The 57,671-nt window shown below is 33.3% G+C and carries 53 protein-coding genes and 7 pseudogenes (1 of these 60 running past the window's edge); 49 read left to right on the forward strand and 11 right to left on the reverse strand.

The annotated features are described in order from the left end of the window. Positions 1 to 19: 19 nt before the first annotated feature. The gene (locus tag DN410_RS28050) at positions 20 to 178 is read right to left on the reverse strand and encodes a hypothetical protein (RefSeq protein WP_001100984.1); all 159 of its coding nucleotides are present in this window, start codon (positions 176 to 178) and stop codon (positions 20 to 22) included. A gap of 306 nt (positions 179 to 484) precedes the next feature. Here DN410_RS28050 and DN410_RS21085 point away from each other — a divergent pair, with 306 nt between their 5' ends. From DN410_RS21085 to DN410_RS21095, 3 genes are all read left to right on the forward strand, one after another. After that, positions 485 to 1,078 (forward strand): O-methyltransferase, encoded by a 594-nt coding sequence (locus DN410_RS21085; protein ID WP_149177921.1) that lies wholly within the window; start codon positions 485 to 487, stop codon positions 1,076 to 1,078. 313 nt (positions 1,079 to 1,391) lie between these two features. Then, positions 1,392 to 2,504 (forward strand): toxic anion resistance protein, encoded by a 1,113-nt coding sequence (locus DN410_RS21090; protein WP_149177922.1) that lies wholly within the window; start codon positions 1,392 to 1,394, stop codon positions 2,502 to 2,504. Between the two features lie 24 nt (positions 2,505 to 2,528). Continuing rightward, the gene (locus DN410_RS21095; protein ID WP_149177923.1) at positions 2,529 to 3,362 is read left to right on the forward strand and encodes a DUF3974 domain-containing protein; all 834 of its coding nucleotides are present in this window, start codon (positions 2,529 to 2,531) and stop codon (positions 3,360 to 3,362) included. 54 nt (positions 3,363 to 3,416) lie between these two features. On the opposite strand, the gene DN410_RS21100 is transcribed toward DN410_RS21095, so the two are convergent. Continuing rightward, positions 3,417 to 4,976: a glycoside hydrolase family 10-like protein gene (locus DN410_RS21100; protein ID WP_149177924.1), complete on the reverse strand. Its 1,560-nt coding sequence runs from the start codon at positions 4,974 to 4,976 to the stop codon at positions 3,417 to 3,419. A 227-nt stretch (positions 4,977 to 5,203) separates the two neighbouring features. On the opposite strand from DN410_RS21100, the gene DN410_RS21105 reads away from it, so the two are divergent. The 8 genes from DN410_RS21105 (at position 5,204) to tdcB (ending at position 12,661) form a co-directional block, all read left to right on the forward strand. After that, positions 5,204 to 5,509 (forward strand): PTS sugar transporter subunit IIB, encoded by a 306-nt coding sequence (locus DN410_RS21105; protein ID WP_149177925.1) that lies wholly within the window; start codon positions 5,204 to 5,206, stop codon positions 5,507 to 5,509. 11 nt (positions 5,510 to 5,520) lie between these two features. Beyond that, complete coding sequence (locus DN410_RS21110) at positions 5,521 to 6,804, forward strand: PTS sugar transporter subunit IIC (RefSeq protein WP_149177926.1); 1,284 nt, start codon at positions 5,521 to 5,523, stop codon at positions 6,802 to 6,804. Between the two features lie 78 nt (positions 6,805 to 6,882). Continuing rightward, complete coding sequence (locus DN410_RS21115; protein WP_149177927.1) at positions 6,883 to 7,149, forward strand: hypothetical protein; 267 nt, start codon at positions 6,883 to 6,885, stop codon at positions 7,147 to 7,149. Positions 7,150 to 7,171: 22 nt separating this feature from the next. Then, a complete protein-coding gene (gene anmK, locus DN410_RS21120) occupies positions 7,172 to 8,323 on the forward strand; it encodes an anhydro-N-acetylmuramic acid kinase AnmK (RefSeq protein WP_149177928.1) in 1,152 nt (383 codons plus the stop codon). 18 nt (positions 8,324 to 8,341) lie between these two features. Continuing rightward, positions 8,342 to 9,241 carry a BadF/BadG/BcrA/BcrD ATPase family protein gene (locus DN410_RS21125; protein ID WP_149177929.1) on the forward strand — a complete coding sequence of 300 codons (900 nt, stop codon included), beginning with the start codon at positions 8,342 to 8,344 and terminating at the stop codon, positions 9,239 to 9,241. Positions 9,242 to 9,372: 131 nt separating this feature from the next. Beyond that, a complete protein-coding gene (plsY, locus tag DN410_RS21130; RefSeq protein WP_149177930.1) occupies positions 9,373 to 9,921 on the forward strand; it encodes a glycerol-3-phosphate 1-O-acyltransferase PlsY in 549 nt (182 codons plus the stop codon). A gap of 68 nt (positions 9,922 to 9,989) precedes the next feature. Further along, positions 9,990 to 11,573 carry an aminotransferase class V-fold PLP-dependent enzyme gene (locus tag DN410_RS21135; RefSeq protein ID WP_149177931.1) on the forward strand — a complete coding sequence of 528 codons (1,584 nt, stop codon included), beginning with the start codon at positions 9,990 to 9,992 and terminating at the stop codon, positions 11,571 to 11,573. Between the two features lie 86 nt (positions 11,574 to 11,659). Next, the gene (gene tdcB, locus DN410_RS21140; protein WP_149177932.1) at positions 11,660 to 12,661 is read left to right on the forward strand and encodes a bifunctional threonine ammonia-lyase/L-serine ammonia-lyase TdcB; all 1,002 of its coding nucleotides are present in this window, start codon (positions 11,660 to 11,662) and stop codon (positions 12,659 to 12,661) included. A 63-nt stretch (positions 12,662 to 12,724) separates the two neighbouring features. On the opposite strand, the gene DN410_RS21145 is transcribed toward tdcB, so the two are convergent. Together DN410_RS21145 and DN410_RS28055 are read right to left on the reverse strand one after the other, a co-directional pair. Beyond that, on the reverse strand, positions 12,725 to 13,054 hold the full coding sequence (locus tag DN410_RS21145) for a YkvA family protein (protein WP_149177933.1): 330 nt from the start codon (positions 13,052 to 13,054) through the stop codon (positions 12,725 to 12,727). A gap of 257 nt (positions 13,055 to 13,311) precedes the next feature. After that, a complete protein-coding gene (locus DN410_RS28055; protein WP_179958632.1) occupies positions 13,312 to 13,482 on the reverse strand; it encodes a hypothetical protein in 171 nt (56 codons plus the stop codon). Positions 13,483 to 13,650: 168 nt separating this feature from the next. Here DN410_RS28055 and DN410_RS21150 point away from each other — a divergent pair, with 168 nt between their 5' ends. Continuing rightward, positions 13,651 to 13,911, forward strand: a complete 261-nt coding sequence (locus DN410_RS21150; protein WP_000513513.1) for a hypothetical protein — start codon at positions 13,651 to 13,653, stop codon at positions 13,909 to 13,911. Positions 13,912 to 14,006: 95 nt separating this feature from the next. Then, on the forward strand, positions 14,007 to 14,693 hold the full coding sequence (locus tag DN410_RS21155; protein WP_149177934.1) for an MBL fold metallo-hydrolase: 687 nt from the start codon (positions 14,007 to 14,009) through the stop codon (positions 14,691 to 14,693). Positions 14,694 to 14,737: 44 nt separating this feature from the next. On the opposite strand, the pseudogene DN410_RS21160 reads toward DN410_RS21155, so the two are convergent. Continuing rightward, a pseudogene (locus DN410_RS21160) lies at positions 14,738 to 15,507 on the reverse strand (hypothetical protein). 50 nt (positions 15,508 to 15,557) lie between these two features. Here DN410_RS21160 and DN410_RS21165 point away from each other — a divergent pair. From DN410_RS21165 to DN410_RS21175, 4 genes are all read left to right on the forward strand, one after another. Then, entirely contained in the window at positions 15,558 to 15,827 is a 270-nt protein-coding gene (locus DN410_RS21165) for a hypothetical protein (protein WP_149177935.1), read from the forward strand. Between the two features lie 73 nt (positions 15,828 to 15,900). After that, entirely contained in the window at positions 15,901 to 17,265 is a 1,365-nt protein-coding gene (locus tag DN410_RS21170; RefSeq protein ID WP_149177936.1) for a DEAD/DEAH box helicase, read from the forward strand. A gap of 1,529 nt (positions 17,266 to 18,794) precedes the next feature. Beyond that, positions 18,795 to 19,001 (forward strand): hypothetical protein, encoded by a 207-nt coding sequence (locus tag DN410_RS28200; protein WP_218947476.1) that lies wholly within the window; start codon positions 18,795 to 18,797, stop codon positions 18,999 to 19,001. Between the two features lie 14 nt (positions 19,002 to 19,015). Further along, positions 19,016 to 19,318: a DUF4183 domain-containing protein gene (locus DN410_RS21175; RefSeq protein WP_255446784.1), complete on the forward strand. Its 303-nt coding sequence runs from the start codon at positions 19,016 to 19,018 to the stop codon at positions 19,316 to 19,318. A 53-nt stretch (positions 19,319 to 19,371) separates the two neighbouring features. Here the strand turns inward: DN410_RS21175 and DN410_RS21180 are convergent, their stop codons facing one another. After that, positions 19,372 to 19,656 carry a DUF4183 domain-containing protein gene (locus tag DN410_RS21180; RefSeq protein WP_149177937.1) on the reverse strand — a complete coding sequence of 95 codons (285 nt, stop codon included), beginning with the start codon at positions 19,654 to 19,656 and terminating at the stop codon, positions 19,372 to 19,374. A 1,649-nt stretch (positions 19,657 to 21,305) separates the two neighbouring features. Between DN410_RS21180 and DN410_RS21185 the strand changes: the two genes are divergently transcribed. From DN410_RS21185 to DN410_RS21210, 6 genes are all read left to right on the forward strand, one after another. Next, on the forward strand, positions 21,306 to 21,941 hold the full coding sequence (locus DN410_RS21185; RefSeq protein WP_149177938.1) for a TetR/AcrR family transcriptional regulator: 636 nt from the start codon (positions 21,306 to 21,308) through the stop codon (positions 21,939 to 21,941). A 61-nt stretch (positions 21,942 to 22,002) separates the two neighbouring features. Beyond that, positions 22,003 to 23,250, forward strand: coding sequence for an MFS transporter (locus tag DN410_RS21190; protein ID WP_149177982.1), 1,248 nt, complete (start codon positions 22,003 to 22,005; stop codon positions 23,248 to 23,250). 6 nt (positions 23,251 to 23,256) lie between these two features. Then, positions 23,257 to 25,596: an ABC transporter permease gene (locus DN410_RS21195; RefSeq protein ID WP_149177939.1), complete on the forward strand. Its 2,340-nt coding sequence runs from the start codon at positions 23,257 to 23,259 to the stop codon at positions 25,594 to 25,596. A gap of 11 nt (positions 25,597 to 25,607) precedes the next feature. Then, positions 25,608 to 26,369, forward strand: coding sequence for an ABC transporter ATP-binding protein (locus tag DN410_RS21200; RefSeq protein ID WP_149177940.1), 762 nt, complete (start codon positions 25,608 to 25,610; stop codon positions 26,367 to 26,369). Positions 26,370 to 26,469: 100 nt separating this feature from the next. Further along, positions 26,470 to 27,180 carry a class I SAM-dependent methyltransferase gene (locus DN410_RS21205; protein ID WP_149177941.1) on the forward strand — a complete coding sequence of 237 codons (711 nt, stop codon included), beginning with the start codon at positions 26,470 to 26,472 and terminating at the stop codon, positions 27,178 to 27,180. A gap of 119 nt (positions 27,181 to 27,299) precedes the next feature. Beyond that, entirely contained in the window at positions 27,300 to 27,707 is a 408-nt protein-coding gene (locus DN410_RS21210; protein WP_000072477.1) for a VOC family protein, read from the forward strand. A 47-nt stretch (positions 27,708 to 27,754) separates the two neighbouring features. On the opposite strand, the gene DN410_RS21215 is transcribed toward DN410_RS21210, so the two are convergent. Continuing rightward, positions 27,755 to 29,440 (reverse strand): alpha-keto acid decarboxylase family protein, encoded by a 1,686-nt coding sequence (locus DN410_RS21215; RefSeq protein WP_149177942.1) that lies wholly within the window; start codon positions 29,438 to 29,440, stop codon positions 27,755 to 27,757. 107 nt (positions 29,441 to 29,547) lie between these two features. Here DN410_RS21215 and DN410_RS21220 point away from each other — a divergent pair, with 107 nt between their 5' ends. The 11 genes from DN410_RS21220 to DN410_RS21265 all read left to right on the forward strand — a co-directional run bounded on the left by DN410_RS21220 (position 29,548) and on the right by DN410_RS21265 (position 40,481). Further along, positions 29,548 to 30,030: a MarR family winged helix-turn-helix transcriptional regulator gene (locus tag DN410_RS21220; RefSeq protein ID WP_149177943.1), complete on the forward strand. Its 483-nt coding sequence runs from the start codon at positions 29,548 to 29,550 to the stop codon at positions 30,028 to 30,030. 166 nt (positions 30,031 to 30,196) lie between these two features. After that, positions 30,197 to 30,934, forward strand: coding sequence for a 2,3-diphosphoglycerate-dependent phosphoglycerate mutase (gene gpmA / locus DN410_RS21225; RefSeq protein WP_149177944.1), 738 nt, complete (start codon positions 30,197 to 30,199; stop codon positions 30,932 to 30,934). Positions 30,935 to 31,122: 188 nt separating this feature from the next. Further along, positions 31,123 to 31,860, forward strand: a complete 738-nt coding sequence (locus tag DN410_RS21230; protein ID WP_149177983.1) for a type II toxin-antitoxin system SpoIISA family toxin — start codon at positions 31,123 to 31,125, stop codon at positions 31,858 to 31,860. 97 nt (positions 31,861 to 31,957) lie between these two features. Beyond that, positions 31,958 to 32,083 (forward strand): D-alanyl-D-alanine carboxypeptidase, encoded by a 126-nt coding sequence (locus DN410_RS21235; RefSeq protein ID WP_137058407.1) that lies wholly within the window; start codon positions 31,958 to 31,960, stop codon positions 32,081 to 32,083. A gap of 75 nt (positions 32,084 to 32,158) precedes the next feature. Further along, entirely contained in the window at positions 32,159 to 32,335 is a 177-nt protein-coding gene (gene spoIISB, locus DN410_RS28060) for a stage II sporulation protein SB (RefSeq protein WP_179958633.1), read from the forward strand. Between the two features lie 143 nt (positions 32,336 to 32,478). Next, positions 32,479 to 33,948, forward strand: coding sequence for a beta-Ala-His dipeptidase (gene pepD, locus DN410_RS21240; RefSeq protein ID WP_149177945.1), 1,470 nt, complete (start codon positions 32,479 to 32,481; stop codon positions 33,946 to 33,948). A gap of 570 nt (positions 33,949 to 34,518) precedes the next feature. Further along, positions 34,519 to 35,178 (forward strand): CatB-related O-acetyltransferase, encoded by a 660-nt coding sequence (locus DN410_RS21245; protein ID WP_149177946.1) that lies wholly within the window; start codon positions 34,519 to 34,521, stop codon positions 35,176 to 35,178. A gap of 324 nt (positions 35,179 to 35,502) precedes the next feature. Then, positions 35,503 to 36,123 carry an SGNH/GDSL hydrolase family protein gene (locus DN410_RS21250; protein ID WP_149177984.1) on the forward strand — a complete coding sequence of 207 codons (621 nt, stop codon included), beginning with the start codon at positions 35,503 to 35,505 and terminating at the stop codon, positions 36,121 to 36,123. Between the two features lie 461 nt (positions 36,124 to 36,584). Further along, positions 36,585 to 38,552, forward strand: a complete 1,968-nt coding sequence (locus tag DN410_RS21255) for a penicillin-binding transpeptidase domain-containing protein (RefSeq protein WP_149177947.1) — start codon at positions 36,585 to 36,587, stop codon at positions 38,550 to 38,552. A 578-nt stretch (positions 38,553 to 39,130) separates the two neighbouring features. Continuing rightward, positions 39,131 to 39,664 carry an RNA polymerase sigma factor gene (locus DN410_RS21260; protein WP_149177948.1) on the forward strand — a complete coding sequence of 178 codons (534 nt, stop codon included), beginning with the start codon at positions 39,131 to 39,133 and terminating at the stop codon, positions 39,662 to 39,664. Continuing rightward, complete coding sequence (locus DN410_RS21265; protein WP_149177949.1) at positions 39,654 to 40,481, forward strand: SH3 domain-containing protein; 828 nt, start codon at positions 39,654 to 39,656, stop codon at positions 40,479 to 40,481. Before DN410_RS21260 ends, DN410_RS21265 begins: the two co-directional genes overlap by 11 nt. Before the next feature lie 11 nt (positions 40,482 to 40,492). Here the strand turns inward: DN410_RS21265 and DN410_RS21270 are convergent, their stop codons facing one another. After that, the gene (locus DN410_RS21270) at positions 40,493 to 42,259 is read right to left on the reverse strand and encodes a peptidoglycan D,D-transpeptidase FtsI family protein (RefSeq protein WP_149177950.1); all 1,767 of its coding nucleotides are present in this window, start codon (positions 42,257 to 42,259) and stop codon (positions 40,493 to 40,495) included. 381 nt (positions 42,260 to 42,640) lie between these two features. Here DN410_RS21270 and DN410_RS21275 point away from each other — a divergent pair, with 381 nt between their 5' ends. Together DN410_RS21275 and bla are read left to right on the forward strand one after the other, a co-directional pair. Beyond that, positions 42,641 to 44,773 carry a peptidoglycan D,D-transpeptidase FtsI family protein gene (locus DN410_RS21275; protein ID WP_149177951.1) on the forward strand — a complete coding sequence of 711 codons (2,133 nt, stop codon included), beginning with the start codon at positions 42,641 to 42,643 and terminating at the stop codon, positions 44,771 to 44,773. 207 nt (positions 44,774 to 44,980) lie between these two features. Beyond that, positions 44,981 to 45,928: a class A beta-lactamase Bla1 gene (gene bla, locus DN410_RS21280; RefSeq protein ID WP_370456827.1), complete on the forward strand. Its 948-nt coding sequence runs from the start codon at positions 44,981 to 44,983 to the stop codon at positions 45,926 to 45,928. 7 nt (positions 45,929 to 45,935) lie between these two features. Here bla and DN410_RS28565 read toward each other — a convergent pair. Further along, positions 45,936 to 46,035, reverse strand: a pseudogene (locus DN410_RS28565) (undecaprenyl-diphosphatase); the annotation flags it as partial. Positions 46,036 to 46,110: 75 nt separating this feature from the next. Here DN410_RS28565 and DN410_RS28570 point away from each other — a divergent pair. The 5 genes and pseudogenes from DN410_RS28570 to DN410_RS21310 all read left to right on the forward strand — a co-directional run. Next, positions 46,111 to 46,648: pseudogene (locus tag DN410_RS28570) on the forward strand (metallophosphoesterase); the annotation flags it as partial. A 761-nt stretch (positions 46,649 to 47,409) separates the two neighbouring features. Further along, positions 47,410 to 47,685, forward strand: a pseudogene (locus DN410_RS21295) (TIGR04197 family type VII secretion effector). 93 nt (positions 47,686 to 47,778) lie between these two features. After that, a pseudogene (locus DN410_RS21300) lies at positions 47,779 to 48,064 on the forward strand (DUF3958 family protein). Positions 48,065 to 48,087: 23 nt separating this feature from the next. Continuing rightward, positions 48,088 to 49,923: an LXG domain-containing protein gene (locus tag DN410_RS21305; protein WP_149177953.1), complete on the forward strand. Its 1,836-nt coding sequence runs from the start codon at positions 48,088 to 48,090 to the stop codon at positions 49,921 to 49,923. Between the two features lie 63 nt (positions 49,924 to 49,986). Next, positions 49,987 to 50,256: a hypothetical protein gene (locus DN410_RS21310; protein ID WP_149177954.1), complete on the forward strand. Its 270-nt coding sequence runs from the start codon at positions 49,987 to 49,989 to the stop codon at positions 50,254 to 50,256. A 385-nt stretch (positions 50,257 to 50,641) separates the two neighbouring features. Here DN410_RS21310 and DN410_RS21315 read toward each other — a convergent pair. Continuing rightward, positions 50,642 to 51,798 (reverse strand): IS3 family transposase gene (locus tag DN410_RS21315; RefSeq protein WP_149177955.1). Its coding sequence is split into 2 segments (ribosomal slippage): positions 50,642 to 51,549 and positions 51,549 to 51,798, totalling 1,158 coding nucleotides; the frame shifts between segments, so codons are not numbered across the junction. 86 nt (positions 51,799 to 51,884) lie between these two features. Here DN410_RS21315 and DN410_RS28575 point away from each other — a divergent pair. The 6 genes and pseudogenes from DN410_RS28575 to DN410_RS21340 form a co-directional block, all read left to right on the forward strand. Further along, positions 51,885 to 51,968 (forward strand): annotated as a pseudogene (locus tag DN410_RS28575) (gfo/Idh/MocA family oxidoreductase); the annotation flags it as partial. 138 nt (positions 51,969 to 52,106) lie between these two features. Continuing rightward, positions 52,107 to 52,232, forward strand: a pseudogene (locus DN410_RS21320) (M4 family metallopeptidase); the annotation flags it as partial. Positions 52,233 to 52,568: 336 nt separating this feature from the next. Beyond that, positions 52,569 to 52,820 (forward strand): hypothetical protein, encoded by a 252-nt coding sequence (locus DN410_RS21325; RefSeq protein WP_000548621.1) that lies wholly within the window; start codon positions 52,569 to 52,571, stop codon positions 52,818 to 52,820. A gap of 186 nt (positions 52,821 to 53,006) precedes the next feature. After that, positions 53,007 to 53,732 (forward strand): ABC transporter ATP-binding protein, encoded by a 726-nt coding sequence (locus DN410_RS21330; protein WP_149177956.1) that lies wholly within the window; start codon positions 53,007 to 53,009, stop codon positions 53,730 to 53,732. Then, a complete protein-coding gene (locus DN410_RS21335) occupies positions 53,729 to 54,748 on the forward strand; it encodes an ABC transporter permease (protein ID WP_149177957.1) in 1,020 nt (339 codons plus the stop codon). The genes DN410_RS21330 and DN410_RS21335 overlap by 4 nt, the downstream gene beginning before the upstream one ends. Before the next feature lie 24 nt (positions 54,749 to 54,772). Then, positions 54,773 to 55,426 carry a TetR/AcrR family transcriptional regulator gene (locus DN410_RS21340; protein ID WP_149177958.1) on the forward strand — a complete coding sequence of 218 codons (654 nt, stop codon included), beginning with the start codon at positions 54,773 to 54,775 and terminating at the stop codon, positions 55,424 to 55,426. A 136-nt stretch (positions 55,427 to 55,562) separates the two neighbouring features. Here the strand turns inward: DN410_RS21340 and DN410_RS21345 are convergent, their stop codons facing one another. Next, a complete protein-coding gene (locus DN410_RS21345; protein WP_149177959.1) occupies positions 55,563 to 55,862 on the reverse strand; it encodes a WGxxGxxG family protein in 300 nt (99 codons plus the stop codon). Positions 55,863 to 56,046: 184 nt separating this feature from the next. Here DN410_RS21345 and DN410_RS21350 point away from each other — a divergent pair, with 184 nt between their 5' ends. Both DN410_RS21350 and DN410_RS21355 read left to right on the forward strand, forming a co-directional pair. Next, the gene (locus tag DN410_RS21350; RefSeq protein WP_149177960.1) at positions 56,047 to 57,015 is read left to right on the forward strand and encodes a YbgA family protein; all 969 of its coding nucleotides are present in this window, start codon (positions 56,047 to 56,049) and stop codon (positions 57,013 to 57,015) included. Between the two features lie 216 nt (positions 57,016 to 57,231). After that, positions 57,232 to 57,671: the 5' portion of an acyl-CoA dehydrogenase gene (locus tag DN410_RS21355; protein ID WP_061687076.1), read on the forward strand. The gene runs 706 nt beyond the window's last position; the window shows 440 of its 1,146 coding nt (coding positions 1-440); the start codon lies at positions 57,232 to 57,234; its stop codon lies beyond the right edge, outside the window.

The following is a 57,671-nucleotide window of genomic DNA, read 5'->3' on the forward strand; positions in this document are numbered from 1 at the left end:
GAAATGCGTCTTTATTTTATTACTTTTCTAACATTTCAAGAGGTACATCTTTTTCGCCGGCTACCTCAAATTTAATTTCCCCGTCTTCTTCATAAATACGTGTAATAATCGGTATAGTAATCATTAATTTTTTATGCTGCTTTCGTTTTCTAGCAGCATCTAAGCTAATTACGTTCATAAGTAAGCATCCTTTCCTCTAAGAAATATATAAACAAAAGAAAATGCGTCCGAAAAGGGCGCTTAATTGAATTTGAAATACCGATTCATTTAAATGGGGTTTATATTATTTTATAACTGCAATTTCAATGTGAAATAATATGAATGGAATAATTGCACGTAGAAATTAACTTTACCAAAAAACGAAACAATATGCTATAAAAAATTATAAATCTTTGTCATATAACGGGAAAAAGGTTTTTGTTTCGCATATAATAAAAAGTAGACGGGCAGCAAGAGCTTATTCATCATATTGCTTGGAAAGGCGATGAAAAGAATGGATACTTTAGATTCATTATTATTGCAACTTGAACAATATGGAGAAGAGCATGATCGGAATAAAAGAATACGGGAAGAAAAATTAAGGAATGTTTCTCGTGAGATGGGGCAATTTTTATCGATTTTAGTTAAAGGGAGTAATGCAAAAAACATTTTAGAAATTGGAACTTCTAATGGCTATTCTACACTTTGGATAGCAAGTGCGGTAGAAGAAACTAATGGAAATGTAACAACCGTCGAGCTTTCTTCGGAACGAGTAGGAGAGGCGCTTGTAAATTTTGAAAAGGCAAATCTTTTACAAAGAATCGATGTTCATAATCAAGAAGCGGGGGCATTTTTAGATGCACAATTAGATCATTCATTTGATTTTATTTTCCTAGATTCAGAGCGAACACAATACATGTGGTGGCTTGAGCATATTAAACGTATATTACAACCAAAAGGCCTTCTTGTTATAGATAATGCAACTTCTCATGCGAGTGAATTAGCTGAGTTTATAAAAATGATAGAAGAAGATGATACGTTTGAAACAGTGTTATTAGCGTTTCAAAAGGGAGCATTTGTAGCGCGCAAGAATAAATAGAAGGGGACGTAATATAAGTATCACATTGAAAGCGGATAGATGTCAAAAGATGAGCACTGCATAAGGGTAAGAACGCAAATTATATAGGTAACATACGAAGAATCCGTCTTCAGCATGTTGTTCTCTAGGTCTTAAGTCTGAGGAAAATTATGTTGATTACAGGTATACTTATAGTAAGAAACAGGGAATGACTGCATAAACAGGCATTTCTAAAAAAATCGATTTCAAGCAGTCAGAATGTATATGAAATACGATATAATAGATGAAATATAGTGCATATAAATTCGCACATATAAATAAAGGAGCGATTTTGTTGACTGAACTCGAGAAAAAAGAACCTGTATCGATTGTGAAAGACACTAATGTAGAGGTAGTAGTAGATACAGTTATAAAAGATGAAGAACTAGAGGAACTAAATAAAGAAGCTGATCTTTATGTACAAAAGTTAAATAGCGAGCAAAATACAGATTTATCAAAAGTATTGTCTCAGCTAGGTGATTTAGGGGATAAAGAGCAACAAGCAGCAGGACAAACGTTATCAGCGTTAAAACGTCCTGTAACAGCGATGATGAATGGGAAAAATGAAGAAATTCCAAATACATTGTTAGAGTTACGAAAAGTAGTATCTGAATTAGATCCGAACTCGTTAAAAGCAAGTGGTATGAAAAAAATAATGTTTAAAGTATTTAAGAAAAATCCTCTTGAAACATATGTGCATAAATATCAATCTATAGATAAGCAAATCGAGGAGATTATAAGATCACTTTTAATTGGTCGTGATAACTTACAAGAAGATACAGTTGGTCTTGAGATGCTTAAGGAGCAATCGCACGATAAAATTCACGCTCTTGATAAACAAGTATACTTAGGGAAAAAGCTTGCCGGCATGCTCGAAGCTGAGAAGCAAAATCCAGAGCGTCAAAGAGATATTCCATTAATTAATGATGCATTGGAAAAGATACTCGTACGTACACGTAATATGCAGCAAGCGAAAAGTGTATTATTACAATCTATCGCATCTGTAGACATCATTAAGAAAAATAATGAAAAATTAACAGAAGCAATTCGTAATGCAATTACGATGACGCAAAACGTTGTAACAGTTTCAGCTGCTATCCAACTAGCATTAACAAATCAACGTAAAACAATTGATGCCGTAAATGCGACAAATGAAGCAATTGAATCAATGGTATTAAGTAACTCACAAGCATTAAAACAAAATACAGAAGAAACAACAAAACTTCTTGAAAATCCTGCAATTAGTATGGATAAATTACGTGAATCATTCCAAAACGTATTCGCTGCGATTGAAGCTTCTGAGAAATCATCAGAACGTATTATCGAGTCAAGTAAGAAGTTTGTTATTGAACTAGACACATTTAACGATGAGATGAAGCAGAAACTCATTCAGCGTCCAAGGAAATAGCAGATTATTAGAGGAGGTGAAAAAATGAGTTTCATTCAAACAGTACTAGTACTGTTAGGTACATTACTTTTAATCGCATTTACTGTCGTTGTATTAGTTGTATATTTCGGACGAAAACTGTATTTTTCATGGACGAAACCATATAAAAGAGCGCACGATTCTTTAGATAAGTTGTCGAATAAATCATTACCGTTTCTACAAGAATTTACACAACATCCACTCTTTTATCGCTGGATTCGTACGGAAGGGAAGAAAGAACAGCATACATTAAATACTCTTTTCTGTGCATCAGGACAACGTACGAGAGAGCAAGTTTTCTCAATGTTACCGAAAGAAAAGCAGAAAAAAGTACATGTAATGGCAAAAACAACAAAAAAGCTTACAAATGAAGATATCGACTTAGCAACTATGAAAGTGAAAGATTTCTTAAGACAAGAATCACAGCAAACAGTAAAACCGACAGACCTATCGTTTTATAAATTGTATTTTTATGATCGATATCCAGATGCACTAAATACAATTCAAGCGTATAAACGCTCAATAAATCCTTCATTACAAAAAACGGTTGATGACATTACAATCTCAGTATTGAATGCACTGCCGTACTATCAAGAGCAACGTATGTTTGAACAACAACATAAACTTGAAACGTTCTTAATGAAAGATTTAACAGCGATGTTATCTTTAGTGGTACAATTACCGCCATCACAACGACCAGAAAAAGAAGATGAATTAAAAATCTACTTGCAAAATTTCCAAAAAGAAATGGAAGAAGTAGAGCGAGATATTCGCGACTCTATTGATCACGACTTGAATGTGAAGATGAGAGCGGCGACAGAGAAGTTTAAGAATAAATAAAAAGGCGCCTTAAAAGCTATAATATTTAGTTTTTAAGGCGTTTTTTATTAGCTGTTATTTTGCTTTAACGGTAGTATGACTAGATGCAACACTTTCATTATGCAATCGATCAACTGCAGTTACTACATACGTATACGTCTCTCCAGAAATAACTGTTTTATCTACATAAATTTCTCCAAGTTTTGTTTTTCTTACAGTAGTAAGTAAATTTTTCGGATTTTCTATATCCACTTCATTTTTTCCATTCACGCGGTAAATGGCATAATAAGCAGTATCATTCTCTCTATCATCGATGATACCTACAGCAATACCTTCCTCTCTTGGGATAGCGCCTTTTAAAGTCGGTTGTTTTGGTGGAGCATGATCAAGCCAAGGCATAGGCGGGATTAATGCAGGATGTTTATATATGTCTTTTGAGAGTCTATCTTTCACTCCAAGTGGATTATTATTAATATCTTTTAAGCTAAAATGCATACTACCTTTTATTTGTGGATATAGCCGGTTTAATACAATTTGTCTTTGGTATTCTTCAGGATCAGACCAAGCGGGGACAGAGTTATTATTAATTTTATAGGCAGCCTGACCGATGTATAGGTGAATCGGTTTATTATTTGTTTCTTTTACCCACCAGTCTACTAATATGTCATATGCAGCGGGTGTGAAACCGATATTCCAATATATTTGCGGTGTAATGTAGTCAATATAACCTTTTTGTATCCACTCACGTGTGTCAGCATAAAGATCATCATAGTTTCTTTGTCCCGCGGTTGTGTTAGAGCCAGTAGGATCGTCGGCTATATTTCGCCACACGCCGAATGGACTAATGCCAAATTTCACGTATGACTTTTCTTGTTTAATAGCAGTATTTAAACCTTTGACAAGTTCATTTACATTGTCACGTCGCCAATCCTCTATATTTGTAAATCTACCGTTATTATACGTTTCGTAAGTTTTTCGATCAGGGAATTCTTCACCAACTACTTTATACGGATAAAAATAATCATCCATATGAAGGGCATCAATGTCATAATTTTGCACAATCTCTAAAGCACCTTCTGTAATAAATTTTTTCACTTCTGGAATACCGGGATTGTAATATAACTTTCCGCCATATGGTACAACCCAATCAGGATGTTGTCTTGCAGGGTGATTGTCTGATAATCGATTTATATCAGTATGATTCATCGTTATTCGGTATGGGTTAATCCATGCGTGGAATTCTATATTTCTTTTATGTGCTTCTTCAATCATAAATGCGAGTGGATCGTATCCAGGATCTTTTCCTTGTGTACCCGTAATGTATTCAGACCAAGGACCGTATTTGGAAGGGTAAAAAGCATCAGCAGTTGGTTTAATTTGTACAACCACTGCATTCATACCAGTGCTTTTTACATCGTCTAGCAATCTTATAAATTCTTGTTTCTGCTTTTCAATAGATAAGCCAGTTTTTGAGGGCCAATCAATATTTAGAACAGATGCGATCCATACAGCACGTAATTCATGTTTTGTGTACGTAGTATTTACTTCAGCATAAGTAGAGTGAGGGGAAATGAAAGAGAAAGGAATAAAAAAGATGACGATACAACATATCATTAATAAACGTTTAACGATCATTTATACGCCTCCCTATCATATTGATTATCTAAAATAATATCCGAGGTGAGGTTGGCCTTGCAATAGAGAAAATTGCACATTGAAACATTAATTTAATAGGGGAAATATTTTTAATGAAATTTACTTTCAATATAACTAATTCATTTCATTACTTCATATGCTTGTTAGTAAAGTGAAACTTTCTTTCATTTGAAGGAAACAATTTATAAGTATAGGAGGATTCAATAATGAAGGTTTTATTTGTTTGTTCTGGAGGAATGTCCAGCGCAATTGTTGTAAACGCTTTAAAAAAAGAAGCGGAGAAAAATGGTGTGAACATGGAAGTGCATGCAATTGGAACAAGTGAGGTAGAGGAAGAGGTAAAGAATGGTTGGGATGTTGTAATGGTTGCACCTCAAATTAGACATCGATTTGATTCGGTAAAAAAATTGGCAGAAGAGGAGTCTGTTCCTTGCGGTATCATACCGCCGCAAGCATATACACCGCTTGGTGGACCAACATTATTGAAAACTGTAAATGAATTAATAAGTTAGGGGGAAGCGTTATGAATAAGTTTGTCACGTTTCTTGATAAAAATTTATCTGGACCGATGGCAAGGCTTTCTGAACAGAGGCATTTACAAGCAATCCGAGATGGAGTTATTTCGGCGTTACCATTTATTATCGTAGGAAGTTTCTTTTTAATAGTAGCATTTCCACCATTACCGAAAGATAGTTTCATATCAGTTTGGGCATTAAAGAATCAAACAAGTATATTAATACCATATCGGTTAACGATGTTCATTATGTCTTTATATATAGCATTTGGAATAGGATATAATTTAGCGAAAAGTTATAAGTTAGATGCTTTATCAGGTGCACAGCTTGCGGTATGTTCACTGCTATTAACATTAACGCCTGAATTAATTGATAAAAAAGGATTTATGCTTCCAATGACAAATCTCGGAGGTCATGGATTATTCGTGACGATGATTGTTTCTATTTTATCAGTGGAGATTTTAAGGTTTTGTAAGAAGAAAAACATCACAATCAAAATGCCAGAACAAGTGCCACCGTCAGTTTCACGTTCGTTTGAAGCACTTATACCTGCAGCTTTCGTTATTATTATTATGAGTCTTATTACTGTCGTTTTTAAAGTGGATGTACATTACGTAGTAGATAAATTAGCCGCACCGTTAGTAAAAGCTGGTGATAGTTACTTTGGCGTTATTATACCCGTATTTTTAATTACGTTTTTCTGGTCTTTCGGAATACATGGTGTATCTGTTGTAGGAACAGTGGCGAGACCGCTTTGGGATGTATATTTAGGAAAGAATGGTGAAGCTGTGGCAAGTGGTGCGAGTCACTTTCCATTCATTGCACCGGAGCCGTTTTATCAATGGTTTATATGGATTGGTGGTTCGGGAGCAACGTTAGGGCTTGTGTTAGCTATGATCGTATTTGGTCGATCAAAATATTCGAAAGCATTATCGAGAACCTGTATTGTGCCTGGAATTTTTAACATTAACGAACCGGTTATTTTCGGTTTACCGATTGTATTGAATCCAATTTTAATTATTCCTTTCGTTATTACACCGCTAGTAACAGCTACTGTTGCATATACTGCAACTGCAATGGGATTTGTAACGCCAACGCATATTATGCCGCCGTGGACATTACCAGCCCCAATAGGCGCTTATTTAGCTACAGGAGGAGATTGGCGTGCAGTTGTATTAGTTTTAATAAATATAGCAATATCATTCCTTATTTATTTACCATTCTTTAAAATGTACGACAAAAATATGCTTGAAATTGAAAAGAATGGCGACGGAGAATCTGTTAATTCGTAAGTTTTATGTTTTATTTTTTAGTGATAGGTATTTTGCCTATCACTTCTTTCACATGAAGTCCAGAGAGGATGAAATGGAATGCATATAAAATTTAGTTATAAAGGTGTATTTTTATTACTATTTGGAGTGATTTGTGCGAATTTACTTTTTGTCCCTTTATTAAGAATGCTACATCTATCACAAATGCATAGTATATGGCTCGTTACAAGCATTGCGGCAAGTATTTTACTTACTGTAGTTGTTTCTTTCATTGATGGATCGTTTGCATCAAAAGCTCAGTTGTTTTTTCGATTTATATTATTTTCAGTTGGTTGCACGTTTTTCACTTACATGATTGTTTTTTAGTAAATAGGAGGTCATGCATGTTATGTATATTGCAGGGATAATGTCCGGTACTTCATTAGATGGAATAGATGTAGCGCTCGTTCATATAGAAGGGAGTGGTGTAAAGTCTAAGGTCGAACTTATACATTTTACTACTGTTCCATTTTGTGATGATATAAAAAAGGAAATACAACAATCATTATCGATAGAAAGCTCAAATGTCCAACTCATATGCAGTTTAAATTTTAAGCTTGGTTTATGTTTTGCCAATACTGTAAAGGAAGTTTGTAAAGAGGCCAAATTTTCTTTGAAACAATTAGATTTAATAGGTTCTCATGGACAAACGATTTATCATCAGCCAAAGCAAGATGGTAATATGATACCGTCCACATTGCAAATTGGGGAACCAGCAGTAATAGCATACGAAACGAACACGACAGTTATCTCTAATTTTCGAACGATGGATATGGCAGCAGGGGGACAAGGTGCACCACTTGTGCCGTATTCAGAGGTCATTTTGTATCGTCATCCAACTAAAAATAGACTACTACAAAATATTGGCGGGATCGGTAATGTTACAGTGATTCCAAGTAAACGAAGTAATGAGAGTGTAATTGCTTTTGATACTGGCCCAGGGAATATGGTAATTGATGAAGTATGTCAAAGGTTATTTCAGTTGCCATATGATCAAAATGGTAAGATTGCAAAGCAGGGAGTAGTTGTAGATGGAATTTTGACATATTGCATGAATCATTCATTTTTGAACTTGAAACCACCAAAATCAACAGGTAGAGAACAATTTGGAAAAGAGTTTGTAAGTGAATTATTAAAACGATTTGAAAAGTATAGTAAAGAAAGTATATTGACCACTGTCACGATGTTTACAGCAAGTTCAATTGTTCATCATTATAAGGAGTTTATTTTGCCGTATTATGAAATCGATGAGGTGATTTTAGGTGGTGGCGGCAGTTATAATCGTACACTTGTTGAAATGGTGCGAAATGGATTGAAGGAAGAAAAGTGTGCAATATTCATCCAAGAAGATATAGGCTATTCTTCAGAGGCGAAAGAAGCAATTGCCTTTGCAATTTTAGCGAACGAAACGCATCATCGTAATCCGAGTAATGTGCCAAGTGCAACGGGTGCAAAGCAATCTGTAGTTTTAGGGAATACAACATTCCCTCCAATAAGATGATGAAAATGAGGCGAACATATGAAGTATATGATTGGAGTAGACGGCGGGGGAACAAAGACAGAAGCAATTGCATTTGATACAGACGGAAACGAACTTGTAAGAGCTACAAGTGGATTTGGAAACATATTAATAGATTTTGAAGAAGCGCTTTTTCATATTATGGAGGCGATTGATCAATGTCAAAAAGGTTTATTAAATGGATATTGCGTTTGTATTTGTTTAGGATTAGCGGGTGTAGGTGGAGCACATACAAATGAATTAACAGAACGTCTAAGAAAGAAGTACGGAACACAAATTGCAATTTTTAATGATGCAATGGTTGCACATGCAGCTGCTTTACAAGGAAAGGATGGAATTTTAACAATTGGCGGCACAGGCGCGATTTGTCTAGGAAAGAAAGGAGAAGTGTACGAGTATAGCGGTGGATGGGGACATATTTTAGGTGATGAAGGAAGTGGATATTGGATTGCGTTGCAAGGTTTAAAGAGAATGGCAAATCAATTTGATCAAGGAGTTACACTTTGCCCATTAAGCTTAAGTATTCAAGATCAGTTTCAACTTTTAACATCGTCTCACATAAAAAGACTAGTATATAGCTCTTCAAAAGATAAAGTTGCAGCAATTGCACCATTCATTATTGAGGAAGCGAGAAATGGGAATGATGACGCACATGAAATTATGATGCAAGCTGGAAAAGAATTAGCAAGAATTACAGTAGATATTTATAACAAGATGCAGTTTGATTTATCAACTCCAATTGCAGTAAGTGGCAGCATATTGCGTTTCGTTCCTGAAATATATGATGAATTTAAGAAATGCTGTGAGAAAAGTATAGGAGAAGTTACATTTATATCACAATCAGAATCAGCAGTAAAAGGAACATATTATTTAATGAAAAGTATATATTTTAAAAAATAGCTGTATGAGAATTTTTGTATGATTTGTAAATATATGATGTTAAAATGTATAAAGGGATGTGGATAAAAAGTACAATATATATAGTCATTGAATATTGTATATGTATTCCCATATAGAAAGTGAATGATTACATGATTAATAGTATACAGTTTTTGTATTTGGTCGCTTCTTACTTATTTGGCAACATTTTGACCGCGTATATAGTAACAAAGTGGAAACATAACGTTGATATTAGGGATGAAGGAAGCGGAAATCCTGGAGCAAGAAATATGGGGCGCGTATATGGAAAAGGATATTTCGTCGCTACATTTTTAGGTGATGCAATTAAAGGGGCAATTGTAGTTTCTATTGCGAAATACCTTTTTGAAGATTCTACATTTGTAATGTTAGCTTTACTGGCTGTTTTACTTGGACATATTTATCCAATTTTATTTAAAGGCAAGGGCGGTAAAGGCATTTCGACATTTATTGGAGGGCTAATCGCATTTGATTACTTGATAGCGCTTACTCTTGTTGCTGTTTTTATTATTTTTTATTTAATCTTTAAAGGATTTACGAAGCCAGGTTTAATTACAATCGCTTGTTTGCCAGTTTGCATGATTTTGTATTCGTACTCTATTGTTACGACTATTTTAAGTACAATTATCATTGTACTTATTTTATATGTAAATCGCGAATGACATGAATTTTTAATAAGTGGAGTTAATCTCCACTTATCATTTTATTAAATATACAAAGGAGATAAAACATGGGGTTAATTTATAAAGTTGCTGATCAAGCTTGGGAATTTGAAAGTATACATAAATTGAATTATAAAACATTTGTAGAAGAAATTCCGCAACATGAAGAAACGAAAGAGCGTGTTCGTATAGATCGTTTTCATGAAGAAAATACATATTTAATTTGTTTAGATGACGATGAGTTAGTAGGTATGGTTGCGTTGCGAGGAAAACGACCATTCTCGTTAGATTATAAAATTTCAAATCTAGATTTTTATTTACAAGAACATGGAGAAAATATATATGAAATTCGTTTACTTTCAGTAGAACGTGAATATCGAAATGGGAGAGCGCTGTTAGGATTAATTCGTTTTCTACATCGTTATCTGCTTCTAAATGGATATGAATTGGCACTCATTTCTGCGACAACACGTGAACTACCTTTATATGAGCAAATGGGATTCAAACCTTTCCATACGTTAGTTGGTACAGAAGAAGCTGCTTTTCAGCCCATGTATGTAACACCTGCTATGTTTGAAGAATCGAGTGTTGGGGGGATTATGACGAAAGAATATACGTTTTTACCTGGCCCAGTAGACATTGAAGAGAATGTCCAAAAGGCATTTTCTACTAAGCCTGTTTCGCATCGCTCTAAGTCATTTCAAGTGACGATGGGCAATGTAAAGAAACGATTACTGCAGATGACAAAAGCAAAGCATGTACAAATCATGTTAGGAACAGGGACGTTAGCGAATGATGCAATTGCTTTACAATTACGTTCTTTAAAAGGAAAAGGACTAGTATTAACAAATGGGGAATTCGGCAATAGATTAGTTGGACACGCAAAACGCGCGCAATTATATTTTGATACGTATAAAAAAGAAATGGGAGAACCGTTTATTTATACAGAATTAGAAAAAATGGTGGAAACCGGAAATTATGAATGGCTTTGGTTTGTTCACCATGAAACATCAACTGGAATGTTAAATGATTTAGACGAGCTGAACACCATTTGTAACAAGCACGAAATGAAACTTTGTGTAGATTGTATCAGTTCGATTGGAGCAATACCGATAGATTTAAAGGATGTATATTTTGCAAGCGGTGTTAGTGGAAAGGCAATTAAATCGTTTACTGGAGTATCTTTCGTTTTTCATAATCATAATGTGAAAGTAAACGAGACATTACCGGCCTATATGGACATTGGTATGTACGAAGAAAATGAAAGTATTCCGTATTCTCATTCATGGAATTTAATTTATGCACTGCAAGAAGCATTGAAGAGATTTGAAGATGAAAAAGTATATGTAAAAATTAAAGAGGCATATGATTATATGGAAGAAGCTATTACTAGTATAGGATTAAAACTTGTTTCACCAAAAGAACATGCCGCGCAAATTATACTTACGATTCAATTAAGCGAAGGTCAGTCTTCTAAAACGGTAGGTGATGCGTTAGTGTTACAAGGATATAATGTCCATTATGAATCAGCGTATTTACAAAAGAATAATTGGATCCAAATTGCATGCCTGAATCATTATAAAGAACGTGATATGAAGAGGATGTTAAATTGTTTGCATATGTATGTATTACAGAGTGGGATTCATATATAAAGAATTGTCTTTAACATAGATGGTTTCGTATAAAGGAGCTGCGACTTACGAAAACTTAGGAATAGAACATTGGAAGAGGTGTTAGTATGATAACTAAAAAACTACCATTGCATATAGACGATATTAAAAAAGCTCAAAACATTCTGGATAGAAATGCTCGTAAAACTCCATTAGTAAAATCATTTTATTTGACTAGTAAAACGGGTGGAGAAATTCATTTGAAATTAGAAAATATGCAATTAACAGGTTCGTTTAAATTCCGTGGTGCGTTTAACAAAATGTCACAGCTGACAGATCAAGAAAAAGAGAGAGGAGTAATTGCTTGTTCTGCTGGTAATCATGCGCAAGGAATTGCTTTATCTGCTCACTTACTCGGTATTAAAAGTAAAATTGTTATGCCGATCTCTGCACCTCAGGCGAAAGTTGATGCAACTAAAGGATATGGATCTGAAGTAATTTTACATGGTGAAACCTTTGATGATGCGAAGGCAAAATGTGAGGAGATTATTAGGGAAACAGGTGAAACATACTTACATCCATATGACGATGTAGAAGTAATGGCTGGTCAAGGTACAATAGGATTAGATATTCTTGATGATATGTGGGATGTTGATACTATTATTGTACCAATTGGTGGAGGTGGAATTATTTCTGGTATTGCTGTTGCATTAAAATCTTTTAATCCATCCATTAATATAATTGGTGTCCAAGCAGATAATGTTCATGGAATGAAGGCATCTTATGACAAAGGTACAATTGTAGAACATTTTGAGGCGCCTACTATTGCAGATGGTTGCGCGGTTAAAATACCAGGGGAATTAACATTTGAAATTGTAAAAGAATTAGTGGATGATATTGTAACAGTATCAGAAAAAGAGCTGGAAGTAGCGATGAAAGACTTATTACAACGCGGGAAAGCTGTTGTAGAAGGGGCGGGTGCATTAGCTACTGCTGCACTACTTGCAGGGAAAGTTGATCCATATATTAAAGGGAAAAAAGTAGTAGCAGTTATTTCTGGTGGGAACGTAGACTTGCAGCGCATTTCGAGTGTTTGTGAGCAATTTTTTGTGGCGAATGAAGTGAAATAGTATTTGAAAAACATTAATTTTATGAAAGAAGAGCTAAGAGAAATTATCTTAGCTCCTTTTTTATTATGTTTGTGCTGAAGTAAATAATGATTCCATTTTTATTCTACTCTTTTCACGAATTTCACTGTCGGCATGGCGCATAACATATTTATGCGCTATAGCGATTGCTAAAACATCATCTAATAAGCCAATCCCAATAATAGCAGCTATATCTGGAATGAAGTCGATTGTTAATACGTAATAAGATAAAGCGACTAATATGATAAATTTTGCTTTAGTAGGTAACTCTTTTTTTCTCATTGTGTAGTATAAAATAATACTTTCATATACGCTAGATTTACCGAGATCTGCTGAGCTTTTCTTGAATTTTTTCCAAAGTGTTTGTTTCTCCATATAAACACTCCTTTTACAAAAAAATAGATTTTTTAAAAGGATAGACAAAGAAGTGAGAGATTAATCAATTTTATAGTTTTTCTTAATGTATATTTCCATAAAAATAGGGAATTACCTGTTCAAAATAATAGAAGGTTGGTTATGTAACGACTTACAGTGTATGTGTTCGTTCCAAGTAAAGGTACTACGCAGATAACGTTTGGTAGTAATATGTAATAAAGTTCATTTTTAACATTAATCTCTGCATTCGTACAATGTTAAATTACTTCTAAATAATCTAATGGTACATCTATTGATGAGAACTTTTGTAATTCTTGAATAGCCCCTTTACTCGCTGGTGATTCATAAGCTTCTAATGTGATTCTGGTATTAATTGCACGATTAGCCACTTCATCTAGCATTTCAGGTGTTACTTTGTTTTGAACCATTTTTTCCTCTCTTTTCTCCCATTTTCTTGAAAGTTGTCGCTTCGGTGATGGCTTTTATATTTTCTCAGATGAAGCCGATGAGTTTGAGTTTTAGAATTTTATCGTGGTATTATTTATGTAACAAGGGGATGTTGTAAGAAAAAAATACAATTTGAGGGGAAAATGAGAATGGGAATTTATAACTATGAGGCGAAAGAGGATTTGCAAGTAGGAGAAGTTTGTTTAGAACGAGATATTTATGAAATAATAAATTTTTACAAGAAAGGGTCAATAGTTTTATGTGATTCAGTATCTCGTTTCAGTGCGAATTCAGATAGAATGTTTGAAGTGATAAATAGGATAGAAACATATATGCATAAAAACGAAGACTATACATATCAGGTTTCGGATAGGCCCAAGTTGATTTATGTAGTTGAGCAGGTAAGATAAGGAAGCATCCATAACGGGTGCTTTTTTCTTTGTAATATGTATGTGGATGATTTAGTTATTATTAAACATTTAATAAGCGGTATGGGGGAAGAAAAATGAAAATAATAGAACTACCAATTGAATTCGAATTTAACGGGGAAAAACAATGTATTTATCCGAGCTTAATAATAGTAAACGATGAATTAACTTTAGTAGATACAGGTTATATGAATTTTTTACCTTTACTTGAAGATGCAATTTTAAAACATGGATATGAGATGAAAAACTTAAAAAATATAATTATTACTCATTATGATGACGATCATATAGGGGCTTTATATGATTTCAAAGTGAAATATCCTCACGTTAATATTATTGCTAGTGAAATTGAATCTAACTATATTAATGGTGATATAAAATCAGAGAGATTAGTTCAAGCTGAAGGTATGTTAGAACGTATGCCAAATGAAGAAAAAGAATTTGGCAAATGGTTTATACAACAGTTAAAAAATATAAAACATATTTCCGTCGATGAAAAAGTACATAATGATCAAATGATTTTGAATGGTGAATGTCAAATAGTAGCGACTCCAGGACATACTTCGGGACATATTTCATTATATTTTCCGAATTTAGATTATGTAATTACGGGAGATGCGGCTGTTCAAGAGAATGGTGAGTTAGTAATAGCTAATCCGGATTTTTGCTTAGATATAGAAAAAGCGGAAGAGTCATTAAATAAGATTAAAAGTCTTAAAGCAGCAAGCTATTATTGTTATCATGGAGGAAAACTTACTGTATAAAATAATAAAAAACCGATCTTTCCCATATCGAAAAGATCGGTTTTTTAATTCATAGATTCTGCAATTTGAATTAAATCTTTTACATTATATTGTCCTTTTATATAGCGTTTGTTACCAATTGCAATTATATATTGAAAACCATTCTTCTGAAAGATAAGTTCATATGCTGAATCAAAATGAGGATTATATAATGCTTTTATATTATTTTTTAAGCTGTAGAACTTAGAGCTCCCTTATGTACATAGAAGCCTAATTTGTTTTGAACTGGTGAAACAGTGATTTTAAAAATCCCATTAATATCTTCATTGTAGTATTGGAGGTTTAAGTAATCGTTATAGATGTATCCTTGAAATTCGTGAATTTCGAACGGGAATTTTGTAGGAGTAAGTATATGTTCCTTACACTTCATTTCATATTCTTTTACAATAGTAGCTTCTTTCATAAGTGGATTGCCATCATAAATTCGATGCATGTGAGATATTTTATTATTTTTTGTTACTATTTCTAAAATGAAGCCGATAGTAAATTCATCATTAGTGCCTTTGAAATAAGAAATAAGAATTGTAGTATCTTCTTTTGGAGATGGTACGATTTTAATTTCATGAATAGGTTTATTTGTTTGGAAAGTAGGTAGTTCAATCCCTTCAGTTATATATGACTGCATTAATTTTTTATCATTTTTGAGTAAAGCATGTTTGAATTCACTGATTACATCTGTTTGAGATTTCGCCATTATAATTCTGGTGGATTGAAAATATAGTAAGAAAAATAAGGAAAAAATTTTTATGAATGTAGTAGTTAATTTTATTATCATATAACTATCTTTCCATAAATTTGAAATATATATGTATAGGAGGAGAGAAGATGAGTTTATTGCTTGATGTAATAATGGATATAATTTTATTTTATCCTCGAAATGACATGAAACTAAAACATCATATTGCCAAATTAAGCGAATTTGAGTGGTTTCGAAAGCTACACGAAGATACAAAGTATACAAGAGTAATTTGGAGTAATAGAAAAATTAAGAAGTTCATTTTGTCTTCTACTAACATGGAAGCACTAATAAATTCCGAGAAAAAGCAAAAAGAATTTGTCCGCCTAGTACACGATGAATATAAAAAAAGAAGATAAGAATTTTTTTATTTTTCATATTTGGCGAAACAAATGGTACAATGAAAGCTAATGTGAAAAATAAGGAAAAGAAGTGGTCTATTTGAAAAACTTTTTAGAATTAGGAATTAGTGAAACGTTTAATCATACATTACGTGAAAATGGAATTACAGAAGCAACACCGATTCAGGAGAAAGCAATTCCTGTTATACTGTCAGGTAAAGATATTATTGGTCAAGCGAAAACAGGAACGGGTAAAACGTTAGCATTCGTGTTACCGATTTTAGAAAAAATCAATCCTGAGTGTAGTGATGTTCAGGCTTTAATTGTTGCGCCAACAAGGGAACTAGCACTGCAAATTACAACTGAAATTAAAAAAATGCTTGTTCAAAGAGAAGATATTAATGTACTAGCGATTTATGGCGGGCAAGATGTAGCACAGCAATTGAGAAAATTAAAAGGAAATACACATATAGTTGTTGCGACACCAGGACGCTTATTAGATCATATACGTCGTGAAACAATTGATTTAAGTAATCTTTCAACGATTGTACTAGATGAAGCGGATCAAATGCTTTATTTCGGTTTCTTATATGATATTGAAGATATTTTAGATGAGACACCTGGTAGTAAACAAACGATGTTATTCTCAGCAACGATGCCAAAAGATATTAAAAAATTGGCGAAGCGTTATATGGATGAACCGCAAATGGTTCAAGTACAAAGTGAAGAAGTAACGGTAAATACAATTGAGCAGCGTGTCATTGAGACGACAGATCGTGCAAAGCCAGATGCACTTCGTTTTGTTATGGACCGTGATCAGCCATTTTTAGCTGTTATTTTCTGTCGTACAAAGGTTAGAGCAAGTAAGCTTTATGATAGTTTAAAAGGACTAGGTTATAATTGTGCTGAACTTCATGGTGATATACCTCAAGCGAAACGTGAAAGAGTTATGAAGAGTTTCCGCGAAGCTAAAATTCAGTACTTAATCGCAACGGATGTAGCAGCTCGTGGACTTGATGTAGATGGTGTAACGCACGTATTTAACTTTGATATCCCTGAAGATGTAGAAAGTTATATTCACCGCATTGGCCGAACAGGACGTGCAGGTGGATCAGGTCTTGCAATTACATTCGTTGCAGCGAAAGATGAAAAACATTTAGAAGAAATTGAAAAAACGCTTGGTGCACCAATACAAAGAGAAATAATCGAACAACCGAAGATAAAACGTGTAGATGAAAATGGAAAACCGGTACCAAAGCCAGCTCCGAAGAAATCAGGTCAATATCGTCAAAGAGATAGCCGTGAAGGTTCAAGAAGTGAATCGAGACGTGATTCGAGAAATAGCTCAAGAAGTGATTCAAGAAATAGTTCGAGAAATGATAACAATCGATCATTTAATAAGCCAAGTAATAAAAAAGGTAGTACAAAACAAGGTCAGCAAAGACGTGGCCGATAAATAGTTATAATTGTAAAAGAGTCGCAAAATATTGCGGCTCTTTTTTGGTTTGTATACAACAAGGGTGATACCGAGAAAAAAACAAAAATTTCATTCACCGTATTTAAAATAAATTTTTTAGTCCAAAGCCAGTAGAGCAAGGGTATTTCTACCATGTCGCAATTCAAGAACAAGTGTAACTTACGCATGAACAATATTTAATCGGAAAAAATTGAGGGAAAGCAATTCGTACTAGCGCCCTGATGATGGTACGGATTATGAAAAAATCAATTGGTATGACGATACGAAAACATCTTTTGCTAACAAAGAATTAAACGATTTGGTGAAATAAATTCGTAACACATTCAAACGGTACAGGAATGTTATGCTGCAGCAAAAAGAGAACGGAACTTATTATGTCTACTATTTCGGCAGAACACTTTGGTTGAAAGAAAAGATATTGAAGTGAGTATTTTCATTACACATTCCGCAATTATCGAAATGGAACAAGAGAGGTTTATGTACGATTTTTGGAAATTGGAAAACTAACTTGTTCGTTTGGTTCGATGGGGAACTCGAGAAGCTCAACTGCCATCCTTATTGGGGAATTGCTTACTACGATGATGAAGGTAATGTAGTGTGAAGTTACCAGAAGGGAAAGTGATATAAGAAAAAAGGACTAGCAGTCGTACCTGCCGTCCTTTAATAGGAGAAAAAGTAATCTTGTTTAGAACTACGCATAAACAGAAAATCTGCTTGTGATTAGGTTTACCCTAAATATAAGTGTCTATACAAAAAAAAGGGATAAGTAAAAAATACTTATCCCCGGAAGGGAAATCCCAAGCACCAAAATGGCTCGTATTGGTATGCAGGTTCAAAAGTAGTATATGTAAAATGAAAAATCTCATACAAAAAGCAGACAACGATTTTGGTTGTCTGCCAGTGAGTTCAATGAGTTAGCTAATTGTGATAAATTGCATCCCCATTACGAGAAGAGTGAAGCTGCTAGTTCAAACAGCTTGTTGGTATTATTTTCGATTTCTTAAAAAATATACAGAGAAAGCAGATAAGTGAAGAACCTACCTGCTTCTGCTGTAACAAAAGAAAGAAGTATTAGCCGTGGACACGGCGGCTTGAAAATAGTATGTATTTTTATTTGAAAAATATTCAAGGGATGAAGAAACATGGAATGTTTGATAAATGGTGACTGTAAAATTAATTAACTAATTAGTAAAACAAGAGAGAAAAACAATGAGCAAATATAACAATAGAAAGGTAAATGTTCAAAAGAGCGATGAGCATAAAGTAAAACAAAATAGTTATTTTATAGAAAAAGGGGACTGATAGAGAAATATAATTTAAGTATTTTTATTTCATAAGTTTTACAGGTAGGTGGGCATTATATGAAAAGATACAATGGCCATAATTAAAAATCTTCATTATGTCCGATTGATTTGTCTGTTCATATAATAAAACTAATTGTATAAAAAACAAATAAAAGATTAGAGGGATATATATGCAACAAAATAAAAAGGCTAAATCCCGTCTGCATGAACTTCAGAGGCAATGCAGGATTGCTTTTCCTTGTTCTGTTCCTGGGCCTCAAGGACCGTCTGGGCCTCAAGGGCTGCCTGGGCCTCAAGGACCGTCTGGCCCTCAAGGGCTGCCTGGGCCTCAAGGACCGTCTGGCCCTCAAGGGTTGCCTGGGCCTCAAGGACCGTCCGGCCCTCAAGGGCTGCCTGGCCCTCAAGGAATGACCGGGCCTCAAGGAATGACCGGATCTCAAGGGCCACCTGGCCATTCAATTCCAAGTCCAATACCAGTGAAAAATTTAATGTACTTTACTTTTTCTGACGGACAGAAACTGGTTTATACAAATAGTGATGGTAAACCTTTACTTGGAACAACTCAAATATTACCACCAGGTGAAGTCTCGTATATGAATTTATTTATTAATGGTATGATTCAACCGCAAACTGAATATCAAGTTACAGCTGGACAATTGACTTTATTAGGTCCGGAGCCTCCTTTTGAAGGAGTACCAATTGTTTTACAGTTTATCATTATTAATTAGTGTGTAGATGGCTAAAAAGGGCAGAGTGACTTGTCACCCTGCAAAAAAGTTCACTATGTTACAACAAACTCAATGATGAGTGGGGTAGCTCCATCAAGCACAGCACCACCGACAATGGTGATTGCAGTAGTGGTAACTCCTGTTACAGTATCTGCAGTTTGTAGCACACCGTTAATATATAAGCTTAAATACGCATATGAAGCTGGAAATGTCGTGACAGCACCTGCATCATTTGTAAAATCAGTATTAGCAAAAGTTAAATCTGCCCCAGCCGCAGTCCCTGTTTCTGCTGTACTGACAAACCTTCTACTAGCTATAAAGGGTTTAACAATAGGCATTTATTTTCACTCCTTTTTTATTTAGTTGAACAAACAGAAAGCTTGTCCATTCAGTTTATACTATGCTGTGTTTGAAATTGTGAAACGGCTTATGTACTAATATGTTAGTGCAATTCCTAAGTTTGGTGTAACAGATATATTTTTGGTAAGAGAAGATGGTGAAGTATAAAAACTTCATTTAATTCACAAGTTTTCATAAAAAAGCACTAAATAACAGTGCTTTTTAAAACGTGGTCTACCGTGAGCTTTTACATTGACAGTGCATATGTATATCAGTTTAGAAGTAAAAAGAGAACTTTAAATGTCTAAGGAGGATCTGGTAATGTGAAGAAACAAAAATTTCATTTTGTAGAAATATGGAAACTAAAAAAGAGCACCATGCATCAGTGCTCTTTAAAATAGGAGGTAACACTTTGAGCTGGATAGTTAGGTTAAAAGTATATGATGTAGAAAAGGAATAAGACCTAAATTTTATTATTAACTCAATATAAAAGAGCAATTAGCTTTTGCTAATTGCTAGGCCCAAGGTAATAGACATAGAGTGGGTATTAGTAAAATTGGCTATTCACGAGCCTGTTTACAGTGTAACCAAGATTTTTAAATGTATTCCCTCTTTAAAGACCTTCTTCAAACGAAGCCCTTTAAAGAGGGAGTGCAGTAATGAAAAAGAATACTTTTTCTTAAATACAAAATCATATTTTGATTCTCAATAATATATGAGTATTAAGACAGAAACGTGCAATTAAAAGAGCAGCTAGCAAAAGCTAACTGCTCTCTGAAAAAAACGTTAAGAAGGAAGTTCAGAACGCAAGTTTATTTATAGTATGGACAAGGTTTATGGATTTATTCAAGGGGGGATGGATAATGTGCACTTATTGAGAAAACGCAGTTAAAGAATTCTTTAAGAAGCAAGAGTCGGAACGCAATAAAAAGCAGTTAGCAAAAGCTAACTGCATAGTGAATAAGAAGAACGTAATGGTCATTCGTATTCAACCTTGGTGTATCTATATTGTTAACATGTTTTAGAAATTTATTCAATAAAAAGAGCAGCTAGCAAAAGCTAACTGCTAAGGTATATGGTTCGAAATGGGTTTTCTACATTATTGACGAAATATTGAGTTTCATTTATTAGCTTATGTTATATGCTTGACGATATAGTCTTTTAGTATCAAAAAACCTGCAAGGAGAAACATTACTTCAACCGAGAACCAAAACATATCTTTTTGAGGCTTTTGAAACTCCGCTATTATGGAAAATATTAAAAATAGGGTGACGATTAATACAATACAGAGTTTGATTATATCGGACATTTAGAGCACTCCTAAAATGTAGTTTTTTTCATTATATAGCTATTTCCAATGTTAAGGAATTTAAAAAGTGTTTATGAGAATTTAAACAAAATAATCCATTCATAAGTAAATAGATCGAACAGAGGGAAACCGTATTGTATGAATCAATTGTTATTTTTTGAAGTCATCGATGAAAAGGAGATGCGTTTTAAACAAATTGAAAGGACGTTAAAAAATTAAAATTCATAAAGGAAATATGAAATAAAAAGTTGTATATATACAATCAATAGGAAACTTTTTACTAACTAAACATATAATTAAAATAGACCGACAGTCGGTCTGGTGGGAAGGAGAGCTTGAATGCGAATTGTAAAGGAGTATGAGGAGCGTAGAAAAGAAATTTTAGAAACTGCTGAACGTTTGTTTATTACGAAAGGTTATACGAAAACAACAGTAAATGACATTTTAAAAGAGATAGGGATAGCAAAGGGGACGTTTTATCACTATTTTAAGTCAAAAGAGGAAGTAATGGATGAAATTATTATGAGGATTATTAAAGAAGATGTTGCTAAAGCAAAAGTAATCGTCTCTAATCCAAATATCCCAGTGTTAGAAAAGTTATTGCGGGTTTTGATGGAGCAATCGCCAAAATCAGGGGATGTAAAAGATAAAATGATTGAGCAATTTCATCAACCAAATAATGCAGAAATGCATCAAAAAAGTTTAGTACAATCCATTATTCATTTATCTCCTGTATTAACGGAAGTTTTAGAGCAAGGAATTGAAGAGGGGATATTTTCAACTGCATACCCACAAGAAACGATTGAACTATTACTATCCTCAGCACAAGTCATATTTGATGATGGGTTATTCCAATGGAAACCTGAAGAAATGATGAGGAGAGCTAAAGCTTATATTAAAATGATGGAAGTATCTGTTGGGGCGAAAGAAGGATCCTTTGATTATATGATGGAGGTTTTAATGAAACAGAAATAACGTTTTTCTGTTTGTTCATTATAGACCGACAGTCGGTCTAAATTAAAGGAAGGATGTGATTATCATGTCTATTAGTATAAAACCTTCGATGAAAGATTTTTATTTAATGGTGAGTGGGCAAATAATTACTATTTTAGGATCAACATTTTTACGTTTTGCTCTGTCATTATATGTGCTAGATATAACAGGACGTGCTGATATATTTGCAGGATTATATGCGGTAACGAGTATTCCGTTTTTGCTAGCCCCTCTTGGCGGAGCGATAGCAGATCGTTTCAATCGCCGTAATTTAATGGTCATTTTTGATTTTATAAACGCTGCAATCGTATTAAGCTTTATAGTTTTGTTATTTACTGGATCTGTATCTATTTTATTGATTGGAACAATTATGTTTTTACTAGCAGTCATTAGTGCGATGTACTCACCAGTTGTAATGGCGAGTATTCCTCAATTAGTTCCAGAGAAAAAATTAGAACAAGCGAACGGTATCGTAAATGGTGTGCAAGCATTATCTAATATAGTTGCTCCTGTATTAGGAGGAATATTGTACGGCATAATTGGTTTGAAAATGCTCGTAATAATAAGTTGCTTCGCTTTCTTTTTATCTGCGATATTAGAAATGTTTATTACAATACCTTTTATAAAAAGAGCGCAAGAAAGCCATATCATACCGACAATTGTAAAGGATATGAAAGAAGGGTTTATATACGTTTTAAAACAGCCATTTATTTTGAAATCTATGCTTTTAGCCGCATTACTAAATTTAATACTGACGCCGCTATTTGTTGTTGGTGCTCCAATTATTATACGAGTAACAATGGAAAGTAGCCACACGTTATATGGAATTGGAATGGGATTGATCGATTTTGCTACTATTATAGGTGCATTATCAATAGGTTTTTTTGCGAAAAAGCTACAGATGAAAACATTGTATTATTGGATGATTTTAATAGCTTTATTAGTAATACCAATGGCACTATCAGTTACACCATTTATTCTTAATTTAGGATACTACCCACCATTTATCCTCTTTATACTTTCTTCTATTCTAATTGCAATGATCATGACAATTGTATCCATCTATGTGATTACTGTAGTTCAAAAGAAAACACCAAATGAGAACTTAGGAAAAGTAATGGCAATTATAACAGCGGTATCTCAATGTATGGTACCGATTGGGCAAGTCGTTTATGGTTTTATGTTTGAAGAATTCAGTGTGAAAATTTATTTACCTATATTAGTTATTAGTTTCATAATGATATTAATAGCGGTTGTGACGAAGAAAATACTATCGAATGAAGGGAACTAGCTTTATATGATTAGGAGAATGTTAAAAAGAGATTTCTCTCAAAATAAAATGATAATTACCATTTTATTTATATTTATCATGTTATCAAGTCTTTTAATGGCTAGTGCTTCAAGTAACGTTATAAATCTATTGAACTCAATGGATCAATTGGTTAAAGTATCAAACGCACCACACTTCGTACAAATGCATGCCGGAGAAGTAAATCAAAAGTCAATTGATTCATTTGTAGAAAAAACTCCGTTTGTAAAAGAACAGCAAACGGCTGAGATGGTTCAAATAAACGGATCTAACATTTTTATAAAGAAGAAAAATCAAGCGGAACATAATGGTGTAATGGACATAAGCTTCGTTAAACAAAATAGTAAGTTTGATTTTTTATTAAATTTAAATAATGAAGTGGTCGATGTTAGGAAAGGGGAAATAGGTGTACCAATTTACTATATGCAAAAATATAATTTGCGTATTGGAGATAAAATATGGGTTGATAAAAATAAGAATGAACTAGAATTTACTATTTCAGCATTTGTTCGTGATGTTCAAATGAATCCATCAATTGTTAGTTCAAAACGATTCGTAATAAGCAATGAAGATTTCGAAAGAATAAAAAGGAATTTTGGAGAAAGCGAATATCTTATTGAATTCCAGCTAACAGATGTAAATAAAATAAATGAATTTGAAAATCTATACGAGTCATCGAACTTACCTCAAAAAGGTCCCTCTATTACGTATTCACTATTTAAAACACTCAATTCATTAACGGATGGAATAATAGCTGCAGTACTTATTATAATCAGTGCATTATTAATGTTAATTGCAATGTTATGTATTAGATTTACAATCATTACTTCGATGGAAGAAGATTATCGGGATATTGGTGTTATGAAAGCTATCGGCATTACAAGTATAGATATTCAAAAACTATATGTAACAAAATATGTTGTTATTTCAGTGGGTGGCTGTATATGTGGATATATACTTTCACTATTTGTTACAAAGATATTCACTTCTAATATCACTCTTTATATGGGGGCGGCAGATAAAAGTATTTTACACAATGTTGTGCCGTTAATAATCACAACATTGTTATTTTTAGTCGTTATCCTGTTCTGTCGTATCATTTTGCGGAAATTTAGGGGAATTACAGCAATAGATGCTTTACGATCAAGAGATAAACTAGGGAAAAGAAAGATTAGAAACTCCTTTTCACTCAATCGATCTAAATTTAAAAATGTAAATATATTTATTGGTATACAAGATGTTATAAAAAGATTTAAGCTATATCGCGTATTAAGTATCGTATTAATAATAGCTGTGTTTATGATTGTTGTACCTGTTAACTTTTTGTATACGATTCAGTCACCGAAGTTTGTTAATTATATGGGAACAGGAAAAAGTGATATTAGAATAGATTTACAGCAATCTGAAAATATAAAGAAACGGTTTAAGGACGTTATATCATATTTACAAAATGATAATGAAGTAGAAAAATATGCAGCATTTACAACGAGTACATTTAAAATGGTAAACGCTGATGGAACACATGAAAACTTAAATGTAGAGGTGGGAGACTTTACTAAATTTCCATTAGATTATATTCAAGGTATGGCACCAAAAAATGAAGATGAAATTGCTCTTTCTTATATGAACGCAAATGAATTAAAAAAGAATGTAGGGGATCATATCGTTTTATTTGTTGATGGGAAAGAGAGAACACTAACGATTAGTGGTATGTATCAAGATGTAACGAATGGTGGCAAAACAGCTAAAGCGAGCTTTTCTTATAATAACGAAAACATATTATGGTATGTAGTAAATGTAGATTTGAAGCCTAATGTCGATTTGCAAGAAAAAGTGAAGGAGTATAAACACAATTTTCATTCTGCAAAAATAACAGATACGGATGATTATTTAACGCAAACTTTAGGAGAGACAATTAAACAATTAAGACTTGTAACTCAAGTGGCAATTTTGATTGCGATAATGATATCAGTTTTAATTACTGCAATGTTTTTTAAAATGTTATTGGCGAAAGACTCCTCCAAAATATTAATAATGAAAAGCATTGGTTTTTCTAGCAAAGATATTCGTATACAGTATATAACACGTTCTATCGTCATTGTATTTTTAGGCGTTGTGACAGGGACATTTATAGCTGCTACGTTTGGTGAGATGTTAGTAAGTTGGTTGGGCTCATTTATGGGAGCAGCTCGCATAAAGTTTGTCGTAAATCCTATCGTTTCTTATGTAATATGTCCAGCTATATTATTTATATCTGTGACTGCAACAACACTTTTCAGTAGTTTTACTATAAAGCAAACAAACGATGTAAAGCCAAATGGGGAGTAGGGGTGTATAACTTGAAAAAAATTTTAGAAGTAAAGGAATTAAACAAAACATATTCAATAGATGGAAATGCAAATTATCACGTGTTAAAAAATATAGATTTAGTGATTTACGAGGGAGAATTTGTATCGGTTATGGGACCTTCTGGTTCCGGAAAATCGACGTTACTTTATACTATTAGCGGAATGGATCAAATGTCATCTGGAAGTGTGAAAGTTGATAGTAAAGAATTATCATGTATGAAAGAAGAAGCGTTAGCCAAATTGCGCCTTACTGAAATAGGATTTATTTTTCAGCAGAGCAACCTTCTGAGAAACTTGAATCTATTTGATAATATCATTTTGTCAGCATATTTAGCGAGATGTGAGAGTAAGAAAATAGTAAATAAACGTGCTCTGAAGCTAATGGGGAAAATGGGGATAAGCGATATAGCGTCTCATTATATAACCGAAGCATCTGGAGGGCAATTACAAAGAGTCTCTATATGTAGAGCGCTCATTAATAATCCAAATATTATTTTTGCTGATGAGCCAACGGGTGCTCTAAATTTAAAATCAACAGAAGAAGTAATGCAAATCTTATTAAATATTAATCGTGATGGAACTACTATTATGTTAGTGACTCATGATGTAAAGGTAGCAGCGAAAACAGAAAGAGTTCTTTTTATGGCGGACGGAGAAATTGTTAGTGAAATACAGTTAGGTAAGCTTAGGAACGGTGATTTAAAAGCGCGAGAAGAGAAGTTGTTAAAATGGTTATCTATACTTGGATTTTAAAGAGAAAAACTCCTATTGAATGTAGGAGTTTTTCTCTTTGTCTGAAAGTTCTAAAAGATGTATAATAATTTTCTGACTATTTAAATTTGGAGGGGTACAAGTGAAAAATGAAACGTTGCATAATCAAGAAGATATTTTTAAAATGCTAGATTCATTATTAAGACCGGCAGAACCATTTTGGAATGAATTTTATATGAATAGAGAAAAAAATGTTCCGTTTTTTGAAAACGTTCCAGATGAGAACTTAGTTTCGTATATACAAAAAAAGCGGGTTTCAAAAGGAAAAGTACTAGAACTTGGATGTGGTCCGGGTAGAAATGCAATTTATCTAGCAAATGAAGGATTTGATGTAACAGCGGTAGATTTATCTATAGAGGGTATTAATTGGGCGAAAGAGAGAGCGTTAGCAAAAGGAATAGAAATTCACTTTATTTGTGATTCGATCTTTAATTTGGAGGGTCAAAATGAATATGATTTTGTGTATGATTCAGGTTGTCTTCATCATATTCCACCACATAGAAGAATGAATTATATAGAGTTAATTGATAAATCATTAAAATCGGGAGGTTATTTTGGATTAACATGTTTTGCTGCAGGCGATTTAGATGAACGAAATGGCTCAGAAATAACAGATTGGGACGTATATAGAGGATGGAGTCTGCAAGGTGGTCTAGCATACTCTGAAGAAAAATTAAGAGAGATATTTAAAGAATTTGAAGTGATTGAAATAAGAAAAATGAAGCAAATTGAACAACCAAATACTATGTTTGGAGAATCATTTCTTTGGACAGCATTATTTAAGAAGAAGTAAGAAAGTAGATAATTGACAAACTCATCGTTTTTATAGACAATACACTTATAGGAATGTACGTTCGGTTTTGTTGGCCGATGTATATTTTGCATAAATACATAACAAGGGGCTGTCTCTATATGAGTAACACAAATCAAAAAATTACTACGTTTTTAATGTTTGAAGGCAAAGCTGAGGAAGCGATGAACTTTTACACGTCGCTATTTGATCAATCAGAAATTGTAAATATCTCTCGCTACGATGAAAATGGACCTGGTAAAGAGGGAACTGTAATTCACGCAACTTTTACGTTACACGGGCAAGAGTTCATGTGCATTGATAGTTATGTAAATCATAATTTTACATTTACACCAGCTATGTCTCTTTATGTAACTTGTGATACGGAAGAAGAAATTGAAACGGCTTTTAATAAACTAGCCCAAGATGGAGCAGTACTTATGCCTTTAGGTGCCTATCCGTTTAGTAAAAAATTCGGTTGGTTAAATGATAAATATGGTGTGTCTTGGCAGTTAACTCTTGCTGAATAAAGATTTAAAAAGAAAAGCGTAACCTATTTATAGTTACGCTCTTCTTTTTAAGAATTTTGCTGGCCGAATCTTTTTCCAAGTTTAGCTAACAGTTCAGGCTGATCCCCTTGGCTCATTACAACTTCAACAAAGGTAAGTTGATTCTTATCAATACTTATTTTAGTTAAGACTTCTTCTAACTCTGTTTCATTTTCTACTTTAAATGTTTGGCTTTTTTCTTCTATTCCGAATACGTTCGTTAGTTTTGTGTAATCCCACATTTGTATGTCATTATACGGTTGGATTTGGCCGTGAATTGCACGTTCAACAGTGTATCCATTGTTATTGATTAAAAATATAATCGGTTTTAAATTTTGCCGTAGTATAGTCGATAACTCTTGGACAGTTAATTGGAAGGAACCATCACCAATAACTAAAATGTTGCGCCGCGATAAATTAGCGAGCTGTGTACCAAGTAGGGCAGGTAATGTATAGCCGATCGATCCCCATAGTGGTTGCGCTACATATGTTGTGTTATTCGGTAAAGGGATAGTAGCACTACCGAAGAAAGGTGTTCCTTGCTCTGCAATTAAAATGTCATTTTCTTGTAAAAAGTGGTATATTTGTTGCCAAAAACGTTTTTGTGTAATCATTTGTTCTTTTGGATTAAACTCTTCAGTAATAGATAGTGATTCTGAAATAAATGTCTTAATATCAAGTGTTTCCTCATTACGATGTTCAATTACGTCACTTAACTGTTGTAAAACATCTTTCATTACAACTGGTCCATATTTTTTATCTATAATTTTCACAGTATAGGGGTGGATTTCTATCACTTGCTCTTTCGTAAAACCTTGTGTAAAGCCACCGGTAATAGTATCAGTTAATTTCACACCGATACTAATTATACAGTCAGATTCATCAATTCTTTTTCGTAAGTATGGAGAACTAACATCACCGGTATAAATTCCTATAAATTGTGGGTGTTTTTCAGGGAATATTCCTTTCCCCATACTTAACGTTGCGATAGGAAACCCAGTTTTTTCTACGAAATGCAGTAAATCTAATTCGGCATGAAATCGATCCACTTCAAAATCAGCTAAAATAACAGGTTTTTTGGCACAATTTATTTTTGAAATGGCATGTAGAAGCATTTTATCTAATGCTTCTTTATTACTTAAAATAGCTTTATCTATAATAGGTTCTGTCGGTTTATTAATGGGTTTATTATATACATCAATCGGTAAATTAATATGAACAGGTCGTTTTTCATTCCAACATGTACGTAGTACACGGTCAATTTCTTCAGCAGCATGTTCAGGAGTCAAGTTTGTTTGTGCAACAGTAATTTCTCGATACATATTGGAAAAGTGATCGAATTTTCCATCACCTAATGTATGATGAACAAGCTCTCCATTTTCCATTACACTCGTTGTTGGCGTACCAGTTATTTTTATAACGGGTACATTTTCAGCATATGAGCCAGCAATTCCATTAATGGCACTTAATTCTCCAACCCCAAAGGTGGTAATAAGAGCACCGATTCCTTTTATACGAGCGTATCCATCTGCAGCATACGCCGCATTTAATTCATTGCAATTGCCAATCCACTCTACATGTTCATGTGCTAGTACATCGTCTAAAAAAGCCAAATTATAATCACCAGGGACCCCAAAAATATGCTCAATTCCTAATTCGCTTAGTCGGTCTAATAAATATGTACTTACAGTATATTGCGTTTTCAAGTGAATCATCTCCTAATTATGCAATGAATATTTCAATAGACTAAAGGAGTTCCAATGCGGTCATTAAAATATTGATTACTGGATTGTGGTATAATTTACATACAGGGGGAAAGTAGATGACACAACATAAAGAAGAACAGATGAATGAAGCATTAGCATTATTTTACTTTGCATATAAAACATTTACTGAAAAGCCAGATGAAATTATAAAAGAGTATGGCATTCAACGAGTGCATCACCGAATTTTATTTTTTATCGCACGCTTTCCAGGAATAAGTGTAAATGAGTTATTATCACTTCTAGAAATAAGTAAACAAGCTCTTCACGGGCCGCTACGTCAACTCGTGGAAAAGGGATTAATTGAGAGTAATGAAGCTACACATGACCGTCGTGTGAAACAGTTATCTTTAACAGAAAAAGGTGCCGATTTAGAGAAAAAACTGAGCGATGTACAAAGACAACAAATGGGTGCCATTTTTTCAAAATTTGGTGAATCGTGTGAAGAAAATTGGCATCAAGTTATGAATGAAATGGCAAATAGCCGATCAGGTTTTGATGCTTGGATATCCAAACGGGAAATACCAGTCGATCAAAAATAATGAAAAACTTCTGTTTTTATAGTTTGAATAAAAATAAATTCTATCCATGTATGTGGCAAATATGGATTAATCATAGTATGTATGGATAAAAAAATTACATTACCAAAAACTTTATATGTGTACGTATTAGAACAATAAAATTCACATTTCCGAGAGGGGAATTATAATGATAAAACTTGTACTTATTCGTCACGGACAAAGTTTATGGAATCTGGAAAATCGCTTTACTGGATGGACAGATGTAGATTTATCAAAGAATGGATTAAGTGAAGCGAGAGAAGCAGGAGCGATATTAAAGAAAAATGGATATACTTTTGATATTGCTTATACATCTGTATTAAAACGAGCAATTCGGACGTTGTGGATTGTACTTCATGAGATGGATCTTGCCTGGGTTCCAGTACATAAATCTTGGAAGCTAAATGAAAGACATTATGGTGCATTGCAAGGGTTGAATAAAGATGAAACTGCGAAAAAATATGGTGAGGAGCAAGTTCATATTTGGAGAAGAAGTATTGATGTAAGACCACCTGCTCTTACAGAGGATGATCCTAGATATGAAATGAATGATCCAAGATATAAAGCACTTAAAAAAGGTGAGTTTCCATTGACTGAATGTTTAGTGGATACAGAGAAAAGAGTACTTGATTATTGGCATTCAGAAATTGCACCGTCATTAAAAAATGGTGAAAAGGTAATTATTTCATCACACGGTAATACGATTCGTTCGCTAGTGAAATTCTTAGATAACCTTTCAAACGATGGTGTAGTTTCATTAAATATTCCAACGAGCATACCACTCGTGTATGAATTAGACGATGATTTACGTCCAATTCGTCATTATTACTTAAGTATGGATGGAGAAGTACCTGAAGGGGAGATTCCGAAACATATTTCTTTTTAACATGAAAATTTGAAACGCATGCTTGTCTACATATACAATATAGATTCATGATCAAAGACGTGGCACCTTCTAATGTATATGCGTTATAGCTAGATTTAGAAGCTTGTCCACGTCTTTTGTCATAAAGAGAGCTGCTTGTGCATGTAATGATATCGTGAGAAGTTTTTGAATGGAGGGTGATAGGATTGGTGATCTCTAACATTCGAATCGGCTTATTTATTTTAGCAATCGTTTTTCTAGTTCTTGTTTTCTTTTACTGGAGAAATGAAGAGTTGTACGAGGAGAAAAAGCAACGTATTAGAAAGACTTGGTATGGATTGTTTATAATATCAGTCACAGTATATTTCATGATAAAAGGAATCGATTTAGCCCTCTGGAAAAATCTTTTAATGTTCACCGCAATGGTTATTTTTGTTGATATCGCATTTATTTTAACACCTAATATTTCAGAAATATGGGGCGCGAAATTTACCGATATCGGCAAGACAGTTCAATCAATAAAACGGTCGTTAATCGCTTCTAAAGCAAGAGGAGAAATATACACAACTATTATACAAAATGTCAATCCAGCAGTATTTGGTACAATGGAATGGCATACAGAAGAGGAATATACAAAAAGTTTAAACGCATTTTTAGATTCATATGGGGAAAAGATTGGAGCGAAAATTGTTGTATTTGAAGCGGCAAAGGAATTAAATACAAACTTTCGCGGTATCCGTTCTCAATTTAGTACTATCATTCCGTTTGAACACATCGAGCAATTGAATGAGCAGAAAGCGGTGCAAGTAGATAACGTCGGTATTATACCAGCAAAAATAGTGAGTGATGTTTTCATTGTTATTGATGGAAAGAAAAATAATCTTCAAGATCGGGATTTTGAAAATGTATATAATTTAACGATACATCATAGTTATTTTAGTAAGTAGGACAGAATTTTCTGTCCTACTCTTTTATACATAAATTCGGAAAAAATTGAATAAAATCGGACAATCATTCCTACACTAGCACGTAGAGGTGATTGTAGTGATAAAAGATTATGACAATAATTTTTTTAAAGAAGACAATGAAGATACAACAGATTTCTCGTTAATAAAAGGAGATACATTACAGCAAGTAGAAGAATTAGAAGAAGAATTAAAAAGAAAATGATACGTGTACACGCTGTCTATATTTGCGATATAATATAAATAGAAGATTGTATCTTTTTGAAAAGGGGGAGAAGAGATGGCTGAAATAAATGTACAGAAGTCTTCATTTTTTAAAGAAAAAAAAGAAGAACCAAATACAGATTTCTCTCTTGTGAAAGGTGCATTAACGGAAAATATAAATCGGTTAGAGAAACTGATGAATAATAGTACTTCAAAATATATGAGAGCAAAAAAAGAGAAAGAAAATGCATAGTGCATTTTCTTTCTCTTTTAATATGCAATTTAAATGTTTAACGAGCAGATATTAAAGTATGAAATAGAAAGTGAAAATAATGAATCATGGTATAATGATAAAAGACTTACATATTATTTTGTTATTTTGGGAGGAGCTTAAAAATGTATTCTACTTTAGAACAATTAACAAAGCACCCTGTATTTTATCATTTTGCAGAAATTTCAAAGATTCCTAGAGGATCTGGTAATGAAAAAGAAATTAGTGATTACTTAGTAAATTTTGCGAAAGAGCGCAGCTTAGAAGTTATTCAAGATGAAGCATTAAACGTCATCATTAAAAAAGAAGCAACAGCTGGATATGAAGATGTACCAACTATTATCATTCAAGGGCATTCAGATATGGTATGCGAAAAAAATCAAGCAACCGTACATGATTTTGAAAAAGATCCAATTGAATTACGAATTATTGGAGACATGTTATATGCAAATCAAACGACTTTAGGTGCAGATAATGGTATTGCAGTTGCATATGCATTAGCTTTATTAGATTCAAAAGACATTCCGCATCCAGCACTTGAAGTAGTTATTACTACAGAAGAAGAAACGACAATGGGCGGGGCTTTCGCTGTTGATTCAAATCATTTTGAAGGAAAGATTTTTATTAATATTGATTCTGAAGAAGATCATAAGTTACTTGTAAGTAGCGCAGGTGGTGCGAAAGCTGTTGAAACAATTCCAGTAATTTGGGATGAAACGCCAGTAAATAAGGATGCATACCGTCTATATGTCGGTGGTTTAAAAGGCGGACATTCCGGTATGGAAATTGATAAACAACGCGGGAATGCGAACAAAGTATTAGGAAGAGTTTTACGTGATTTATCAGTCAATATTCACTTTGATATAAGTGAAGTTCATGGCGGATTAAAAACGAATGCAATTCCACGTGAAAGTGTAGCTACAATTTTATTACGTCAAGAAGATGTAGAGAAGGTAGAAGAAAAGTTAGAGTCATGGACACGAGTATTACAAGAAGAAATGCGTGCTGTTGATCCAGATGTTCATGTTACACTTACAAAATTGGATGAGAAAGTAGAAAAAGTATTTGCTAAAGAAACACAAAAGCAGCTTATTTCATCATTATTCTTAATCCCGAACGGTATTCAAAGTATGAGCATGGACATTAAAGGTCTTGTAGAAAGCTCAACAAACTTAGGCGTTATTGAAACGTTGCAAGATGAAATTAAATTACGTAACGAAGTGAGAAGTTCTGTAAGTAGTTTAAAACAACATGTTGCAGATGAAATTAAATGTATTGCCGAATTAGTTGGTGCAACATTTGAAATAGAGTCAGAGTATCCAGAATGGCCATACAATCCGAATTCACAAATTCGTAATTTGTTTGAAAAAGTGCATCAAGAAAAATACAATAAAGATGTTGAAATCTTTGCTGTACATGCAGGGATTGAATGTAGTGTATTCGTTCAAAAGATGCCTGAATTAGATGCGATTTCATTTGGTCCAGATATATTTAATGTTCACACTCCAGATGAACATATTAGTATTTCTTCTGTTGTGAATAACTGGGGATTCTTCGTTGACGTAATGCGGGGTACGAAAGAATTAGCTAAGTAATAATGTTGAAATGAAAAGTAGCCTATAAAAATTTATAGGCTACTTTTTTTGTATAGAGTTTTAGTAGAAATTCATTTTTACGTTAGTATTTAATTTTAGGTTTTATCGCTAGAGGAGATTGTACCAAAGATTGCTCCAGATAATGCTCCGATTAAAATCATAAAAATTGCACTCCATGTTGCAAATGACATTATTACACCTCCAAATAATAAATTATTGTTTCTTAAGATTTTTAATAGAAATGATGATTGCAACAACTACTAAGAAAATAAGAGGAGACCAAGAAAAGAAAGACATATAGCATTTCCCCTTCAATTTCGATTTAGGATATTAATATAAATTAATTATCACATGTTTTTAAGTCGAACACGTACAATATGCAAGATTGCATATCGACTTGTAGAAGAGAATTTGACTAATATAATTTATCACGATATGATTCCTTTATAATAAAAGAAAGGCTTGAAGACAATGATTCGTCGTTTGAGAAAGCTAAAAAATGTAGCAGTCGTAGTAAGCTTCTAAGTGAATTACAAAAATCTACACTACTTAGAAGCGAGGAATAAAGTTATGAAGCATCCATTATTTAATCATTGGTCGGAAACAAGGTATATAAAAGATATAGTAACAAATCCACTCATTGAAGTAGGAGAGTACTCCTATTATTCAGGTTATTATGGTTATCAAAATTTTGAAGATGGCTGTGTAAGGTATTTGTGGGGGGATGCTAAATCCCGAGCGCTGTTCAATCCAATTGAACAAATGGGATGGCACCTTGATAAACTCATTATTGGGAACTATGTTTGTATTGCCAGTGGAGTAGTCATTTTAATGGGGGGTAATCACAATCATCACTCAGAATGGATTACAGTATATCCATTCGCTGAGCAAATTGAACATTCATATGAACTGAAGGGCGATACAGTCATTAAAAGTGATGCTTGGATTGGAATGAATGCTATTATTATGCCTGGCGTTACAATCAGTGAAGGTGCAATCGTTGCAGCAGGATCTGTCGTAAGTAAAGATGTTCCGCCGTATACAATAGTTGGTGGAAATCCTGCTAAGGAAATAAAGAAGCGATTTACTGATACAGAAATTAATATGCTAATGGAAATGTGTTGGTTTGATTGGGATAGAGAATTGATTGAGAAGGCAATTCCTCTTTTATCTAGTTCATCTATTGAAGTATTATATGATTTTTATAAAAAAGAAGTAAAAAATAGATAAATCTGTTAGAAAAACTACACTCAATATAGGGTGTAGTTTTTTACTATAAAAAACTAATAGTTTAAACTATGAAAAGATCACCTCAAATTAATGAGTAGCTCGATTGTTGAGGGCTAAATAATCAGTGGAGGAATAACCCTCCACTGATTAAAGTTTCACTTTATATTTGGTATGAGTATAGCAAGTAGGTTTTCATGTTTTGTTCATGTGAAATATTTTTATCTATTTATCCTTTTCTATTTTAAAAATCCCCTATGGAAATTAATTGAAATCGAAAAAACTTAGAAATAACAATTACGTTGTGAGCTATTGTATAGTATAGATATGGATAATAATAAAGGGGGAATACATATGTGGAAGCGATTTGTAGCGATTGGTGATAGTTTTACAGAGGGGATAGGGGATGAAGTAGAGGGAATTGCATTAAAAAGCTGGGTAGATCATTTTGTTCAACTGTGTGTAAACGATATAGAATATGTTAATTTTGCAAAGCGTGGGTTAGTAACTAAAGAAATTTTCTCGCAGCAATTGGAAAAAGCATTAACTTTTAAACCAGATTTGGTTAGTCTAATTGCAGGTGCAAACGATGTATTAAAAGGACGCTGGAATCATCAAGCATATAAGAACGATATGGAATTTATGATAGATAAATTAAGTAAAACAGATGCTGATATTATTATAGCAAACCTTCCAGATTTTACAGTGAGGCTTCCTTTTTCTTCTGAAAAAAAACAAGTAATAAAAGAACAATTAATAGAGGCAAATGATGTTATAGGTTCACTGAGTAGAGAGTATAAGCTTCATCATATTGACTTTTGGAATCATCAGTTAGTTAGTGATAATACGCTTTGGTCTACGGATTTAATTCATCCAAACTCAAAAGGCTATGTAAAAGTTGCTGAATTGATTTTTAATAGTTTGCCTGTACATGACTCTTCTAAATAAGCTTTAGAATGAGCTAAACCCCTGTCACATACAGCGCAGGGGTTTTTGATGCGAAAAAGAAATATATTGGGTGCCTATAAATTATACTTTAAGTAATTCTTTTTATTGTTTATATTTTTGATATTTTCTGTTGCAGAACCCTTAGTATAAGGGTTCTTTTTTGTATCTTCCATTGCAACTTAGCCATAAATTTAATTTTTTTTGTAAATGTGGAACAATTTCAATACTTACGCTGTCTATTAATCGTTACACGTTTTTATCCCGCTTTAACTGGCAGTAAGACCCCCACCTCAAATCAGCGAAAGCAAAGAAGGTAGGTGGGGGATCAACTGCCCGTAAAAGTCCGATTGGTTCAACTAATAATCAGTGGGGGATGAATAAAACCCCCACTGATTAAAGTTTCACTTTATTTAATATATCAAGAAAGGAAAAAACATTTTTAACTAAGGGAGAAGATTGAATTGAAAAAATTATGGATGCTGCTGTTCTTTTGTTTCGGAGTTATGTTGGTAGGATGTAATAAAAACGAACCGCCAAAACAAGCATTAGAAGAATATATAAATTTATGGAATGATAAAAAATTTGCAAATATGTATGATCATTTATCAGAACATGCCCAAAAAACGATTTCTAAAAAAGAATTCACAGAGAAATATCAAAAAATTTATGAAGGTATTGGTGTTAAGAATTTAAAAGTTAAAATGAAAGGAGAGAATGCTAAAGATAAAGAACTATTTCTCTTTGAAGTTAAGATGGATACAGATGGAGGAACAGCTTCATATATCCATGAAGCAAAACTTGTGAAAGAAAAAGAATCTTGGAAAATAGAGTGGACACCAGATTTCATTTTTCCAGGTATGAAAAAAGATTACAAAGTACGTATGCAAATAGAAAAAGGAAAACGTGGAGAAATATATGATCGAAATGGGCAAGGTCTTGCAACGAATGGTAAAGCGACTGAGGTTGGAATTATTCCAGAGAAACTAGGCGAAACGGCGGCGCAAACAAAAGAAATAGTAGCACAGTTACTGGATATGTCTATAGAAGAGGTCGATCAGAAGCTTACAGCGAAATGGATAAAACCAGACTCCTTTGTACCAATTGGTATTTTAAAAGAGGGAGCTAGACAGAATAATTATATTGAATTAGAAGGAGTATCATCTCGCCCAGTAAATATTCGTACGTATCCATTGGGAGAAGCAGCGGCACATTTAACTGGATATATAGGAAAGGTGAATGCAGAGGAGTTAAAATCACTTCAAAAAAGAGGTTACCAAGCAGATGATTTGATAGGTAAGACAGGTTTAGAGAAAGTACTGGAGAATAAATTACGTGGTGAAAAGGGTGGGCGCGTATTTATAGAAGATGAGAATGGAAAAGAGATTAAAAACGTAGTAAAAAAAGAAGCGAAAGCAGGGGAAAATGTTACGTTAACAATTGATGCTGCAATTCAAGAAAAAATCTATAATGAGATGAAAAATGAAGCAGGCTCTAGTGCAGCGGTCAATCTTAAAACAGGTGAAACAATCGCGCTTGTAAGTAGCCCTGCTTATAATCCAAATACAATAGTTAGAGGAGCATCAAAGGCCCAACGAGAAGCATGGAATAACGACTCGAAACTACCAATGATGAATCGCTTCACACAAGCATTTGTACCAGGTTCCGTATTTAAAACGATTACAGGTGCAATTGGTTTGGAAACAAACACAATAAATCCTAAAGAAGAATTTAAAATTCAAGGATTAAAGTGGACAAGGGATTCATCTTGGGGAAATTATTATGTAACGCGTGTGAAGGATGCAAGTCCAATTGATTTTGATAAGGCAATGAAGTACTCTGATAATATTTATTTTGCTAAACAAGCTTTGAAAATGGGAAAAGATCAGTATGTAAATGAATTTAAGAAATACGGATTTCATGAAAAATTACCAATTGAATACGAATTTCCTATTTCAATCATTGCAAAAGATGGGATAGAAAATGATATTCAACTTGCAGATACGGGATATGGACAAGGACAAGTATTAATGACACCACTTCATTTAGCGCTAACATATGCACCGATTGTGAATGAAGGGAATATTCCGTCGCCTCATCTTTTAAAAGAAGCGAAAGTTACGGGGAATTGGAAAGAAAATGTGATTTCTAAAAAGAATCAAGACATATTAAAGAGTGCATTAATAAAAGTCATTAATGACCCTGATGGCGCTGGGAGAATTGCTAAGATTGATGGTGTAACTCTTGCCGGTAAAACAGGTACAGCAGAATTGAAAGAATCGAAAGAGGCAGACGGAAAAGAACTGGGATGGTTTGCGGCTTTTGATGCAAATGAGCCAGACATGATTGTAACCATGATGATTGAAGATGTAAAAGGAAGAGGAGGGAGCAATGTTCCAGGCGAAAAAGTAAAACATGTTTTTCAGAAATAATACCTTATTATAAGGTGAAATCTTCTAGTAAATTCACTATATGTTTGCTTAACTCAAAGGTATAAATTGCGTGAAATATAAAACAAATATATTTTAAAAAGCATTCTTGCTAATCGAGAATGCTTTTTTACTGTGGCTACAGAAAGTTGAGAACTCATCTTTATTTGACATTGCTAATAGTAAATAGAAGAGTAAAACAAATTGAAATGGACAAGTTTTAAAATTGAACAAAACAGTTATTTAGTAAAACATAAATAGAGCACACAAATAAGTATGCTCTAAGAAAAAGGTGATACAAGTGGAGTGTTGCGTGAAATTCACAAATAATAATCAGATTTTTATGAGTGTATTTTTAACATTGTATGCTTTACTTGTTTTTTAGGAGCCTGTCATGTAAGAGAATGTATAGGGGATTATTATATGAAAGTAATTGCACACCTTTACATTCTCAAGAGGATTTTTCTATCAAAAAAAGATAAACAATGGAACAAATGAAACTTGTATCTTGTCTATATATTGAAACCATAATAAAAGTGAGGGCAGTTTTATGTTTATTCAAATAAGTTTGAGGTGTGGAAATGGAACAGACGTTTATTGAAAAGTATAATCATGATGAGCTGGACTATATTATAAAAGACTATTGGCAAGATGTATGGAATTATTCATTTATTATTACGAAAGATCCACACTTATCAGATGATATCACGCAAGATGTATTTATAAAGGTATTTAAAAATTGGAATTCATTTCGAAAGGAGTCATCTATTAAAACGTGGATATTAAAAATCACAAGAAATACGGCAATAAACTATTTGAAATCCTCCTATTTTAAAAGGATATCTTTAATAGGGTTCTTTAGTGACGATAAGCAATCCCAGTCGGCAGAACAAGAATTTTTTAAGCAAGAAGAAATGAATGATGTGTGGAAGGTTGTATTAAAGCTACCTAAAAAACACCGTGAAATAATAATATTGGATGCAAAATATGAATTGTCTTATGAAGAAATGGCTGAAACACTAGGAGTATCCATTGGAACTGTGAAATCTAGATTAAGTAGAGCAAGAAGTAAGGTTTCAAAATTAATAGGGGAGGGTAGTAGTGATGAAAAGTAAAAAAAATCCTGACTGGTATAGTAAATTAAAAAACGGTCCAATGGAACACCGTAAAGATGAAGAAGAATATATTTATAAAATAAAGCAATCTATATATCAAAGTAATAAGGTAGGTTCTCGGAAACATACAAGACCATTTCATAAAAAAGCTTTGCCAATTGTAGTGGTTTTAGCTTGTACATTTTTATTTTTTATTGTTCAACAACCTTGGCTGGATGATAGTAAATCACCGGTACAAAGTAGTACACAAATTAAGCCTAAAACAAAAGATGAGTCTGCTCAAGATCCATCATTAAAACAATTTATAAATGAACTATACCAAAGTACAAATTCCAAAAATGAAAATGAGCTGTACAAAGCGTTAAATGATGAAGTTCTATTTAAAGGGAAGAGTTATAAGAAGGATGAACTGAAGTTTGATGAAGATATTTTTCATGAGTTGCAAGTCGCTCTTACAATGGGGGGAGAGTTTGCAAATGATACAAAACAAGTATATAAAGTACCAAGTGGATTGACAGAAAGTAACCAACCAAAGCAAGCTCATTTTATATATGCAACTGTTACTGGAAATAAAACAAAAATTTTAGCTGAACCAAAGCGAGAATCACAAGTTTTATATGAAGTATCTAATGAAATGGTAAAAGCTTGGATTCCAGAAAAAGTGCAGAATGATGGATATATAAAAATATCGACAATTAACGGTAATACTGGATATGTACAAAAAGAGTATGTTTTAACTGATATTAAATATTCATTTATGTTTGAAAAGAATAATGAAGGTATATGGAAAATTATAAATATAGATTCTATATGGTAAAAGAGGAAGGTTCACTTTAATGAACCTTCCTCTTTGTTTTTATTTTCTTTTTGAAGAGTATTCCAGGACTCTAAAATTTCTGATGTAACGAGTGCAGCAATGTTTTTTTCTGAATTACTACCAGGAATAACGACAGAAACGGCAATCTGTGGATCTTTGGTAGGAGCATATGCAATGAAAAGAGAATGATTTATCATTCTTTCTTGCTCATTCGGAAAACCTGTAATACCTGTTTTACCTGCGACGTCAAAGGGCAACTTTTTAATCTCCTCTATATTTTGACTCATTCCACCTTGTACGACACTCCAAAAGTTCATTGGGTAACGATTTGAACTTTCTAAAACTGGTTTAAACTTTTTTGTTTCCTTACCATCTTGACCAATAATAGCACTTACGATTTGAGGTTTATATTTATCACCTTTACTTGCCAAAGTTGCTGCATATTGAGCAAGTTGAAGAGGAGTATGCACTTCATTTCCTCCCCAAGAGGCATTTAATAAAGCGGAGATTCCATTTTCAAACTTATTAGAGGGATGGAATTCATATTGTCCATCTTCTTCAAAGGGTAAATCAATCCCGGTTTTAGAACGTAGGCCGAATTGCATTAAATAATCTGTCCATAAATGTGCCACTTTTTCTATATTGCCATTATTTTGGTTGAATAAGGGCAAAGCTACTTTTGCTGTCATAAATGTGTTAGATGAATTAATGATAGCCTGCCTCGGTGTAATCTCACCTGTTGGTGTTCCAGGTGCATTCGTAATGTTATTTTGATTATCATACTGAAAAGTACCTTTATCTAAATAAGTATCTTCAGGTTGAAAAAGTTTTTCGTTTAATCCAATTAAAATAGTAAGTGGCTTTATAGTAGAAGCCATATTTACATAAGATTCACCATACTTTAATTTTTGAATTGCTTTATTTTGCGAAAGTGATTTTATGTTATCTATTTTAGGTGATACATGTGTATTTAATATATTTGGGTCAAAAACTGCCGAGTTGGCCATCGTTAAAATTGCGCCAGTTTTTGCATCGCTCACTACAGCATAACCAGCTTTAGCATCAGGTGTTTTCTTAATTTGAGATCTTAATGCTTCCTCTGTTTTTTGTTGCAACTCAGAGTCTAAAGCTAGCCGGACATCTTTTCCTTTTTGTACTTTTTGAATGTTCCATAATAACTTTTTATTATTCAATTTAAAAATAAGAGTTTTACCTGGTTTTCCTTTTAAATCATTTTCATATTGCAACTCAACCCCGCTTTTTCCGACAGCTATATGCTTTGAATTAAGGTCATTTTCTACATATCCAATTACCTGTGAACCAATTGCGTGTTTAGGATAATATCGAATCCATTCATCTTTAATTATTACATTAATGGGTTTGTTTTTGTTTATGAATGCAAGTTCATTCTCAGTTATATCAGAGTATAACGGCATATCATTCATAGTCTGTTTTTTACAAGATTGTTGTAATTGAGATTTTATGTTCTCTGTAGAAATATCATGTTGAAACTCGCTTGAAAATTGATTGAAAAAAGCTAATGTGTTTGCTGTATCTTGTTTCGATAGCTTGTCATCATTAGAAGTGCAATATAGAGACTTAACTTTCTTATTTGTAGCTAGTATTACACCATTTTGATCAAGTATTTCTCCTCTTTCAGCTGAAGAAGTTTCGATAGTTATTGAAACGAAATGGCTTTTTAATAAAATTATTAAAATCACACCCACAATAGAAAGAACCGCTATAAATCTCCACTTTTTTATTTTTGTATGTAACATAAAACCCTCCCTTTTTAGCCTATTCCATATTATAGTTAATTATTTTTTTTGTAAATGTGGAACAACTTTCTTATTTAGGTTGTCTATTAAGTATTACAGCATGAAGAAAGGAATAATCAGTATGGAAATTTACTAGCAAGTCTATGTGTAAGTTTAATATGAGTCATTATACAGTGTAGCATTTCTAATACAAGCTACAAAAAAATAGAGAGAAAACAGGAAGGGAGAGTTATGAATTACGTAGCTAAACGAAAAGGATGGATGCTTACAAGAATTAAGCAAAAAATTGAGACGAAATTTATAGCCGGTCAGCGGTATCTAATATATAAGGAATGCTTTTAGTATTTGTAGCAATTCCTGAAAGGATTAAATGGAGGATTTATGGAAGAACAAAAAGGAAAGAAGCAGAAGACATATATATCTATTCGATTAAATATAATGTTCCTTTGCATATTTTTACTATTTTCAGCTATTATTATGCAGCTAGGGAAAGTACAAATCGTTGAGGGAGAGGCTTATAAGAACCAAGTGGAAAGCAGTCAAAATGCAATAACTAGCATTCCGGTTCCACGTGGACAAATTTTAGATCGAGAAGGAAAAACAGTCGTTAATAATAAATCTCTTCGCACGATTACGTATACAAGGGTAAAGGGGATTACGAGTGAAGATATTTTGAAAACAGCAAAAGACTTGGCGGAAGTACTTGAAATGCCCGAACAAGATATAAATAAATTAACCGATATCGATAAAAAGGATTTCTGGATGCAGTTGAATACGAAACGTGCGGAGACAAAGATTACTAAGAAAGATATAGAAACGTTTAAAGAAAAGGGTATAGAGGGAAAAGAGTTAGATAAAAAAATAGAAGACTTAAGACGAGGTCGCATTACAGAAGTAGAATTGGCAGAATTAACAGCACAAGATTTAAAGGTGTTAGCTATTAAAAGTAAAATGAGTTCAGGTTATCAACTAACACCACAAATTATTAAAAAAGATGTAACAGATGAAGAGTATGCGCGTATAAGTGAAAACCTTGCGAATTTTCTAGGAGTAGATGCGACGGTTGACTGGGAACGTAATTATGTAAATGGTAATTTATTTCGTTCTGTATTAGGAAATATTACGAGTAGTGAAGAAGGATTACCGAAAGAAAATTTAGATTCTTATTTGGTACGTGGATATAACAGGAATGATCGTGTAGGAAAAAGTTATATTGAACAACGATATGAAGACGTATTACACGGTACAAAAGAAGAAGTGAAAAACATTACTGATAGAGCAGGAAACATTATAAACACAGAAGTAATTTCTAAAGGGAAAAGTGGAAATAGTTTAACATTAATGATTGATATGGAATTACAAAAGAAAGTGGAAGAAAGTATAGAGAAAAACTTGAGAGCTTTTAAGAGTTCAGAGCCACTGTTAGACAGAGCTTTTGTTGTCATGACGAATCCCAATAACGGACAGATTTTATCTATGGCAGGCAAAAAGATTGTAGAAAAACAAGGGAAAACAGAGATTGAGGATTTGGCATTAGGTAACATGACAACTTCGTATGAACTAGGGTCAGCTGTAAAAGGTGCTACTTTATTAACTGGATATGAGACAGGGGCAATACAGCCAGGAGATCAATTTTATGATGCACCAATGAAATTTAAAGGTACACAAGCCAAGAAATCATGGAATGTATCTGGATTTGGTAATATTAATGATTTACGAGCGCTACAAGTATCTTCGAATGTATACATGTTCCAGACAGCTTTAAAAATTGCGGGAGTTAATTACGTACCCAATGGCTCATTGGATATAAAACAAGAAGCATTTAATACGATGCGCTATTATTTCAAACAATTTGGTTTAGGTGTCCCAACAGGAATTGACTTACCAAATGAAATAATTGGACAAACTAGAAAAGTAGATAGTCAACCAGGATTTTTACTAGATTTTTCTATCGGTCAGTATGATACGTATACGCCGTTGCAATTGGCACAATATATTTCAACGATTGCGAATGGCGGTTATAGAATGCAACCTCAAATTGTACAAGAAATACGAGAACAATCAATAAAAGAAGAGGTTGGTAAAGTTATACGCTCTATAGAGCCTGTCGTATTAAATCGAGTTGATATGAAGACAGAACATATTGATCGGATAAAAGAAGGGTTTAGATGGGTATTTCAAGAAGGTGATGGAACTGGCGTGAAGTATTTCAAAAATGCTCCATATAAACCAGCAGGAAAGACAGGGACAGCTCAAACTGTATATGGCGGAGATGATCCAATTGGTAGAAACGCAAAAGGAGAACGTATGGAATGTTACAACTTAACGTTAGTTGGATATGCACCATATGATAATCCAGAAGTAGCGTTCTCAGTAGTAGTTCCGTGGCTTCATAATGATAAAAGTGGAATTAATTCTATAATTGGAAAGGAAGTTTTAGATGCATACTTTGATTTAAAACAGCAACGTATACATGGTGAAGTTGCTAGTACAGATAGTTCTAATCAAAATTAGTAAAATTTGAGTGCTTTTCTCAGGGAAGAGCCCCTGTTTATATAAAATTCTTTAAAAGTTAAAAGAAGATTTGAAATAAGAGATAGCAGCTATCATAGTTGCTATCTTTTAGTTTGTTAATAATACAGATATTAGTTATAAAGTTTTTTAAGATTATGGAACAAATTTGTTTCTGTGATTGTCTATTATGTGTACGTATAAAGAGGTATTAAGAATTTGAAAGGAATGATGATTTTGAAAAACAAGAGGATGCTAAAAATAGGTATATGCGTTGGTATATTAGGTTTAAGTCTTACAAGCCTAGATGCTTTTAAAGGAGGGACATTGCAAGTTGAAGCGAAAGAAAAGACTGGAAAAGTGAAACATAAAAATCAGGCGACGTATAAAGAGTTCTCTCAACTTGAGAAGAAATTTGATGCACGATTAGGTGTATATGCGATTGATACTGGTACAAATCAAACAATCGCTTATCGACCTAACGAAAGGTTTGCCTTTGCATCAACCTACAAGGCGCTAGCGGCAGGGATATTACTGCAGCAAAACTCAACTGAGAAATTAAATGAAGTTATTACTTACACGAAAGACGACTTAGTGGAATATTCACCTGTTACAGAGAAACATGTAGATACCGGAATGACACTAGGGGAAATTGCTGAGGCTGCTGTTCGTTACAGTGATAATACTGCAGGGAACATTTTATTCCGTAAAATAGGCGGACCGAAAGGGTATGAAAGAGCGCTAAGACAGATGGGGGACCGCGTTACTATGTCTGATCGTTTTGAAACAGAATTAAACGAGGCTATTCCAGGAGACATTCGTGACACTAGTACAGCGAAAGCAATTGCTACGAATCTTAAAGGTTTTACGGCCGGAAATGCGCTTCCAAATCATAAACGTAACATTCTTACAGAGTGGATGAAAGGAAATGCTACAGGAGACAAACTTATTCGTGCAGGTGTGCCTACTAACTGGGTAGTTGCAGATAAATCAGGAGCTGGAAGTTACGGGACACGAAATGATATTGCTATCGTTTGGCCACCAAATAGAGCACCTATTATCATCGCAATTTTATCTAGTAAAGATGAGAAAGAGGCGAGCTATGATAATCAACTCATTGCAGAGGCGGCTGAAGTTGTCGTCAATGCTTTTAAGTGATAATCTCTCAATTCTTTATGTAATGTAATTGAAAATATGAACTTGGAAAGCGATTCTTTTTAATGTAAAAAGAATCGCTTTTTTTGTATTCCTAATACATTTATAATTCAGGTAACAAAAGAAGGTCATCGTAACTAAGTATAGTTAGGATGACAGTACAAAAGGGGAGAAATATTGTTATTATGCAAAAAATGAAATGGAAGAACTATTTATGTTATTTGGCTATTTTTATACTTCTTGGAACAGCAGTAACAGTCAAACCATCTACCTCAAAAGCTGAGGAATCTGATGTCAATATTACACTGTTAGGTACTGCAGATATTCATGGTAGATTTATGCCCTGGGATTATGCGCTTGATGGTGCAAATACGAGTGGAAGTTTAACGCAACTCTATACAGTTATAAAGAAGGTACGTCAGGAAAATCCAAATACCATATTAGTAGATGCTGGGGATACAATTCAAGGAAACCCAGTAGAATTATTCAATGATCAACCACAATCGCCAATGATGGTAGCGATGAATGCCATGGGATAGGATGCTTGGGTATTTGGAAATCATGAATTTAACTTTGGCTTAGATACATTGAAAAAAGTTAGTGAACAATATAAGGGAAAGACATTAGTAGGAAATGCATACGGGATTAGAAAATGAGAATGGAATCCCTGGTACTGGGGTTCAAGATATTGCGAATGCTTGTCCGGAACTAAGCGCTATTTTTACAGTAAACCTTTAAATGAAGAAGATTTTTTCAAGTTTTTAATCAAGATGTAGAATGAACAAGTGAGAACAACATAGATGTGAAGGAAAGTGAAAAGAAGGTCTATCAATAAGGTTTAAAATTATAATAAAAACATTTTATCTACTCGTATTGTGCTTTATAAATGTACTGTGAAGAAAAAACAAAAAGCTATCCTTTATTATAATTCAACTGTGAAGTGACCCCGAAAGGATAGCTTGTGTTTATGTTTTAATTAAATTAACTAATTAAATATAAATGATTTTCCAAAATTAACTTCAAATGTAGCTGCATAAACTTTATTATTTGTTGATTGTCTTTTAATTGAATCTTTATCAAATATTTTATTCAGTATATAGATATGCTATTCTATCCGTATTTGTTATAAATTCCTATTAACGATTCTCAACCCCTATCAAATCTCTAAGTGGGAGAAAATGTTTCTGAGTAAACTTAGATACTATTAACAAGCTCTCCAGATTGTGCAGCACCCTCACCGGTCACATGAATTTTATTGTTTAATGAGACTGAATTATTTCCTCATCTTTCTGTATTCAAATCTGTTATTTACGATCATGTACCCTTAAATGGGTTATATATTTCGACAGTTTTTTTTAGTCTGCCTTCCACGCCTGATTCACCCATAGCTTATACATTTCTTTACTGAAAATATTTGATACATTGAAATATTCTTACATGGTATAATTTTCTATATGATTTTATAAATAAAGTGGGTGTAAATAATGGAGAACTTTCAAAGTAATTTTCAAACGGCCAAACAAATCGCTGCATCGATGAAAAATGCTTCGGATACAATCCAAAGTACGACAAATCTTTCTATAACAAAGGCGAGTCGTACTACACTATCTGTTAATGCTCAAGCACAAAAAACGAATCAACAAATGTTGGATTTGACTTGACAATTTTGTGGGACCTTTCAACAAGCAGTTGATAATATTCATTCAGCAGCTAAGGAGTTTGAAAGAATGGATAACGAACTACAAAAGACATTTCACTAATGTGATAATCTACAGTAGCGAGAGAAGGAGAGGAAGAAAAAGGTGGATCAAAAGATTGAAAAGCAAATAAATCAATTAAATTAAGAATTTCGGATAATATTTGAAAAACAGAGTCGAAATCAAGCTGCAATTCAAATCCAGAGACGAGCGGTAATAGGATTTCATGAATTGAGAAATCGAAATAATCGTTTATTTAATAGGACTTTAAAAAACATGGCATGGTGATAGAGAAATTTCTAATTTTTTTATAAATAAGCTTCAAGAATCGGAACATATCGAGCGGAAATCATTACTTGAATTGGAAAATCACAAAGAAATATTGCTTAAAGAAAGACGCAATCTTATTGATTTAAAAACCAACCGTATTTATAGGCAATAGTAATTAAAAAGGGAGGACAAAGCATGAGTTTAAATATGTATTTAGGGGAAGTACAAAATCAGACTCAAAGCATGAATGCTGTATGTACCGCTACCATTCAAGGCATGGAACAAGTCATTCAGTCGATTGATGCTTTTGCAACTGATACGGTTCTGCAAGGACGAACATATAGTAGTGCAAAAATATTTCTTGTCCAAACCTTTCGTCCTTTAGCACAGGGTATTATTTATTTATGTGAAGAATTAATTCGTCAAAATGATGCTTTTCCAAGAGATTTTCAATCACAAGTTGCTTCCACGGATGTAGTCGAACAAGAAGTAAGAGAGCAAATTCAAGAAATCAATCAAATGATTGCAAGTATAGAAGTGATAGATGAAGCTACACCAATGCCTGGTATAGACGCAATTGTAACTGTTTTAGTTGAGATGAGAAAAAAACTTGAAGAAAAATTAGAGCATTTATATGAATTCAATTATACATCCAGTAATAACTACAGCACAGCCCTTCAATTAGCAGCTAGTATTGCTACTGGTCTTGCCGAAGTTCAAAGTGGGAAAGGATTTAGTCCTGTAAGTGGTACGTTTAGTACACAAGGCTTGAATATGGAATGGACGACTTCTATCCAAGCGATTACAGAAGAAAAAAAACATCATTCTGAAGAAATCAGTATTATAGAAGAATCGTTGTTCGATATATTTAAAGATATTGTTGAAAATAACGTAGAAGCGATGGATCATTTGTACAAAAAATTTATTCGCCAGATAGAAAACACTCCTATTATCGGGCAATATCATAACTACAAAAAAGGGCAAAATGAAGCGGTGTTAGATGAACTTAAAGGAATAGTAAACACAATTTTACATCCAATAGATAGTGTTGAGGGGGCTGTGTATGCCCTTTCTCACATCGATGAAACATTTGCTGCTGTAGAACAAGCTATTTCTGATTCGTGGAATAAAGATGTTGTAAATGGAGATTGGAATAGCAGAGCTAAATGGTTTGGAAATGTAGAGATGCAAGTTAAATTAGCAATCGCTGAATTATTTGTAGGAACAAAAGGTGTAGATAAAGTTTCAACGTTAGGCAAAACCTCAAAACTTAGTGAAAGTGTAAATTTTATACAAGGTACTAAAAACGTAATAACTTTAGATAAGTATAAACAAAGCGTTGACATGTTGAATAATATTCTAATGCCAAAAAATCAATTTACCTATGCAGGTGCAAATAATATACGCTCTAAATTTGATACACCTGATTTTCATCGAGTTGAAGAAAAGCTATCAACCCATCAGTTTACTAAAGGCGAGATCAGTTCTAGTGGAGATAAGGGTACGGGTGATACTAGATTTGCTTATAAGAATAATCCTATGGATAATCCAAAGGCGGCAAAAGATATACATGAAAATCCAGATGCAGTTTATGGGTTTTCTCCAAATCCAAAATCGGAGAGTATAGGTGGATTTGCTGATGCACTAGACTGGACAAATCCAGAACAAGTGGCTCAGGCAACTGTAAGAAGGCAGAGTTATCATGATAAAAATGATAATATTATAGAACTAGTTAATAAAATGAAGAATGAGGGAAATTCAATTGAAGAAATTGCAAGAGCGGTAAATAATCAAAGAAATCAGAATCGATTAAATGATTATATAGATGATCCAAAAGGACTAGAGCGTGTAATGGCTAGAAATGAGGTTAAATATGGTAATCCACATGGTCCAACAGCAGAATTTTCATTTAATAAGTATGGTTCATGGGGAAAAGTAATCGAAAAGTCAATGAGTGCAAACCCAGGAATGGATGCATGTTGTGGTTTATATGATAAATATTATCATTTATATAGAATTGGGAGTAAGTAATAATTTATTGTATGGTTAAAAATGATAATCTAGTAAGTATACTACTTGGGAAGGTGTGCAAGAATGAATGACACTAAAATAAATATTATTTATGAAGACTTTGATAAAGATAACATAATTATTTTCTTTGAAAAAAACGGAAGAAACATGAGTCTTACTTTTGGATTATATGAGTTTGAAAATGAGATGGAGTATTGGGATATGCCAACTAAATTAAAAAAATATAATGGGAAAATGGGATTTATTTTTGATAAAAATATTAATAGAATTGATTTAGAAATGGAAATAGCTCGATTTATAAAACATAATGATTTAAATAAACTAGATTTTTAATTTGTTTTCAGGAGAAAAATAAGGTAACTATTCAGCTGCCAAATTGATTTAGTTATTTAATATTTTTATTTACATCCGACAATAATTATACAAATCAGGATGTCTGTTTGATGAAGCGTAATAGATATGATAATTTATTTTTAGGGAAAAGAGACTCTGTGATTACAACTCATAGTGATTAGTTGATAAATATAAATACCTGGAATGGGTATAAAACTAACGAACTCGTAAGGTTTAACGTAGTAATTGTCATAACATACAAAAGGTATCATGACAACTACTACAAAACTTATAAATTTAATACTACTTAAAAACATATGAACTTAAAGCACTTGATTGTCTACGAATGAAGTGAACCCCAAAAACGGGACACGTATCAAAACACCTAAACCACTTGTTCCCTAAATTCTTTAGGGGATAGGTGGTTTAATTTTTCTTGAATTCGCACACAATTGTAGTAATGAATGTATTCTAGCACAATCTTTCGCACAGTTGTGTTGGATACTTTTGTTATCTCTTGTGAATAGAAGGCTTCACTTTTCAAATGACCAAAGAAGCTTTCCATGACGGCATTATCATGGCAATTTCCTTTCCGGGACATGCTGGTGATAATGCCGTTTTCTTTGGCGTACGCTTGAAATTCCTTCGCTGTATAAATACTTTCTTGATCTGAATGAAGAAGGACATCTTTTACTTTTCGCCCTCTCATTGCTTGTTTTAATGTCTTCATCGCCAATGGCAGTGCTTGGGACTCGCTGATGACATAACTAATAATTTCACGATTAAAGGCATCCATAATCGTTGATAAATACAAGGTACGCTCTCCAAATAATAGATACGTCACATCCGTAAACCACTTTTCATTTGGTGCGGATGCATCGAATTGGCGTTCCAATCGATGAGGGGCTACCACTGGTTCCGCGTCACTGATATATTTCTTTTTCTTTCGACGAACTTTTGAGAGAATCTGATTTTGTCTCATGATTCGTAATACTTTTTTATGATTCACACACAGCCCCATTTTCCGAAGAGTTGCAGTCACTCTTCGATATCCATATCGGAATTTATGCTGAAGACAAACATCCTTTATTTTCTCTTCTATCTCATCTCTTAGGTCCACTGTTCGTTGTAACCAGCGATAAAATGTAGACCGGGGTAATTCTAATACATTACACAATTCTTTTACCGTTAGTTTTGTTTTTAAATCGGTCCATAAAGTAACTACAGTTTCCGGGTTCAACTCCTTTCGATCTCCAGATACTTTCCCCATATTAGTAATTTTGTTTTTAACTGTTTATTTTCTAACCGTAGCTGTTCCAATTCATTTAACTCTTTTGGCCCTTTTCCATAAGAATATTGTTTTCCTACAGGTTGCTGAAAACGGTACGTTTGATTAGTACGATACCACTTCATCCATGTCTTAATGTGGGAAACATTTTTAATGCCAAGCTTCTCCATAATTGTTCGATTGGAATATCCATTCTTTTTCATTTCAATCACTTTCCACTTTATTTCTTCTGGGTAATGAACTCTTGTCTTCAAACCAAAAACACCTCCTGAATTTGCATACTTAGTATGCGAATTCAGGAGGTGTTTTTTTCATGTATCACTATTCGGGTTCACTTCAAATAGACTTATTATGGTTTTTGTTTGAGAGTGATTTTAGAGAGGCTACCGTTCGTACTAAAATTAAAACAAATGTTATGGAAGAATTATTTCAGTTCAGGTTTTAATAGAACTTGGTTATTAGGGGCACTTGAAAAGAAAACAGATATGAGTAAAATAATATCTTCAAAATATCTAAGAGCATGTTTTGACCTGAAATATTATTCTAACTTTATTTTATAGAAACTCATTCTAGCGATTTTAAACAAGCTCGTACTGCTTTATTACAATCTGCGGCTGATTATGATGGTTACGATAGTGTAGCGTATAAAGCCATAGAAAATGCTTGGAATCAGGTTGGTGTAAAATAATTTAATTTAGCTACTATAGGCTAAGAATAATACGTCTATGATAGTGAGTCGAGGATTAGGGAATAGTATTATTCCGCAAAGAATCTTTAATAGGCCGGAACTTGTAGTCGTACAGTTAAATTGAACTGTACGACTTTTTATGTAAAAAAGGAAAAGGTGCTTTTATATTTTGTACAAGTTAACATTACAATTTTGTTAAAAATTTTCTACGTTACATAAAGTAACAAAATTTGACCTGAAGAGTTTGTTATAGTGTAAATAATCAAAAAACTTAAAAATTAGTCGAGTGAAAAGTGTGATAAGTAATCTATGTAAAAAACTTAAAGGGGTGTACACATGCACAAAGAATATGAAATTGAAGAGTATACGGCGATTGAGGAACAAATACATTATTATTGTAAATGTTTATTAGTAAGTCATCCTGATCAAATTATAAAGTACTTGGAAAAAAGATTAGAAAAATATGCGGAAACATTACAATATGCACATTTATATCCCGACACAGTGATTTTACCGTTACAACAATTAGTTATCGAATATTCTTTAGACGTTGCTAGAATTAGGAAGTATATGAATTTAAAAACATAAAGAAAAATATATAGTTTAAATGAAACAGAGTCGACTTTAAGAAATGATTTTCTAATGTCGACTCTGTTTCATTGTTTAAAATTGTTGATTGAAAATGAATATTAATCAATAAAGTTTGACATATAATTACAAAAGAATAAAATAAAAGTGAGTACTCACTCATTTCGTTAAAAAGGGGGATTTTGAATGCAACAATCTTCAATTATTTTGCAAGATGTATCCAAAAGTTTTGGGAAAAAAGAAGTACTGCATAACATTTCGTTGCAAGTAGAAAAAGCAGAGATTTTTGGTTTGGTTGGTCCTTCCGGTTCAGGTAAAACAACGCTAATTAAAATGATTGCAGGTATTAATGAGGCAACCAAAGGCGAGGTACTTGTTTTCAATACAAACATGCCAAAGTTAAGTGAGATGAAAAGAATTGGTTATATGGCACAAGCTGATGCATTATACGAAGAACTGTCAGCATATGAAAATGCAGATTTTCTGGCAATGATGTATGGATTAAAGGGAAAGCATAAAAAAGAAAGAATTGAAGAGGTTTTTGATCTTGTACAATTATCACAACATATGAAAAAACAAGTTCAGCATTTTTCAGGCGGGATGAAGAAGCGTTTATCATTAGCAATAGCGCTCCTTCATGAACCTGAAATATTAATTTTAGATGAACCAACAGTTGGGATAGATCCGCTTCTTAGAAAAACAATCTGGGAAAAATTTTATGATTTGAAAAAGAAAGGCACAACCATTATTGTAACGACGCATATTATGGACGAAGCTGAGTTTTGTGAGCGTCTAGGGTTGATTAGAGAAGGAAAGCTAGTTGCGACTGGAACACCTGAAGAATTGAAAAATCGGGTATCATCAGGACGGATTGAAGATGTCTTTTTGTTGGATGAGGTGGCTCAATCATGAGAGTTACTGGTGTAATCATTCGTATTATTCGCCAATTTTTTCGAGATAAGCGTTCGTTAGCTATGATGTTTGGAGCACCAATGTTATTACTTTGGTTATTGTCTCTCGTATTTACACAAAAAGATTATATACCAAAAATTGCTTTGGTCGATGTACCGGCGCCTATCATAACTGCGATGAAGCATCAAGAGGCAACAATTTTTGAATATAGCAAGGAAAAGGCAACGTCTGAGCTTGAAAAGCAAAAAGTGGATGCAGTAATCCATTTAGAGAATGGAAAAATCAATCTATTATTAGAAGGTAGTGATTCATCAAAAAATCGTGCTGTACTTCAAGTGTTGCAAAAGAGCGCTGAAAAGAATGATGTCTCAGTTATGAAACCTGAAGTAAAGTATTTACATGGATCTAAAGACTTTACGATGTTTGATGGCCTCGGACCTGTATTAATCGGTTTCTTTACATTTTTCTTTGTATTCATTTTATCAGGAGTTTCTTTCGTGAGAGAACGTTTAAGTGGTACATTAGAAAGATTATTGTCCACTCCGGTAAGAAGATGGGAAATAGTTGCAGGATATATTATTGGTTTTGGAATCTTTGCATTTATACAATCTATTATTATCGTAAGTTTTTCAGTTTACATTTTAGACTTGTATGTAGCTGGCTCCATATGGTTAACGCTACTTATTACATGTATTCTTTCTTTAACGGCATTAACTTTAGGGACGTTTTTATCGGCATACGCAAATAATGAATTTCAAATGATACAGTTTATACCGCTTGTCATTGTGCCACAAATTTTCTTTTCTGGGTTATTTCCAATTGAATCTATGAATAAGTGGCTCCAAATGTTAGGGAAATTATTTCCGCTCACATATGGCGCTGATGCAATGAGACAAGTGATGATTCGAAATCAAGGAATTACAGAGATTGCAGTAGATCTTACTGTATTATTACTTTTTTCAATATTATTTGCAGTAGGAAATGTATTTGCTTTAAAGAAACATCGCAAAATATAATAATGACAAAAAGGAGCTTTATAAATGCAGAAAGATTGGCTGGAGGAATTAATAGCTGCAACAAATACAGATAAACGAAATGAACGTCAAATGCGTATTTTAGAAGCAGCCGTTGATATGTTTGGAGAAAAAGGATATGCTTCAACTTCAACAAGTGAAATTGCAAAGCGCGCTGGTGTAGCGGAAGGAACGATCTTCCGCTACTATAAAACGAAAAAAGATTTATTGCTAGCAGTCGTCATGCCGACATTAACGAAGTTTGCTGCACCATTTTTCGTACAAGCATTCGCAAAGGAAATATTTAAATCGGAGTATGAATCATATGAAGGGCTTCTAAGAGTTGTTATTCATAATAGATTTGAATTTGCAAAAAAGCATTTTCCAATGATAAAAATATTAATTCAAGAAGTGCCGTTTCAGCCGGAATTGAAAAATGAGATACAACATTTAGTTGAAACAGAATTACTTTCACATTTTAAAAAGTTGATTGCAAAGTTTCAAGAAGAAGAAGAAATTATTGAAATGCCTCCATCTTCTGTTTTACGACTTACTTTATCAGCTGTATTAGGTTTATTATTAACACGATTTTTATTATTGCCTGAAGAAAAATGGGATGATGAAACGGAAATTGAAAATACGATTCAATTTATATTGTACGGATTAACGCCACGAATTTAATCATAAGTAAAAATATGTTGAAGTGTGAAGTACTTATATCATTTTTTAGCAAAAAATTAATCGCCTTTAAAAAGGCGATTAATTTTCATTATATATTTTTGATAAATAAGTACTTGTTTACTAAAAACATTCTAAATCAGCGTGTTTCTTTGTCTTTTCTTCTAAGACCTAATAATCCTGCTAGTCCTAATAGCCCGAGCCAAGCCCAATTATTATTTCTATCACGATTATCATTTAAATCATTTGTTGTATTGACATTGCGAGTTCTTACATCATTATTAACTCTGTCTAAGTTATTGTCATTAACTCGAGTTGAAATATCAGTGTTATTAACTCTATTCATATTATTTCCATCGTATTCAGCTTGGGCAGATGTACCTAAAAACATAATAGATAGTGCTAAAACACTTAAAATAGATGATAATTTCTTCTTCATAACGCTCCCTCCTTTCTTACGTATTAATTTCTCCAGAGCATGTGTGTATTATTCATTTCACAGTTTCTAAACCATCATTATAGAAGTCACATTTATAGAAAATAGAGTTAAATGAATCAAACTTTGCTTAAAATGTTAATCTTAGTACAATTTATATACGGAATAGCATTAAGGAGGTAATGAAATGCGACAATTTGCAAAACCTACAATCGTTGTAAGTAAATGTTTAGAATTTGATGCTTGTCGTTATAATGGAGAGATGATTCCAGATGTAACAATAAGAAATTTGCAGTCATTTGTTACATTTATACCTGTTTGCCCAGAAGTCGAGATCGGATTGGGGATTCCTCGTGAAACGATACGAATTGTAGAAGAAAATGGTGTGAATAGGCTTGTGCAACCATCGACACGGGAAGATATAACTGGAAAAATGGAACGATTTTCAAATGACTTTTTACATACGATATCAGATGTGGATGGTTTTATTTTAAAGAATCGTTCGCCAAGTTGTGGTACGCGTGATGTGAAGATTTATTCTGGTTTTGAAAAAGCACCAGCAAAAGGAAAGGGATCGGGCTTATTTGGCGGAGCAGTAATAAAAAATTTTTCGCATCTTCCAATTGAAGAAGAAGGTAGATTGTCGAATTTTATTATTAGAGAACATTTCTTTACAAGGTTATTTACAATCGCAAATTACAAGATGATTAAACGTAATAAAAATATGAAAGACCTCGTATCGTTTCAGTCGGATAATAAATATTTATTTATGGCTTATAATCAGGTAAAACAAAAGGAATTAGGGCGTATTATTGCAAATCACAAAAATGAGAAGATTGAAGTTGTATTGGAAAACTATGAGAAGACTTTATATGAATTATTTATGCGCACACCCCGCTATACATCGAATGTAAATGTATGTGAGCATATTTTTGGATACTTTAAAACAAAGCTGAAAAAACAAGAAAAAGATTACTTTTTAAATTTAATACAAAAGTATATAGAAAAGAAAATTCCTCTTAGTAGCTTACTTGCAATTTTAAAATCATGGGCTCTTCGATTTGATGAAAAGTATTTATTAAGACAAACATATTTCGAACCATATCCTGAAGCTTTAGTAGAGATTTCAGATTCGGGTAAAGGTCGAGATTATTAAACAATAAATTACATAATTCGACAAAAAAACTCCTATGTTGTTGTAGAACAATGTAGGAATTTTTTTGTGCATTAGTACAGAATCTGTTTTAAAATTAAGTTATGACAGAATTATAACAATTATCTAACTAATATTTTTGTCTTTTAAGTAGCAATGTTTGTAGTAGAAACTCGCACGCTGTCGAAACTCAATATTCGATAAGGGGTGTGTAGCGGAATGGAATTTACTCTAACTCGCGAAAAACAAATGATTAAAGAAATGGTACGTGATTTTGCTGAAAAGGAAATCGCACCGAAAGCTGTGTATTATGACAAAACTGCAGAGTTTCCATATGAAACATTTCAAAAAATGGGCGAACTAGGATTATTAGGCATCCCATTCCCAGAAGAGTATGGAGGTTCAGGTGGCGATACAGTATCGTACGCGTTAGCAGTTGAAGAAATTGGCCGCGCTTGTGGTGGTACAGGCTTAAGCTATGCTGCAACAATTTCATTAGGTGCTTCTCCAATTTATTATTTCGGTACAGAAGAACAAAAACAAAAGTATTTAGTTCCGATGGCGTCAGGTAAAACATTAGGTGCTTTCGGATTAACGGAGCCAAATGCAGGGTCTGATGCAGGGGGCACACAAACGAAAGCGATTTTAGATGGCGATGA

Origin of the sequence: Bacillus sp. SH5-2 (genome assembly GCF_008368905.1) — a bacterium.
Taxonomy (GTDB): domain Bacteria; phylum Bacillota; class Bacilli; order Bacillales; family Bacillaceae_G; genus Bacillus_A; species Bacillus_A luti.

Bases quoted from the DNA above. Each gene is read 5' to 3' on its own strand.
- DN410_RS21150 (WP_000513513.1), top strand. From the start codon at position 13,651: ATGGGAATTTATAACTATGAGGCGAAAGAGGATTTGCAAGTAGGAGAA.
- DN410_RS21305 (WP_149177953.1), top strand. From the start codon at position 48,088: ATGAGTTTAAATATGTATTTAGGGGAAGTACAAAATCAGACTCAAAGC.
- spoIISB (WP_179958633.1), top strand. From the start codon at position 32,159: ATGGCTGAAATAAATGTACAGAAGTCTTCATTTTTTAAAGAAAAAAAA.
- DN410_RS28055 (WP_179958632.1), bottom strand. From the start codon at position 13,482: ATGGTTCAAAACAAAGTAACACCTGAAATGCTAGATGAAGTGGCTAAT.
- DN410_RS21180 (WP_149177937.1), bottom strand. From the start codon at position 19,656: ATGCCTATTGTTAAACCCTTTATAGCTAGTAGAAGGTTTGTCAGTACA.
- DN410_RS21100 (WP_149177924.1), bottom strand. From the start codon at position 4,976: ATGATCGTTAAACGTTTATTAATGATATGTTGTATCGTCATCTTTTTT.
- DN410_RS21335 (WP_149177957.1), top strand. From the start codon at position 53,729: ATGAGAGTTACTGGTGTAATCATTCGTATTATTCGCCAATTTTTTCGA.
- DN410_RS21145 (WP_149177933.1), bottom strand. From the start codon at position 13,054: ATGGAGAAACAAACACTTTGGAAAAAATTCAAGAAAAGCTCAGCAGAT.
- DN410_RS21110 (WP_149177926.1), top strand. From the start codon at position 5,521: ATGAATAAGTTTGTCACGTTTCTTGATAAAAATTTATCTGGACCGATG.
- DN410_RS21310 (WP_149177954.1), top strand. From the start codon at position 49,987: ATGAATGACACTAAAATAAATATTATTTATGAAGACTTTGATAAAGAT.
- DN410_RS21265 (WP_149177949.1), top strand. From the start codon at position 39,654: ATGAAAAGTAAAAAAAATCCTGACTGGTATAGTAAATTAAAAAACGGT.
- DN410_RS21275 (WP_149177951.1), top strand. From the start codon at position 42,641: ATGGAAGAACAAAAAGGAAAGAAGCAGAAGACATATATATCTATTCGA.
- DN410_RS21125 (WP_149177929.1), top strand. From the start codon at position 8,342: ATGAAGTATATGATTGGAGTAGACGGCGGGGGAACAAAGACAGAAGCA.
- DN410_RS21135 (WP_149177931.1), top strand. From the start codon at position 9,990: ATGGGGTTAATTTATAAAGTTGCTGATCAAGCTTGGGAATTTGAAAGT.
- DN410_RS21350 (WP_149177960.1), top strand. From the start codon at position 56,047: ATGCGACAATTTGCAAAACCTACAATCGTTGTAAGTAAATGTTTAGAA.
- DN410_RS21105 (WP_149177925.1), top strand. From the start codon at position 5,204: ATGAAGGTTTTATTTGTTTGTTCTGGAGGAATGTCCAGCGCAATTGTT.
- DN410_RS21115 (WP_149177927.1), top strand. From the start codon at position 6,883: ATGCATATAAAATTTAGTTATAAAGGTGTATTTTTATTACTATTTGGA.
- DN410_RS21250 (WP_149177984.1), top strand. From the start codon at position 35,503: ATGGATAATAATAAAGGGGGAATACATATGTGGAAGCGATTTGTAGCG.
- DN410_RS21260 (WP_149177948.1), top strand. From the start codon at position 39,131: ATGGAACAGACGTTTATTGAAAAGTATAATCATGATGAGCTGGACTAT.
- plsY (WP_149177930.1), top strand. From the start codon at position 9,373: ATGATTAATAGTATACAGTTTTTGTATTTGGTCGCTTCTTACTTATTT.
- DN410_RS21210 (WP_000072477.1), top strand. From the start codon at position 27,300: ATGAGTAACACAAATCAAAAAATTACTACGTTTTTAATGTTTGAAGGC.
- DN410_RS21345 (WP_149177959.1), bottom strand. From the start codon at position 55,862: ATGAAGAAGAAATTATCATCTATTTTAAGTGTTTTAGCACTATCTATT.
- DN410_RS21175 (WP_255446784.1), top strand. From the start codon at position 19,016: ATGACCGGATCTCAAGGGCCACCTGGCCATTCAATTCCAAGTCCAATA.
- tdcB (WP_149177932.1), top strand. From the start codon at position 11,660: ATGATAACTAAAAAACTACCATTGCATATAGACGATATTAAAAAAGCT.
- DN410_RS28050 (WP_001100984.1), bottom strand. From the start codon at position 178: ATGAACGTAATTAGCTTAGATGCTGCTAGAAAACGAAAGCAGCATAAA.
- DN410_RS21185 (WP_149177938.1), top strand. From the start codon at position 21,306: ATGCGAATTGTAAAGGAGTATGAGGAGCGTAGAAAAGAAATTTTAGAA.
- pepD (WP_149177945.1), top strand. From the start codon at position 32,479: ATGTATTCTACTTTAGAACAATTAACAAAGCACCCTGTATTTTATCAT.
- DN410_RS21270 (WP_149177950.1), bottom strand. From the start codon at position 42,259: ATGTTACATACAAAAATAAAAAAGTGGAGATTTATAGCGGTTCTTTCT.
- gpmA (WP_149177944.1), top strand. From the start codon at position 30,197: ATGATAAAACTTGTACTTATTCGTCACGGACAAAGTTTATGGAATCTG.
- DN410_RS21155 (WP_149177934.1), top strand. From the start codon at position 14,007: ATGAAAATAATAGAACTACCAATTGAATTCGAATTTAACGGGGAAAAA.
- DN410_RS21340 (WP_149177958.1), top strand. From the start codon at position 54,773: ATGCAGAAAGATTGGCTGGAGGAATTAATAGCTGCAACAAATACAGAT.
- DN410_RS21215 (WP_149177942.1), bottom strand. From the start codon at position 29,440: ATGATTCACTTGAAAACGCAATATACTGTAAGTACATATTTATTAGAC.
- DN410_RS21245 (WP_149177946.1), top strand. From the start codon at position 34,519: ATGAAGCATCCATTATTTAATCATTGGTCGGAAACAAGGTATATAAAA.
- DN410_RS21085 (WP_149177921.1), top strand. From the start codon at position 485: ATGAAAAGAATGGATACTTTAGATTCATTATTATTGCAACTTGAACAA.
- anmK (WP_149177928.1), top strand. From the start codon at position 7,172: ATGTATATTGCAGGGATAATGTCCGGTACTTCATTAGATGGAATAGAT.
- DN410_RS21330 (WP_149177956.1), top strand. From the start codon at position 53,007: ATGCAACAATCTTCAATTATTTTGCAAGATGTATCCAAAAGTTTTGGG.
- DN410_RS28200 (WP_218947476.1), top strand. From the start codon at position 18,795: ATGAACTTCAGAGGCAATGCAGGATTGCTTTTCCTTGTTCTGTTCCTG.
- DN410_RS21095 (WP_149177923.1), top strand. From the start codon at position 2,529: ATGAGTTTCATTCAAACAGTACTAGTACTGTTAGGTACATTACTTTTA.
- DN410_RS21325 (WP_000548621.1), top strand. From the start codon at position 52,569: ATGCACAAAGAATATGAAATTGAAGAGTATACGGCGATTGAGGAACAA.
- DN410_RS21220 (WP_149177943.1), top strand. From the start codon at position 29,548: ATGACACAACATAAAGAAGAACAGATGAATGAAGCATTAGCATTATTT.
- DN410_RS21165 (WP_149177935.1), top strand. From the start codon at position 15,558: ATGAGTTTATTGCTTGATGTAATAATGGATATAATTTTATTTTATCCT.
- DN410_RS21195 (WP_149177939.1), top strand. From the start codon at position 23,257: ATGATTAGGAGAATGTTAAAAAGAGATTTCTCTCAAAATAAAATGATA.